Origin of the sequence: Aliarcobacter vitoriensis (genome assembly GCF_003316695.1) — a bacterium.
GTDB lineage: Bacteria > Campylobacterota > Campylobacteria > Campylobacterales > Arcobacteraceae > Aliarcobacter > Aliarcobacter vitoriensis.
Genome location: NZ_PDKB01000001.1, coordinates 1 through 57,671 on the forward strand (window position 1 = coordinate 1; position 57,671 = coordinate 57,671).

The 57,671-nt window shown below is 27.5% G+C and carries 55 protein-coding genes (1 of these 55 running past the window's edge); 35 read left to right on the forward strand and 20 right to left on the reverse strand.

Annotated elements, in window-relative coordinates; all coding sequences use genetic code 11:
- Window positions 1-513 precede the first annotated feature (513 nt).
- From CRU91_RS12165 to CRU91_RS00020, 5 genes are all read left to right on the forward strand, one after another.
- Complete coding sequence (locus CRU91_RS12165; RefSeq protein WP_222718355.1) at window positions 514-720, forward strand: hypothetical protein; 207 nt, start codon at window positions 514-516, stop codon at window positions 718-720.
- Between the two features lie 187 nt (window positions 721-907).
- A complete protein-coding gene (locus CRU91_RS00005; RefSeq protein WP_268876308.1) occupies window positions 908-2,869 on the forward strand; it encodes a TonB-dependent siderophore receptor in 1,962 nt (653 codons plus the stop codon).
- Window positions 2,870-3,011: 142 nt separating this feature from the next.
- Window positions 3,012-4,289, forward strand: a complete 1,278-nt coding sequence (eno, locus tag CRU91_RS00010) for a phosphopyruvate hydratase (RefSeq protein WP_113892132.1) — start codon at window positions 3,012-3,014, stop codon at window positions 4,287-4,289.
- Window positions 4,289-4,537 carry an FtsB family cell division protein gene (locus tag CRU91_RS00015; protein ID WP_113892134.1) on the forward strand — a complete coding sequence of 83 codons (249 nt, stop codon included), beginning with the start codon at window positions 4,289-4,291 and terminating at the stop codon, window positions 4,535-4,537. The genes eno and CRU91_RS00015 overlap by 1 nt, the downstream gene beginning before the upstream one ends.
- Window positions 4,534-5,289 (forward strand): AMIN domain-containing protein, encoded by a 756-nt coding sequence (locus CRU91_RS00020; RefSeq protein ID WP_113892136.1) that lies wholly within the window; start codon window positions 4,534-4,536, stop codon window positions 5,287-5,289. Before CRU91_RS00015 ends, CRU91_RS00020 begins: the two co-directional genes overlap by 4 nt.
- 16 nt (window positions 5,290-5,305) lie before the next feature.
- Here the strand turns inward: CRU91_RS00020 and mnmG are convergent, their stop codons facing one another.
- Window positions 5,306-7,174 (reverse strand): tRNA uridine-5-carboxymethylaminomethyl(34) synthesis enzyme MnmG, encoded by a 1,869-nt coding sequence (gene mnmG / locus CRU91_RS00025; RefSeq protein WP_113892138.1) that lies wholly within the window; start codon window positions 7,172-7,174, stop codon window positions 5,306-5,308.
- A gap of 143 nt (window positions 7,175-7,317) precedes the next feature.
- Here mnmG and CRU91_RS00030 point away from each other — a divergent pair, with 143 nt between their 5' ends.
- Both CRU91_RS00030 and ribE read left to right on the forward strand, forming a co-directional pair.
- On the forward strand, window positions 7,318-8,286 hold the full coding sequence (locus CRU91_RS00030) for an arsenic resistance protein (protein WP_113892140.1): 969 nt from the start codon (window positions 7,318-7,320) through the stop codon (window positions 8,284-8,286).
- Window positions 8,287-8,895 (forward strand): riboflavin synthase, encoded by a 609-nt coding sequence (ribE, locus tag CRU91_RS00035; RefSeq protein ID WP_113892142.1) that lies wholly within the window; start codon window positions 8,287-8,289, stop codon window positions 8,893-8,895.
- Here ribE and mreC read toward each other — a convergent pair.
- The 7 genes from mreC to CRU91_RS00070 are packed head-to-tail and all read right to left on the reverse strand — an operon-like array spanning window position 8,885 to window position 15,395.
- Window positions 8,885-9,700, reverse strand: a complete 816-nt coding sequence (gene mreC, locus CRU91_RS00040; protein ID WP_113892144.1) for a rod shape-determining protein MreC — start codon at window positions 9,698-9,700, stop codon at window positions 8,885-8,887. The genes ribE and mreC overlap by 11 nt on opposite strands.
- 6 nt (window positions 9,701-9,706) lie before the next feature.
- Complete coding sequence (locus CRU91_RS00045; RefSeq protein ID WP_113892146.1) at window positions 9,707-10,747, reverse strand: rod shape-determining protein; 1,041 nt, start codon at window positions 10,745-10,747, stop codon at window positions 9,707-9,709.
- A 5-nt stretch (window positions 10,748-10,752) separates the two neighbouring features.
- Window positions 10,753-11,976: an ATP-dependent Clp protease ATP-binding subunit ClpX gene (clpX, locus tag CRU91_RS00050; RefSeq protein WP_113892148.1), complete on the reverse strand. Its 1,224-nt coding sequence runs from the start codon at window positions 11,974-11,976 to the stop codon at window positions 10,753-10,755.
- Window positions 11,973-12,770 (reverse strand): acyl-ACP--UDP-N-acetylglucosamine O-acyltransferase, encoded by a 798-nt coding sequence (lpxA, locus tag CRU91_RS00055; protein ID WP_113892150.1) that lies wholly within the window; start codon window positions 12,768-12,770, stop codon window positions 11,973-11,975. Before lpxA ends, clpX begins: the two co-directional genes overlap by 4 nt.
- Before the next feature lie 12 nt (window positions 12,771-12,782).
- Complete coding sequence (gene fabZ, locus CRU91_RS00060; RefSeq protein ID WP_113892152.1) at window positions 12,783-13,226, reverse strand: 3-hydroxyacyl-ACP dehydratase FabZ; 444 nt, start codon at window positions 13,224-13,226, stop codon at window positions 12,783-12,785.
- A 55-nt stretch (window positions 13,227-13,281) separates the two neighbouring features.
- Window positions 13,282-14,325 carry a lipid-A-disaccharide synthase gene (gene lpxB, locus CRU91_RS00065; RefSeq protein ID WP_113892154.1) on the reverse strand — a complete coding sequence of 348 codons (1,044 nt, stop codon included), beginning with the start codon at window positions 14,323-14,325 and terminating at the stop codon, window positions 13,282-13,284.
- Window positions 14,322-15,395, reverse strand: coding sequence for an epoxyqueuosine reductase QueH (locus CRU91_RS00070; protein WP_113892156.1), 1,074 nt, complete (start codon window positions 15,393-15,395; stop codon window positions 14,322-14,324). The genes lpxB and CRU91_RS00070 overlap by 4 nt, the downstream gene beginning before the upstream one ends.
- Window positions 15,396-15,662: 267 nt before the next feature.
- Here CRU91_RS00070 and CRU91_RS00075 point away from each other — a divergent pair, with 267 nt between their 5' ends.
- On the forward strand, window positions 15,663-15,851 hold the full coding sequence (locus CRU91_RS00075; RefSeq protein WP_235826911.1) for a hypothetical protein: 189 nt from the start codon (window positions 15,663-15,665) through the stop codon (window positions 15,849-15,851).
- 17 nt (window positions 15,852-15,868) lie between these two features.
- On the opposite strand, the gene CRU91_RS00080 is transcribed toward CRU91_RS00075, so the two are convergent.
- Window positions 15,869-17,068 carry an NAD(P)/FAD-dependent oxidoreductase gene (locus CRU91_RS00080; RefSeq protein ID WP_113892160.1) on the reverse strand — a complete coding sequence of 400 codons (1,200 nt, stop codon included), beginning with the start codon at window positions 17,066-17,068 and terminating at the stop codon, window positions 15,869-15,871.
- 137 nt (window positions 17,069-17,205) lie between these two features.
- Between CRU91_RS00080 and nfo the strand changes: the two genes are divergently transcribed.
- Complete coding sequence (gene nfo / locus CRU91_RS00085) at window positions 17,206-18,048, forward strand: deoxyribonuclease IV (protein WP_113892162.1); 843 nt, start codon at window positions 17,206-17,208, stop codon at window positions 18,046-18,048.
- An 11-nt stretch (window positions 18,049-18,059) separates the two neighbouring features.
- Here the strand turns inward: nfo and CRU91_RS00090 are convergent, their stop codons facing one another.
- From CRU91_RS00090 to CRU91_RS00100, 3 genes are read right to left on the reverse strand one after another with little or no spacing between them, the layout of a single operon-like run.
- Window positions 18,060-19,448: an efflux transporter outer membrane subunit gene (locus tag CRU91_RS00090; RefSeq protein WP_113892164.1), complete on the reverse strand. Its 1,389-nt coding sequence runs from the start codon at window positions 19,446-19,448 to the stop codon at window positions 18,060-18,062.
- Complete coding sequence (locus tag CRU91_RS00095) at window positions 19,441-22,578, reverse strand: efflux RND transporter permease subunit (protein WP_113892165.1); 3,138 nt, start codon at window positions 22,576-22,578, stop codon at window positions 19,441-19,443. Before CRU91_RS00095 ends, CRU91_RS00090 begins: the two co-directional genes overlap by 8 nt.
- The gene (locus tag CRU91_RS00100) at window positions 22,575-23,714 is read right to left on the reverse strand and encodes an efflux RND transporter periplasmic adaptor subunit (RefSeq protein ID WP_113892167.1); all 1,140 of its coding nucleotides are present in this window, start codon (window positions 23,712-23,714) and stop codon (window positions 22,575-22,577) included. Before CRU91_RS00100 ends, CRU91_RS00095 begins: the two co-directional genes overlap by 4 nt.
- Window positions 23,715-23,821: 107 nt before the next feature.
- Between CRU91_RS00100 and CRU91_RS00105 the strand changes: the two genes are divergently transcribed.
- Both CRU91_RS00105 and CRU91_RS00110 read left to right on the forward strand, forming a co-directional pair.
- Window positions 23,822-24,361, forward strand: a complete 540-nt coding sequence (locus CRU91_RS00105) for a TetR/AcrR family transcriptional regulator (protein ID WP_113892169.1) — start codon at window positions 23,822-23,824, stop codon at window positions 24,359-24,361.
- A gap of 63 nt (window positions 24,362-24,424) precedes the next feature.
- Window positions 24,425-25,624 (forward strand): multidrug effflux MFS transporter, encoded by a 1,200-nt coding sequence (locus tag CRU91_RS00110; protein WP_113892171.1) that lies wholly within the window; start codon window positions 24,425-24,427, stop codon window positions 25,622-25,624.
- Here the strand turns inward: CRU91_RS00110 and CRU91_RS00115 are convergent.
- A complete protein-coding gene (locus tag CRU91_RS00115; protein ID WP_235826912.1) occupies window positions 25,613-25,936 on the reverse strand; it encodes a hypothetical protein in 324 nt (107 codons plus the stop codon). The genes CRU91_RS00110 and CRU91_RS00115 overlap by 12 nt on opposite strands.
- A gap of 97 nt (window positions 25,937-26,033) precedes the next feature.
- On the opposite strand from CRU91_RS00115, the gene CRU91_RS00120 reads away from it, so the two are divergent.
- On the forward strand, window positions 26,034-26,288 hold the full coding sequence (locus tag CRU91_RS00120) for a helix-turn-helix domain-containing protein (protein WP_113892173.1): 255 nt from the start codon (window positions 26,034-26,036) through the stop codon (window positions 26,286-26,288).
- A 5-nt stretch (window positions 26,289-26,293) separates the two neighbouring features.
- Here the strand turns inward: CRU91_RS00120 and dauA are convergent, their stop codons facing one another.
- The 3 genes from dauA to CRU91_RS00135 are packed head-to-tail and all read right to left on the reverse strand — an operon-like array spanning window position 26,294 to window position 29,216.
- Complete coding sequence (dauA, locus tag CRU91_RS00125) at window positions 26,294-27,925, reverse strand: C4-dicarboxylic acid transporter DauA (RefSeq protein ID WP_113892175.1); 1,632 nt, start codon at window positions 27,923-27,925, stop codon at window positions 26,294-26,296.
- Between the two features lie 40 nt (window positions 27,926-27,965).
- On the reverse strand, window positions 27,966-28,604 hold the full coding sequence (locus CRU91_RS00130) for a tetratricopeptide repeat protein (protein WP_113892177.1): 639 nt from the start codon (window positions 28,602-28,604) through the stop codon (window positions 27,966-27,968).
- Window positions 28,605-29,216, reverse strand: coding sequence for a tetratricopeptide repeat protein (locus CRU91_RS00135; RefSeq protein ID WP_113892179.1), 612 nt, complete (start codon window positions 29,214-29,216; stop codon window positions 28,605-28,607). It abuts the gene before it with no gap.
- A gap of 119 nt (window positions 29,217-29,335) precedes the next feature.
- Here CRU91_RS00135 and CRU91_RS00140 point away from each other — a divergent pair, with 119 nt between their 5' ends.
- From CRU91_RS00140 to CRU91_RS00175, 8 genes are read left to right on the forward strand one after another with little or no spacing between them, the layout of a single operon-like run.
- Window positions 29,336-31,069, forward strand: coding sequence for an ATP-binding protein (locus CRU91_RS00140; protein WP_113892181.1), 1,734 nt, complete (start codon window positions 29,336-29,338; stop codon window positions 31,067-31,069).
- A gap of 12 nt (window positions 31,070-31,081) precedes the next feature.
- A complete protein-coding gene (locus CRU91_RS00145) occupies window positions 31,082-31,852 on the forward strand; it encodes a hypothetical protein (protein WP_113892183.1) in 771 nt (256 codons plus the stop codon).
- 3 nt (window positions 31,853-31,855) lie between these two features.
- Entirely contained in the window at window positions 31,856-32,725 is an 870-nt protein-coding gene (locus tag CRU91_RS00150; protein WP_113892185.1) for a menaquinone biosynthesis family protein, read from the forward strand.
- A complete protein-coding gene (locus CRU91_RS00155; RefSeq protein WP_113892187.1) occupies window positions 32,722-33,504 on the forward strand; it encodes a UDP-N-acetylmuramate dehydrogenase in 783 nt (260 codons plus the stop codon). Before CRU91_RS00150 ends, CRU91_RS00155 begins: the two co-directional genes overlap by 4 nt.
- A gap of 18 nt (window positions 33,505-33,522) precedes the next feature.
- A complete protein-coding gene (locus tag CRU91_RS00160; RefSeq protein WP_113892189.1) occupies window positions 33,523-35,064 on the forward strand; it encodes a type I restriction-modification system subunit M in 1,542 nt (513 codons plus the stop codon).
- Window positions 35,061-36,212 (forward strand): restriction endonuclease subunit S, encoded by a 1,152-nt coding sequence (locus CRU91_RS00165; protein WP_113892191.1) that lies wholly within the window; start codon window positions 35,061-35,063, stop codon window positions 36,210-36,212. Before CRU91_RS00160 ends, CRU91_RS00165 begins: the two co-directional genes overlap by 4 nt.
- Window position 36,213: 1 nt before the next feature.
- Window positions 36,214-37,446 carry an AAA family ATPase gene (locus CRU91_RS00170; RefSeq protein WP_113892192.1) on the forward strand — a complete coding sequence of 411 codons (1,233 nt, stop codon included), beginning with the start codon at window positions 36,214-36,216 and terminating at the stop codon, window positions 37,444-37,446.
- Window positions 37,436-40,537, forward strand: a complete 3,102-nt coding sequence (locus tag CRU91_RS00175) for a type I restriction endonuclease subunit R (protein ID WP_113892194.1) — start codon at window positions 37,436-37,438, stop codon at window positions 40,535-40,537. Before CRU91_RS00170 ends, CRU91_RS00175 begins: the two co-directional genes overlap by 11 nt.
- Window positions 40,538-40,932: 395 nt before the next feature.
- Here the strand turns inward: CRU91_RS00175 and CRU91_RS00180 are convergent, their stop codons facing one another.
- Window positions 40,933-41,199 (reverse strand): TM2 domain-containing protein, encoded by a 267-nt coding sequence (locus CRU91_RS00180; RefSeq protein ID WP_113892196.1) that lies wholly within the window; start codon window positions 41,197-41,199, stop codon window positions 40,933-40,935.
- Between the two features lie 178 nt (window positions 41,200-41,377).
- On the opposite strand from CRU91_RS00180, the gene CRU91_RS00185 reads away from it, so the two are divergent.
- Window positions 41,378-41,599 carry a hypothetical protein gene (locus CRU91_RS00185; RefSeq protein ID WP_113892198.1) on the forward strand — a complete coding sequence of 74 codons (222 nt, stop codon included), beginning with the start codon at window positions 41,378-41,380 and terminating at the stop codon, window positions 41,597-41,599.
- 3 nt (window positions 41,600-41,602) lie between these two features.
- On the opposite strand, the gene CRU91_RS00190 is transcribed toward CRU91_RS00185, so the two are convergent.
- On the reverse strand, window positions 41,603-42,112 hold the full coding sequence (locus CRU91_RS00190; protein ID WP_113892200.1) for a hypothetical protein: 510 nt from the start codon (window positions 42,110-42,112) through the stop codon (window positions 41,603-41,605).
- Window positions 42,113-42,256: 144 nt separating this feature from the next.
- Between CRU91_RS00190 and topA the strand changes: the two genes are divergently transcribed.
- From topA to CRU91_RS00205, 3 genes are read left to right on the forward strand one after another with little or no spacing between them, the layout of a single operon-like run.
- Window positions 42,257-44,578 (forward strand): type I DNA topoisomerase, encoded by a 2,322-nt coding sequence (gene topA, locus CRU91_RS00195; RefSeq protein WP_113892202.1) that lies wholly within the window; start codon window positions 42,257-42,259, stop codon window positions 44,576-44,578.
- Window positions 44,579-45,091 (forward strand): YfcE family phosphodiesterase, encoded by a 513-nt coding sequence (locus tag CRU91_RS00200; protein ID WP_113892204.1) that lies wholly within the window; start codon window positions 44,579-44,581, stop codon window positions 45,089-45,091.
- On the forward strand, window positions 45,081-45,929 hold the full coding sequence (locus CRU91_RS00205; protein WP_113892206.1) for a biotin synthase: 849 nt from the start codon (window positions 45,081-45,083) through the stop codon (window positions 45,927-45,929). Before CRU91_RS00200 ends, CRU91_RS00205 begins: the two co-directional genes overlap by 11 nt.
- Before the next feature lie 25 nt (window positions 45,930-45,954).
- On the opposite strand, the gene recA is transcribed toward CRU91_RS00205, so the two are convergent.
- Together recA and CRU91_RS00215 are read right to left on the reverse strand one after the other, a co-directional pair.
- Complete coding sequence (gene recA / locus CRU91_RS00210) at window positions 45,955-47,007, reverse strand: recombinase RecA (protein ID WP_113892208.1); 1,053 nt, start codon at window positions 47,005-47,007, stop codon at window positions 45,955-45,957.
- A gap of 95 nt (window positions 47,008-47,102) precedes the next feature.
- Window positions 47,103-47,291, reverse strand: coding sequence for a hypothetical protein (locus tag CRU91_RS00215; protein WP_113892210.1), 189 nt, complete (start codon window positions 47,289-47,291; stop codon window positions 47,103-47,105).
- A 110-nt stretch (window positions 47,292-47,401) separates the two neighbouring features.
- On the opposite strand from CRU91_RS00215, the gene pseB reads away from it, so the two are divergent.
- The 11 genes in view from pseB to ispD are tightly spaced (at most 11 nt apart) and all read left to right on the forward strand, a layout consistent with a single transcriptional unit that may run on beyond the window.
- The gene (gene pseB, locus CRU91_RS00220) at window positions 47,402-48,394 is read left to right on the forward strand and encodes a UDP-N-acetylglucosamine 4,6-dehydratase (inverting) (protein ID WP_113892212.1); all 993 of its coding nucleotides are present in this window, start codon (window positions 47,402-47,404) and stop codon (window positions 48,392-48,394) included.
- Between the two features lies 1 nt (window position 48,395).
- Entirely contained in the window at window positions 48,396-49,523 is a 1,128-nt protein-coding gene (pseC, locus tag CRU91_RS00225) for a UDP-4-amino-4,6-dideoxy-N-acetyl-beta-L-altrosamine transaminase (protein WP_113892214.1), read from the forward strand.
- Window positions 49,516-50,229 carry a pseudaminic acid cytidylyltransferase gene (gene pseF, locus CRU91_RS00230; protein WP_113892215.1) on the forward strand — a complete coding sequence of 238 codons (714 nt, stop codon included), beginning with the start codon at window positions 49,516-49,518 and terminating at the stop codon, window positions 50,227-50,229. Before pseC ends, pseF begins: the two co-directional genes overlap by 8 nt.
- 1 nt (window position 50,230) lies before the next feature.
- Window positions 50,231-51,148: a UDP-2,4-diacetamido-2,4,6-trideoxy-beta-L-altropyranose hydrolase gene (pseG, locus tag CRU91_RS00235; protein WP_113892217.1), complete on the forward strand. Its 918-nt coding sequence runs from the start codon at window positions 50,231-50,233 to the stop codon at window positions 51,146-51,148.
- Window positions 51,145-52,176: a pseudaminic acid synthase gene (gene pseI, locus CRU91_RS00240; RefSeq protein ID WP_113892219.1), complete on the forward strand. Its 1,032-nt coding sequence runs from the start codon at window positions 51,145-51,147 to the stop codon at window positions 52,174-52,176. Before pseG ends, pseI begins: the two co-directional genes overlap by 4 nt.
- Complete coding sequence (locus CRU91_RS00245; protein WP_113892221.1) at window positions 52,160-52,693, forward strand: hypothetical protein; 534 nt, start codon at window positions 52,160-52,162, stop codon at window positions 52,691-52,693. The genes pseI and CRU91_RS00245 overlap by 17 nt, the downstream gene beginning before the upstream one ends.
- Before the next feature lie 11 nt (window positions 52,694-52,704).
- Window positions 52,705-52,998 (forward strand): hypothetical protein, encoded by a 294-nt coding sequence (locus CRU91_RS00250; RefSeq protein WP_113892223.1) that lies wholly within the window; start codon window positions 52,705-52,707, stop codon window positions 52,996-52,998.
- Window positions 52,995-53,696, forward strand: a complete 702-nt coding sequence (locus CRU91_RS00255) for an SDR family NAD(P)-dependent oxidoreductase (RefSeq protein ID WP_113892225.1) — start codon at window positions 52,995-52,997, stop codon at window positions 53,694-53,696. Before CRU91_RS00250 ends, CRU91_RS00255 begins: the two co-directional genes overlap by 4 nt.
- On the forward strand, window positions 53,697-55,034 hold the full coding sequence (locus CRU91_RS00260) for an ANL family adenylate-forming protein (protein ID WP_113892227.1): 1,338 nt from the start codon (window positions 53,697-53,699) through the stop codon (window positions 55,032-55,034). It abuts the gene before it with no gap.
- Between the two features lie 3 nt (window positions 55,035-55,037).
- Entirely contained in the window at window positions 55,038-56,417 is a 1,380-nt protein-coding gene (locus tag CRU91_RS00265; RefSeq protein WP_113892230.1) for a CDP-glycerol glycerophosphotransferase family protein, read from the forward strand.
- On the forward strand, window positions 56,414-57,671 hold the 5' portion of the coding sequence (gene ispD / locus CRU91_RS00270; protein WP_113892232.1) for a 2-C-methyl-D-erythritol 4-phosphate cytidylyltransferase. The gene runs 107 nt beyond the window's last position; only the first 1,258 of its 1,365 coding nucleotides appear in the window; its start codon is at window positions 56,414-56,416; the stop codon falls past the right edge of the window. The genes CRU91_RS00265 and ispD overlap by 4 nt, the downstream gene beginning before the upstream one ends.

The following is a 57,671-nucleotide window of genomic DNA, read 5'->3' on the forward strand; positions in this document are numbered from 1 at the left end:
TATTTCCTATATCTCAACACAATTAAACATATTTAAACACCTTCTTCAAGTTTTATTTATATCCTCTTTATTTTTTTCTATTTATCTTTATTTACATGTTTTATACTATTTATATTTAAGCTTTCTTTTTTATAGATTAGCTTTATTATGTAAGATTGAATAAAACTTTTATTCTTCACTATAACTTTTATTTCATAATACTTTTATATTTTAGTAAATACTTTATCCTTATATTTTTTTCTATTTATCTATTTCTATTTTTTAAATTTATTTACATAATTCATCTTTTAACTCTTTTTTTAAAGAAGTTTTATTACATTTTATGAGTATTTTTTTAATTATAATTAAGAGCAATAAAAAATTGAAAACAGAATTTTTACTAATAATTGTTACAAAAAGTAATTCGAACTAACAAATTTCAAAATTCTTTTGTAAAAATTGTCCATTTTTTTCATTTAAATCGTCTTACTATATAGAGAAACAAATTCTCAAAATTAATACAAAGGATTTAAGATGAAAAGAAAGATTTTCATTTCAGCTTTAGCATCAATGATGTTAAGTGGAACAATGTTAAATGCAAAAGAGATAAGTTTGCAAGAAGCAGTAGAGAATATAGTAAAGAAATATAATGTAACATATATTTCAAAAGCTAATAACTTGAAAGATAAAAGTATAGATTCGCAAAAAGTGAGTTTCGGGGGGGGGTACGGTATTAGATAGTTTAAATAGTATATTAAATCCAAATGAATTAAAAGCTATTCAAGAAGATGGTGTAATATATATAATAGAAAAACCAAAATATCAAAACTTTGGTAATACTACTGTTTTAGATGAAATTTCTGTCTCTAGTTCTAATTATAAAAATGGAAGTGCTGAATCAGGATACCTTGTAGAAGAAACTTCAGATATAGGTCCTTGGAAAGGTAAATCTCTTCAAGATACACCAGTATCAATAAATGTAATCACAGAAGATTTAATCCAAAATATTCAAGCAACAACAGTAGATCAAATATACAATATCAATCCAACAGTTTCGTCTCATACTATAAAAGAAGCATCAGCATGGAATCCTATTATATTAAGAGGAGTTAGTGGTAGTGCTGGTACTGCTTTTGATGGTATGAAAAGGGTGGAATCATTTGAGAGTAATAATCCTGAAGAGTTTGAAAGAATAGAAACTATTACTGGTTTATCAGGATTTTTATATGGAGCAAATAATGTAGGTGGAATTATAAACTATATTCCAAAACGACCAACTTCAAAAGCACAACATAGTGTAACTATCGGAAATGGTGGTGGAACTAGTGGGTATTATGCACATCTTGATTCAGGTGGACCACTAGATAGTGAAGGGAAATTTGGTTATAGACTAAATGTAGTTAGCGAAGACCACAATACAATAGTATCAAATCAAGATTATGATAGACAAATGATAAATCTAGCACTTGATTATAGACCAACAGATAATCTACTTCTTCAAGCAACAGTTTCTGATAGTAAATATAAACTAAATGGAGCTCAAACAAGTTGGAGTATAGGAACTGGAGCTAAAAGATCAAGTGCAAAGCTTATAGATAGTAATAAACTTTGGGGAGAAAAATGGGCATATTATTCAAAAGAAAATAGAAGATATAGTACAAATCTTTTATGGAATATAAATGATAATATAGATTTTAGAGCTGCTTATATGTATGAAAAACAAGATAGAGGTGGAAATAGTTATGTATGGACAACGATAAATTCTGATGGGACTTATGACAAGGAAGCATATCATAGAGAAAATGGACAAGAGTTTAAAAACTGGGGAGCTTATGCTTTCTTATACTTTGATTTTGATACAGCAAGTATAAATCATCAATTAACTTTTGGAGTTCAAACAAGTGAAGGAAAAACAACTGGAAATATAATGGGTCCAGATAATGGCTATGGAGCAACTTTAACTGGATTAAGTTTTGATTCTCCAACATATATAGGAGATCTTCCTAAAAGAACAGTTATAGGAAGAGGGTTACACTGGCAGAATAAGTACCAAAATCTAACAATTGGTGATAGTATAGCATTAAATCCTCAATGCGATTTAATCTTGGGAGCAAGTTATGTAACACTTGAAAATGTAGTAAGTGGCTATGAAAAAAGTGAATTAACTCCATCTGTTTCACTTGTATATAAACCATTTGAAAATCTATCTTTATATACTAGTTATATGGAAGCTCTTGAGCAAGGAGGAATAGCAGGAGAAACATATAATGGTTATGATGTAACAAATGCAAATGAACAAATGGATCCTATCATGAGTAATCAAATAGAAGTAGGAGCAAAACTTACTTTAGGTAATACACTTCTAACTGCTGCACTGTTTCAAATAGATAGAGCTTTTCAGTTTTATGATGAAAGTGATATAACAAAACCAAAGTATGTACAAGATGGAAGAAATGTATATAAAGGATTTGAGTTTACAGCAACTGGAAAACTAACAGACAATCTAACAGCTCTTGGTGGATTTACATTGCTTGAAGCGAGTGTAAAAGACAATAAAAGTAATCCAGCATTAGAAGGAAAAACACCATTTAATGTTTCTGATAAATTTGCAAAATTGTATTTAGAATATACTCCATTTGATAGTATTAATTTTGCAGTAAACGGTGGAGCAAACTATACTGGAAGTTTTTATGGTACAAATTTTGAAACAGATAAGATAGATAGTTACATTTTATATAATATAGGTGCTAGATATACTACAAATGCTACACCTTATCCTTTAACTTTTAGAGTGAATGTAAATAATTTATTTGATAAAGAATATTGGGCAAGTTCTTGGAATACAGGAGATAGAAGAAGTGTTTATGCTTCTGTTCAGATGAAGTTTTAAAACATATAGTATAAAGAGAGTTTTTCTCTCTTTATATATTACAAAAAAATATTCTAATCTTTTAACTTAATTAAGTATAAAGCAAATAACAAATTTTTTTTAGCTATAATCTTATTAAAATATTATAAATTAGGAGACCCAAGTGGTATTTATAGATAATGTATATGCTGATGAAGTTATGGATTCAAGAGGAAATCCAACTGTAAGAGCAACAGTAATTTTAAGTGATGGTTCAAAAGGAAGTGCGATAGTACCAAGTGGTGCTAGTACTGGAAAAAGAGAAGCTTTAGAGTTAAGAGATGGTGATAATAGATTTTTAGGAAAAGGTGTTTTAAAAGCAGTTGAAAATGTAAATACAAAAATTGCTGATGAGTTAATAGGACAAAGTCCTTTTAATCAAGCAGAAGTTGATGCTATAATGAAAGAGATAGATGGAACAAACAATTACTCAAATCTAGGAGCAAATGCAGTTTTAGGTGTATCTATGGCAACTGCTAGAGCTGCTGCGAATTCTTTAAATATTCCATTGTACAGATATTTAGGTGGGGCAAATGCTATGACTATGCCTGTTCCTATGTTTAATATCATCAATGGTGGAGAACATGCAAATAACTCTGTTGATTTTCAAGAGTATATGATTATGCCTACTGGATTTGAAAATTTCAATGATGGATTAAGAGCTGTTGCTGAAATATATCAAAATCTTAAAAAAGTTATTGATGGTATGGGTGAGAGTACAGCTGTTGGTGATGAGGGTGGATTTGCACCAAATTTAAAATCAAATGAAGAGCCAATTCAAGTTATTATGAGTGCTATTACTAAAGCTGGATATAAAGCAGGTGAACAAATCTCTATTGCTTTAGATGTAGCTGCTAGTGAGTTAATCAACGATTCTGGAAAATATGTATTAAAAAGTGAAAATAGAGAATTGACAAGTGCTGAACTTGTAGCTTATTATGAAGATTTATGTGCTAAATATCCAATAGTTTCTATTGAAGATGGATTGAGCGAAGATGATTGGGATGGATGGAAAATATTAACTGAAAAATTGGGTTCTAAAGTACAATTAGTTGGAGATGATTTATTTGTAACAAATGCTTCTATTTTAGCTGAAGGTATCAAAAAAGGTATTGCAAATTCAGTATTAATCAAACCAAATCAAATTGGAAGTGTTAGTGAAACTATGCAAACAATAAGACTTGCACAAAGAAATAACTATAATTGTGTTATGAGTCATAGAAGTGGTGAAAGTGAAGATGCTTTTATTGCTGATTTTGCAGTTGCTTTAAATTGCGGGCAAATAAAAACGGGAAGTACAGCAAGAAGTGATAGAATCGCAAAATATAATAGACTTCTTGAAATTGGTGCAGAGATAGGATATGCTGAATATTTAGGAAAACAACCATTTTCTAAAAAATAATGCAAAAAACAAAAAAGAAAAGTGGTATTGGCGGATTTATACTAATAGTGATTTTTTCACTATTGGTAACAATATATTTTGCTTTACACTGGGTAAATCTTCTTTTTGGAGATAATTCAATAGAAGTTTATAACTCATTGAAAAATAGAAAAGCTTATTTGGAAAATGAGATTGCAAGACTTCAAAAAACAAACGCTTATTTGCAAAAAGAGTATTTTGAACTTAAAAATTTGGAGCCAGAAGAATGAAAACAAAATTGATTATGCTAACAGTAGTTTTGACGATATTTTTGGAGGCAAGAGATAATCCTTTTGCAAAATACGAAGAAGAAACAGGTAGAATGTTTGAATTAAACGAAACACCTAAGAATCTTGAAGAGATGCAAGAAGCAGAGTATATAAAAAAAGTTCAACAAGAAATAAATCAACAAGTTACTACACAAACTCCTACAAAAACACCTACTCAAACAACAAAACAACCTGTGAAACCAGCTGAAAAAACTTATTCAAAAAAAGAAGTTGATAGTTTAATTCAAAAAACAAAACAACAAAGTGAACAAAAAACTAAAGAGTTGGTAAAAAAAGAGTTGTCAAATGTGAAAAAAGAGCCTGAACAAATAGTTTATGTAAAACCACGAGCTGATGTTGAATCTGATGGAAAAACTACTACTTCTTCAAATGATGGTGGGACAAGTGGTTCAAAAAATATTTTACCTTTTCTAAATGTTGAGATATCTGATGATAAGTTGGTAATAAAAAGCGAACACACTATGTTTAAAAAATTTACTATCAATAAAGAAAATAAATTGGCTCTTGACTATCGTGCAAAAGTATCTTTTACTACAAAACGAGAAAATATAAATTCTAAAAACTTTAAAAATATTGTTGTTGGGAATCACCAAAAAGGTGGCTACTATCGAGTTGCTATTGAACTTGGAGATAAACCATCAAAATATAATGTTGATGTTGCAGGTGGGACTGTAACTATAAGCTTGAAATAGATAAGAATTTTCTTATCTATTTTTGTTTTAAAAACATATTCAAATTTAAATGTATAATATCAAGTGCAGCTGGAGTAATACCAGATATTAAACTTGCATTATAAAGTGTAGGTGGTCTGTGTTTTTCTAGCTTCTCTACAACTTCATTTGAAAGTCCTGGAAGTCCTTTATATGAGAATTCATCAGGTATTCTTAGTTTTAACATCTTTTTCATTTTTTCTATTTGTTTTTGTTGTTTTTGAATATATCTATAATATTTTGCTTCTATTATAATTTGTTCTTTTGTGTATTCATCAATATTTGCTAAAGTTGGCACAAGAGTATTAAATTTCTGATTGTCAATAGTATTTCTTCCTATCAAATCTATCAATAAAACTTTATCATTTATTTTTTCTTCCCCAATACTATCAAGAAGTTCTAAAGTCTCTTTTTTTGAAGTTATCCAAGTTGAAGCCATAAGCTCGACAGCATCACTTAAAATCTTTCTTTTTTCTTCTACTTTGTCTAGTTGCTCTTTAGAGATTAATCCTAACTCATATCCATACTGGCTTAGTCTTAAATCGGCATTTTCTTCTCTTAAAAGTAGTCTATATTCAGCTCTTGAAGTAAACATTCTATATGGTTCATGAGTTCCTTTTGTGACTAAATCATCGATTAAAACTCCAATATAAGCTTCATCTCTTCGTAAAATAAAAGGCTCTTTTTCATCTATTGATAAACTTGCATTTATACTTGCCATAAGTCCTTGAGCTGCTGCTTCTTCATATCCTGTTGTAGCGTTGATTTGTCCTGCATGATAAAGATTTTTGATTTTTTTAGTTTCAAGTGTGTGTTTTAACTCTGTTGGATCAACATAATCGTACTCAATAGCATACCCATATCTTACAATTCTAGCATTTTCTAAACCACGAACAGAATGAATCATCTTTTTTTGAACTTCAATAGGCAAAGAGCTTGACATACCGTTTATATAGTATTCTGTACACATTGAAGTTTGTGGTTCTAAAAATAGTTGATGTCTATCTCTTTCACTAAATCTTTTTACTTTATCTTCAATACTAGGACAATATCTAGGTCCTAAACCTTCTATTTGTCCAGTATAAATAGGTGCTCTATGAAAATTTTGTGAGATAATATCATGTGTTCCAAGATTTGTATATGTTACATAACATGGATATTGTGTTGGTTTGAATTTAGTTTTATCTGTTCTAAATGAAAATGGTGCAGGGTTTACATCTCCACCATGTAGATCCATAACTGAAAAATCTATCGAATTTGCATCTATTCTTGAAGGAGTTCCAGTTTTTAGTCTTCCTACATTTAATCCTAACTCTTTTAACTGAATTGAAAGTGTAGAAGATGGCAATTCCCAAGCTCGACCAGCTGAATAAGTATTTTCTCCGATATGAACAAGTCCTCGCATAAAAGTTCCTGTTGTAAGAATCACTTTTTTTGCTAAAAACTCCTCTGTTAGTTTTGTTTTTACTCCAAATACTTCATCATTTTTTACTAAAAGTTCAGATACTTCATCTTGATAAATATCTAAATTAGGAGTGTTATGACAAACTTCTCTCATATAAGCACGATATTTATCCATATCAATTTGTGCTCGGCTTCCTTGAACAGCTGCACCTTTTGAACCATTTAAAATACGAAATTGTATTCCAGTTGCATCTGTACAAAGTCCCATTTCTCCACCCAAAGCATCTAGTTCTCTTACTAGATGCCCTTTTGCTAAACCTCCAATGGCAGGGTTGCAACTAGCAGCTCCTATTTGTTCAACAAGCATAGTTATCAAAAGTGTTTTTTTACCTAATCTTGCACCAGCAAGTGCTGCTTCTATTCCAGCATGTCCACCACCAACAACGATAATATCGTATTGCATATATTTTTCCTTTTTGAAAGACTATTTCGATTTTGTAAAATTAGTTAAAATAAGCTTCTTATAAATTTTTGCAAGATTATATCTAAATTATAAATAAAGCTATTTTAAGTATAATCGAAACTTAAATTTATAATGGAGTTTAAATGAATTTTATAAAATTAAAAGATTTTATGGAGAATTATCAAATTGCTATATACTTTATAATAATCGCAATTGCTATTTTAATCACTTTTGTTGTACCAAATACATCATCTTTTCAAAGTTTGATAAATCCTGCTTTAGCTTTGATGTTATTTGTGACTTTTTTACAAGTTCCTATTTCTGAATTGACTCAAGCATTTAAAAAGATTAGATTTATTTTTGCATTACTTTTTTCAAATTTTATTCTTATTCCACTTCTTGTTTTTGGACTTATACAGTTTTTACCTGATAATCCTTTGCTAAAATTAGGAGTTTTATTTGTTTTATTAACTCCTTGCGTTGATTATGTTGTGACATTTTCACATTTGGGAAAGGCTGATTCAAAACTTCTTTTAGCCTCAACACCTATTTTATTGATAGTTCAGATGTTACTTTTGCCAGTTTATTTATCTGTATTTTTGGGAGAAGAATCATCAAGTTTAGTAGAGATTTCTCCTTTTATTGAAGCTTTTATTTTTTTGATTTTAGCCCCATTGCTTCTTGCAGGTTTTTTTCAAATATTTTCTAAAAAGAGTGTTTTTATAGAAAAAATTGTAGATATTTTCAATCTTCTTCCCGTTCCATCAACAGCGTTTGTTTTGTTAGTTGTTATTTTGAGTGTTGTTCCACAATTAAGTTCGGTGATAAATGATATATTGTTTATAGTTCCAATTTATATAGCTTTTGCTATTATTGCACCTATTATTGGATTTAGTGTAGGAAAAATTTTCAAGTTTGAAACAAAAGAAAAAAGTGCAATAGCATTTAGTGCAGCAACTAGAAATTCTTTGATTATTTTACCTTTAGCTTTAGCTGTACCAAATGCTTTGCCACTACTTCCAGCAGTTATTGTTATGCAAACTTTTGTAGAGTTGATAAGCTCTATAATCTATATTTTTATCTTTAAAAAAATAAATAAAAAAGGTTTTTAAGTGTTTACTGGACTTATAAGGGAATTAGCAAAAGTTGAGAGTTTTTCAAATAATTTTTTAACTTTAAAAGCAAAATACAATCCAAAAATAGGTGATTCCATAGCTATAAATGGAGCTTGTTTAACTGTTGTAAAAGTTTCAAAAGATAGTTTTACAGTTGAGTTGTCTCCTGAATCTCAAAAGATTTTAGCTATGGAAAATTATAAAAATGAAGTTCATATTGAACCTGCAATGATGATGGGAGATAGATTTGAAGGACATATAGTTCAAGGGCATATTGATTGTATTGGTAATATTACAAAAATTGTACAAAATGGTAATTCGACAGATTTTTTTATAACAATTGCTAAAGATTTTCTAAGATATATTATTCCAAAAGGAAGTGTAACAATAGATGGAGTTTCTTTAACAGTAAATGAAGTTTTAAAAGATGGATTTAGGCTTACTATTATACCTCATACAATTGATAATACACTTTTTAAGAGATATAAAGTTGGCTCAAAAGTAAATATAGAAACTGATATGTTTGCAAGATATATCTATAATATGTTTAAAAAAGATGATAAATTAACTTGGAGTGAAGTTGATAAAATTATGGCTAGTTATTAGATTCTTGGATATTTTCTTCTAAAGGCTCTATTGTATCTAGGTGATTTATTTTTTTGTAGGTATAGAAATATCTTTTTTTAAGTGGATTTGCATAAGGCTTTATAGTTGCAATCTTCATATCTGGTAACTCTTTGATTTGAGTTACTTTTCCAACTTTTAATCCTTCAAAGAATATATTATCCATTCCAGATGTTATAACTTCATCACCGATATTTATATCGGCCCAAACAGGGATAAATTTTACAAAAAGTTCATCTAATCTATCAGCAGCAGTTACAATACCAGGGCTTTTTTCATTTCCTATAAATACTGCATAAGTACAATCTTTGTTTCCATTTAAAAGACCAATTGATTTACCTTGTTTATTCAGTAAAATTCCAGAAGCATAATTTTCAGATATTAAGCCTAAAATTTTATTATTTTGTTCAGGTTTTTTATCTAACCAAACATTTGTAAAATCGTCAAAATTTATATAAGATAGAACTCTTACTATTTCTATTTTTGAATTAACTTCAGGTAGTTCAACATTATTGATAAATTCTTGAAAATTCTCAATTCTTGCCTTTGCTTCACTATAAAGAATTTTATATTCTTTGAGTTCTAAATTTTCATTTAGAAGCTCTCTTATCATTCTTTCATGTTCAAAATGGTTTGCTATTCTTTCTGATACTGATATATAATTGTTTATATATGCAGTTTTAATTGTAGCAAATATACTAAAATGTTTTGCTAGAAACTTATCTAATTCAAAAAGATAAGCTAATCCAGCAATTAAGAATAAAAAGATAAATAGTATTCGCTTCATTTAAAATTAAGAGTTTTTCATATCTTCAATAACTTTTAAAAGTCCTGGTTCATCAAGAACTTGACTTGTTCCGTAAGCAACAGATAATAAAGGTTCATCTGCTATTTTTACAGGTATTTTTACAATTTCCATTAGATATTTATCTAATCCTCTAATTAAAGCACCACCACCAGTTATGATAATACCATTATCGACAACATCTCCAGCCAAATCTGGTGGCATATTTTCTAAAACACTTCTAATTGCTGATGCAATCTCTTTTAAAGGTTCTTTTATAGCTATTCTTATACCTTCACTTCCAAGTTCAATAGTAGATAAATATCCAGAATGGTCTTTTCCTTTTATTTGGATTTTTAATTCAGGGTCTAATTTGATTGCAGCGGCAACTTCTATTTTTACAGTTTCAGCAGTTCTCTCACCTATAAATAAGTTATAATTTTGTCTTACATATTCAATAATTGATCTATCGATTTTATCTCCACCAACTTTTACGCTTTTACATAAAACTAATCCACCTAAACTTGTAACTCCAATTTCAGTAGTTCCTCCACCAATATCAACAATAACGTGTCCTTCTGGGTCTGATACTGGAATTCCAGCACCAATAGCTGCTGCCATTGGTTCTTCAACTAAAAATACTTCTCTTGCTCCTGCACTCATAGCAGACTCTTCAACAGCTTTTCTTTCAACTTGAGTTATACCGTAAGGGATACAAATAATTACTCTTGGACGAATAAACGATTTTCTTGAGTGTGCTTTTTCAATAAAATATCTAATCATTCTTTCAGTCATCTCAAAATCTGCAATAACTCCATCTTGCATTGGTCTTACTGCTTGAATATTAAGAGGTGTTTTACCAAGCATTCTTTTTGCTTCTTGCCCAACTGCTAAAATTTTATCTTTTCCATGTCTATCATTTTGTACTGCTACAACTGAAGGTTCATTTATAATAATACCTTTTCCTCTTACCGATACAATCGTATTTGCAGTACCTAAATCTATTGCCATATCGTTTGAAAAAACGCCAATTAATTTATCTAAAATCATTTTATTTATCCTTTACTTACTATTGGTTCTTCTTTTTTTTGAATAACATTTTTTGTAATAACAATTTTTTTATTTTTATATTTTGGAAGGTCAAACATAATATCTAGCATAATATCTTCTAGTATTGATCTAAGTCCTCTTGCTCCAGTTTTTCTTTTTATTGCAAGTTCAGCAAGTTCTAAAAGGGCATCTTTCTCGAATTCCAAAGTTACATTATCCATTTCAAAAAGTTTTATGTACTGCTTTATAAGAGCATTTTTAGGTTCAGTTAAGATATGTACCATATCTTCTTTTGTGATTTCATTTAAAGTTGCTACCATATGTAATCTTCCAATTAATTCTGGAATAAGACCATATTTTACTAAATCATCAGTTTCAACTTTTGATATAATCTTGTCTTGCTCATCTTTTGATTTTTTATCTTGATTAAATCCTAAAACATTTGAACCTTGTTTTCTTCTAATAATATCTTCAAGTCCATCAAAAGCTCCACCACAAATAAATAAAATATTTGTAGTATCTACTTGTAAAGAGTCTTGTCCGGGGTGTTTTCTTCCACCTTTTGGTGGAACATTTACAACAGCACCTTCAACTATTTTTAATAAGGCTTGTTGAACACCTTCTCCTGAAACATCTCTTGTGATACTTCTGTTTTCACTCATTCTTGCAATTTTATCTATTTCGTCAATAAAAATAATTCCTCTTTGAGCTTTCTCAATATCTCCAGAAGCTGCTTGAACAAGTCTTGTTACAACATTTTCAACATCATCTCCAACATATCCAGCTTCTGTTAAACTCGTCGCATCAGCAATTGCAAGTGGAACATCAAGATATTTTGAAATTGTTTGAGCAAGTAGTGTTTTCCCACTTCCTGTTGGACCAATTAAAAGGACATTTGATTTATTTAATTCAATATCTCCATTTACTTCATCTTTTCTAAATATTCTTTTATAATGATTGTAAACAGCTACTGAAAGAACTTTTTTTGCTCTATCTTGACCTATAACATATTCATCTAAAATCTTTTTTAGTTCAGCTGGAGTTTTTATTTTAATCTCTATTTTTGTATCTGAATCTTTTTGTGTTGAAGTTGTACCTTCTAATTCAGCATTCATTATTTCACTTGCAGCATTTACACAAGCTTTACAAATACTTGCGTTATCTCCAGTAATTATTGGATTTATTTTTGTATCTGCTGCTCCACAAAAATCACAAACTATTTTACTCATATTTTATCTTCACTTTTTCTATTAAATGGAATTCCTCGTTTTGTGTTTAAAACAAAACTTGCTAACTCTTTTACATATTTATTTTCGTAATTCTCAAATAAGTCACGTGCTACTTCTTGTAGTGGTTTACCAGACTCAAAAAGTTCTCTGTATGCATGTTTTATAGCATCAATATCTTCTCTATTTTCAAATCTTCTTCTAAGACCTGTTAAATTTAATCCTCTTAAAACAGCTTTATTTCCTTCTGCTAAACAAAATGGTGGAATATCTTGTGTAACAGCACTTGCTCCTCCAACCATAACTTGAGTACCTAATTTACAAAATTGATGAATTGGAGTTAATCCTCCAACTACAACAAAATCATTGCACTCTACATGTCCTGCTAATGTTGCTCCATTTGCAAAAATACAATTATTTCCTATTATACAATCGTGTGCTACATGAACATATCCCATAAATAAATTGTTATCACCGATTCTTGTTATGCTTCCACCACCAGCAGTTCCAGGATTAAATAGAGTAAATTCTCTTATTTTATTATTATCTCCAATTATCAACTCTACATCTTCGTTGTTAAATTTTAAATCTTGAGGAATAGAACCTATTGAAGCATGAGAAAAAATATGATTATTTTTTCCTATCGTAGTTTTTCCTGTAATCAGTGAATGTGAATCTATAATAGTTCCATCACCAATCTTTACATTTTTACCAACAATTGTATAAGCTCCAATAGTTATATTTTCGCCTAAAACTGCACCATCTTCAATGATGGCTGTTTTGTGAATATTATTCATATTTTGACCTAATTATTTATCAACAATCATAGCTTTAAACTCAGCTTCTGCCGTTAATTTTCCATCAACATAAGCTTTGCCTTCTAGCACCATTAGTGTACTTTTCATTTTAACTGCTGTTAGTTCATAATCAAGTCTATCCCCTGGTTTTACAGGATTTCTAAACTTTGCTTTGTCAATACTCATAAAGTATATAACTTTTTTTTTCATTTGTTCATCTGTAAGTCCTGAACTTTTAAGAGCTAAAACTCCACCACATTGAGCCATACCTTCAAGTATTAAAACACCAGGATATATTGGGTGTCCAGGAAAATGTCCTTGAAAAGCTGGTTCTGAAATAGAGATATTTTTATAACCTTTTATTGATTTTGCTAATTCCATATCTGTAATTCTATCAACTAAAAGAAGTGGGTATCTATGAGGTAAAATCTCTTGAATTTGTATAATATCAAACATAATTGAATCCTGAGTATTAAATTTACTAAAGTTCAAGATTTTATCTAAAAGTAGTTTAATTTTCTATAACTGAAGCTACATTTTGAGAACTACCATTCTTTAAATACTGCCTTAAAATCTTAGAATTCTCAAAGAATTTATATTTATCCATACTATTGTAATCACTTAAAAGATTTTCAACAGTAACATCACTTTGTAAAAATTCACTATGAAGTTTTTCTTTTCCCATTTTTTCAAAGAATATATTTGCAAGACCGACAAAATTAAGCTTTACAAAGGTTTTGCCTATAAAAAAATCTAGTTTTTTTGCTATATATGAAAGTGTAAATGGAGTTCCTATTAGTGCTGCTTCAAGTGTTGCTGTTCCACTACAAATAAAAGCATATTCAGCTTGAGATAATGCTTCATGAGCATTTTTTGAAACAGTAAAATTTGAAACATCACCATAAGTTTTTTTTATATATTCATCACCAAATTTTGGTGGAATTACTAAAATATACTCTTTATTTGGAATTTTTTTAATAAGTTCTTTAAAAATTGGCATAAGATTTGTAATTTCTGTTTTTCTACTTCCAGGCATAAAAACAATTTTTCCAGAATTTGTAAGTTCGTGTTTAAACTCTTTAATTTCATCAAGTAAAGGGTGTCCTACGTAAGTGATTTTTTCTTTGTCATTATAAATATCTTTTTCAAAAGGTAAAATTGAGCAAAGTTTCGAGCAAGTTTGTTCCAAAACTTTTACCCTTCCTTTTTTCCAAGCCCAAGCTTGAGGTAGGATATAATAAATAATTTCTTTATTTGGATAAGTTTCTCTTAACTTTTTTGCTAGTGGTAAATTAAATCCTGAACTATCAAGAAGTAAAACTTTATCACAATCCTTTGCTAATTCTACCAATTCATCACGAAGGCGAAAGAAAAACCTTATTTTCTTTAATGCATCAACAAATCCCATAATTGCAAGATTTGTTAAATCATAAAGTGGTTTTCCTAACTCTTTATCAAAAACTCCAACAAACTCTATATCATTACTTAAATATTTTTTTAACTCTTTTAAATGTACATTTGATGAGGTTTCCATAGCACTTACTAAAATTTTCATATTATCTCTTCTTTTATATCTTCATAAGTTACAGAATTTATCTCTATTTCATATTTTTCGTCTATTATCTCATCTAAAACTATCAATGAACTTAAATCATATGGATTTTTTAAAATCTCATTTCGTAAGTTTATTTCATCATAAAAATCAATAGGATTATATAAAAGTTCTTTTACATTTTTATATGAAGTTTTTGCTAAGTTATTGAATGTTTCAATATTTATAAATTTTATCTCATCACGATTAAAATAGAAAATTCCATCTTTTTGATACTCTATTCTTCCATTTGAACTTTTTTTATTCAAAGTTGAATAAGCAAAAAAATATGAAGGTATTATCTTTTTTTGAATACTTACTTTTGCATTTAGAAGTCTATAATTTAAGAATCTTTTTTTTATGATTTTGTACTCTTTTTTTTCATCTTCAAGTTTGTTTCTTAGTTTGTATAATTCTAATCTTTCTTCTATTGATTCTGGTAATATTTGATTTGAAATTGGATTAAACATCTCATCCATAATCTTTTTTTGAGCTTCTCTTTGTGCAGTTAAACCAAACAAACAACCACAATAGTTTTGTCTATAAAGACTATTTTCTTTTACTTTTTCACCTTGAATTTGTCCACCATTACCACTTCTATAATCTTTAAATATGAACTCTACACCAGTTTTTTTAGTTAAGTTTTCTCCGATAATTGCTAGTTTTTCTTGAGATTTTTTAGGAGATATTAGTAAGCTTGTTGTAAATTTATCGTGACCTAACTCCATTGCTTTTTGAACACTAACATCCAATCTATCATCATAACAAACTGTACATCTATCACCTTTTTCAGGCAAATGCTCCATACCTTTTACTTTTTTTAGCCACTCTTCAAGATTGTATGAACCTTCAATTAATGGAATGCCAAGTTTTTTACAAGAGTACTCTACATCCAGATATCTAAGACGATATTCACTATACGGATGAATATTTGGATCATAAAAATAACCAACTAACTTTTCATTTGGATAATCTTCTTGTATTTTTTCTAAAAAATAGTGGCTATCAACAGCACAGCAAATATGAACTAACAAAATCAAAAACCTTTAAAATATAAAATAAGGTACAATTATAGTTAAAAAATTTTAAACAAAGGATTTATTATCAAAAATTTAATATTTCTACTTATTTCACTATTTTTATTTACTGCTTGTAGCCAAAAAGAGCCACAATTATCTTCAAATAGTGCAACAATTCTTTTTAAAACACCACAAATAAAGTTTCATGATAAAGGTTTTATATATAAATTTAAAGATTATACCCAAGTACAAGTTTTTAGTTTTGGAAATGCCATTTTTGATATGAAAATTTATAATGATAAAATATGTAAAAGTACATTTAAATGCCAAGATTTAGATACTTTTAACAAAGAAAATTTAAGTTCAACATATCCAAAAAATTTCTTAAAAGAGTTATTTGATACAGATAAAAAAGAGATAATTCATAGGGATAATGAAAACTCTATTTTGATTAAAATTATTAAAGATTAAAGTTTTTTCTTTAATCTTTAATGTCTTTTTAATTTTGCATAACCTTTTTTTATAAGCTTCAATAAAGGAGATCTATATGAACTAAATACATATTTTTTTATTTCATAGGCTAATCTTCCTTTTACTGTAAGAATACCGTATATATCTCCAGCAGCATATTTACCACCCAGAGCGATTAAAATTCCATCCAGCTTGGGATTACATTTTTCTAAAGCTTTACCTTTAATCATATTTAATACATTTTTTCCAGCATTTATTCCACTATGTCTTGCTATTGTAACGCTTGGTGGCATAAGTTCGCCTTTGTTGTCTCTAATTTCTGCTACATCTCCAGCTGCAAAAATATTTTCATATTTATTGGTTTGCATATATTCATTTACAATAATTTGCCCTTTAGAATTTCTTGCAACATCAATTTCTGCTGAAATAGTTGAAGCTTCGATTCCTCCAGTAAATACTACAAAAGAGTGTTGGATTTTTGTTCCATTTGTTAATGTACAATAATTATCTTCAATTGATTGAAGCTTTGTATTTGTAATGACATTTATTCCCAAATCTTTCAATCTTTTTTGAGAAATGTTGATTAAATCTTGTTTTAGACCAGGTAAAATAGAAGATGAACTACTAATAATAGAGATTTTTAAGTTATCGCAAGAAAAATTTCCTCTTTTGAAAAACTTGATTGAATAGTAAGCCATTTCAGCAGCTATTTCAACTCCTGAAAGACCAGCACCAACAACAACTATATGTGTATCTGCACACTGTTTTAATTCATCTCTTATTTTTTCAAATAGTTGTTTTTCAAATCTTTGTTTAAAACTAATAGCTCTGTGAAGTTTTTTAATATCATCTGCATTATCAAGCCCTGAAATAGTAGGTGGAAAGAAAGTTCTTGTTCCAGCTGCTATAATTAAATAATCAAACTCGACTATTTCTTGTTCTTCAGTATAAATTTTTTTATTTTCTCTATCTATTTTTCTAACTTTTAAATTTTTGAAATCTAAATGATTGTGTTCAAATCCTCTGCATAAAGTTGTAAGATCAATAGTAACATCAGCAAAAGTTGAGTTATTTGCTATTAAATCATAAACTTCTGGTTGTAAATTGTGATAAGTATGTTTGTCTATTAAAGTAATTTTAATATTTTTATTTTTAACTAATTCTCTTAATGCATATATACCTGCATACCCACCACCTATAATAACGACTTTTTCCATAAAAGCGACCTTTAAAATTTTTAATATGTAATTCTATACTTAGCCTTTTTAGGATATGATAAAAAGTAACATATTTACACAATAAAAAAATTGAGAGTGTTTATAAATGTTACTTTTAGAAATAATAGGATTTTAAAATGAAATATATAGGTGCTCATGTAAGTGCAAGTGGTGGAGTTTTTAATGCTCCAATAAATGCAACAAAAATCGGTGCAAAAGCATTTTCTCTCTTTACAAAAAATCAAAGACAATGGAATGCGAAAGCACTTGATAATAAAACAATAGATTTGTGGTTTAAAGAACTAGAAAAGAGTAAAATTGAAACAAAACATATTTTACCTCATGATAGTTATTTGATAAATTTAGGACATCCTGATAGTGAAGCTAGAGAAAAATCTTTACAAAGTTTTATAGATGAAGTTCAAAGATGTGAAATTTTGGATTTAGATAGACTAAATTTTCATCCAGGAAGTCATTTAAGACAGATAAGCGAAGAAGAGTGCTTAGATAATATTTCAGAGTCTATGAATATAGTTTTGGATCAAACAAGTGGTGTAAAACTGGTACTTGAAAACACAGCAGGTCAAGGAAGTAATCTTGGATATAAATTTGAACATTTGGCTTATATTATTGATAAAATTGAAGATAAAAGCCGAGTTGGAGTATGTATTGATACCTGTCATATGTTTACTGCTGGTTATGATATAAGAACTAAAGAAGCTTATGATAAAACATGGGATGAATTTGGAAAAATTGTTGGATTTGAGTACCTAAGTGGTATGCATATAAATGATTCAAAACCACCTCTTGGAGCAAAAGTTGATAGACATGATAGCTTAGGAGCTGGGCAAATTGGTTGGGATAGTTTTAAATTTTTGATGAATGATGACAGAATGGACGATATTCCACTTATTTTAGAAACTATTGATGAAAATATTTGGACACAGGAGATAGAAACTTTATATAGTTTTGTTAAATAAGGAAAATAGATCTAATCTATTTTCTCATTTCCTCCTAAAGAGGTATATAAACTTACTCTATTTATTAGCTCAATTAATTTTGTATCTACTAAAACTCTTTGTGTGTCAAATAATGTTTTTTGTGCAACTAAAACATTTAAATAAGTTCCTAATCCATATTTATACGAATTTAAAGCTACTTCATAATTTTTTTGTGCAGTGTTTACTAAATCTTCTTGAGCATTTAATTGTTTACTTATATTTGCTCTTTCAATTAAAGCATCAGATACATCTTTAAATGCTGATTGTATAGTTTTCTCATATTGAGCAAGAGCTATTTTTTGTTGAGCATTTGCATAATCTAAATTTGCTTTATTTTCTCCGCCTTTAAATATTGGTAAATTTATACTTGGTATAAAAGACCATACTGTTTGAGCATTTCCATTAAATAAAGAACTTAATGAAGTACTAGCAAGACCGTAATCTGCTGTTAAAGTAATTGAAGGAAAAAATGCAGCTCTTGCAACACCTATATTTGCGTTTTTTGCTTTTAAATTATATTCTGCTTCAATAATATCAGGACGAGAAAAAAGAACTTCTGATGAAAGTCCAGATTGTATTAACATCAAACTATTTTCAGTATCTTTAAACCCAGTTGGTAATAAATTATTTGGAATGCTTGTTGATACTAATAACTCTAAAGCATTTTTATTTTTTTCAATCATTGTTAGCTGATTTAATAAATTAACTTCGGCTTCTTTTAGACTTGTTTGTGAACTAAAAACATCATCAATTAAAATAATTCCCATATCAAACTTTTTTTGAGTTAATTCAGAAGCTACTTTTAAATTATCAATACTGTTTTGCAATAGTTTTAAATGTTCGATATTTGAAGAAAGAGTATTCCAAACATTAATTACTTCTGATATTAAACTAATTTTTGTTGATGTTGCTGCATATTTTGTAGCTAAATAACTTTGTAGTGCAGAGTCATTTAAACTTCTAGTTTTGCCAAATAAATCAAGTTCATAAGAAGCTCCAAATTTTGCTGAATATGTACGAGAGATTTCTGTATTGTTATTTGAAGTAACATCTCTTGCATTTGTATTACTGGCTTTTGCCTCAATAGATGGAAAATATTTTGCTTTTTCTATTCTATAAGTAGCTCTTGCTGACTCAATATTTAAAATAGCTATTTTTAAATCTCTATTGTTTTCAAGAGCCAATTTAATTAACTTTTTTAGCTTATCATTTTTCACAAAATCTTGCCAATTTGGTTGAATATACTCTAAATTGCTATTTTTATCTGTACTATTTTTAAACTCTGTTGGTATTATTGAATCATTATATTCTATATCTGGCTTCAAACTACAACCAGTAAATATAAAAAGATTTATTAAAATAAATAAAAATTTAAACATTTTTTACACCTTTTTGCTTTTTCTTTGCAAATATTTTTTTGATTAAAATAAACATCAAAGGAACATAAAATATTGCTAAAATTGTACCTGTTAAAGTTCCACCAATAATTCCTGTACCAATTGAAATTCTACTATTCGCTCCAGCCCCACTTGAAATTGCTAAAGGTATAATTCCTGCAATAAAAGCCAATGAAGTCATAATAATTGGTCTAAATCTTAAGCTAGCACCTTCTATTGCTGATTTTATAAGTGGTTTTCCATTTTTATATGCATTTTCAACAAATTCTATGATTAAAATTGCATTTTTTGCTACAAGCCCAATAGTTGTTAAAAGTGCAACTTGGAAATATACGTCATTATTTAAATCTCTAAAATAAACTGATATAACTGCACCAATAATTCCTAATGGAACAGCTAATAAAACAGAAAAAGGGATACTCCAACTTTCATATAAAGCAGCTAAACATAAGAAAATCACTATCAAAGATAAAATATATAAATAAATTGCTTGTCCACCTGATAATTTTTCTTGATAAGATAGTCCACTCCAAGCATAATTAGTATCTGAATTATTAGCTTTTGCTAATCTCTCCATTTCGTCCATTGCAACTCCTGAACTCACTCCATAATTAGCTTGTCCTTGAAATAAATAAGAAGCCAAACCATTGTATCTTGTTAATGATTTTTCAGTTGGCTCCCAAGATATATTAGTGAACTCTTCAAAAGAGACCATTTTATTATCTTTATTTCTAACATTCCATTGATATAAATCTTCTGGTTTTGCTCTATATTGTGCATCAGCTTGGATATAAACTCTTTTTACTCTTGATTTATCAATAAAATCATTTACATAGTTTCCAGCCCAAGCAGAACTTAAAGTATTGTCAATATCTTCATAAGATAAACCTAAAGAATATATTTTCTTTTTATCATAATTGAGTTTTAATTGATGAGTTTCTTCTGTACCTTCAACTCTTGCTCCAACGATTAATTCATTTGATTTTACTGTTTCTAATAAAGAATTTTTTGCTTCAAGAAGTTCTTCTCTTGACATTTTTGCTCCAGCTTGTAACTGAAATTCAAAACCTTCTGAGTTTCCAAGTCCTGGAATAGAAGATGGATTCATTACATAAACTTCTGCATCTCTTATAAAATATTTTGAGTCATTTTCAGAAAAAGCTATCATTGCCCTTTGGGCAATTTCATCTGCTTTGTTTTCTTTACCACTTCTTTGACTCCAATTTTTTAATTCAACAAAACCTAAACCACTATTTTGTCCATTCCCTGCAAATGTAAATCCAACAATAGTAAAAATAGAATTAACACTTGCCTTTTCTTCTATTAAGAAATAATCTCTTATTATTTTTTCAACATCTTCTGAACGTGTTGCACTAGCTCCAATAGGTAGCATAAATTGAAGCATTAAATCCCCTTGATCTTCTGATGGTACAAATCCTGTTGGTAATTTTAAAAATAATAAAATTGTTACAGCTACTATTGCAACATAAGCAGTCATCCATTTTAAGGGTTTATTTACAAAATTAAAAATACTCATTTTATATTTTCTAGTTAAATTATCAAATTTTTTGTTAAACCATACTATTGGACCACTATCTTTTGCATTTGGGTTATGTGGTTTTAAAAATGTTGCACAAATTGCAGGAGATAAAGTGATTGCTACAACAACTGATAAAACCATTGAAGAGATAATTGTAACAGCAAACTGTTTATATATTATTCCTGTTGAGCCATTAAAAAATATCATTGGTAAAAATACAACTGAAAGAACAGTTGCAACTCCGATTAGAGCACTTGTTATTTCACTCATTGCAATAATAGTAGCTTCTTTTGCACCCAGATTTTTTTCTCTCATATTTCTTTCAACATTTTCAACTACAACAATAGCATCATCAACTAATAAACCAATTGATAAAACCATAGCAAACATTGTTAAAGAGTTTATTGTAAATCCTAAGAAGTTTAAAATAGCAAATGTTCCAAGTAATACAACTGGTACAGCAACAGCAGGAATTATAGTTGCCCTCCAACTATTTAAAAAAACAAACATCACAATAACAACTAAAACTATAGCTTCAAAAAGTGTTTTTACAACCTCCTTTATAGATGCTTCAATAAAAATAGTTGTATCATAAGGGTAAGAGATTATGTAACCATTTGGTAAATTATTTTCAAATGAAGATATATACTCTTTAACTTTTTTTGCTGTTTCTACTGCATTTGATCCTGATGATAATTTAATTCCTACTCCACTTGCTTGAAAACCATTTACCTTTGATATAAACGAATAATCTTGGCTTCCTAATTCAACTTTTGCAACATCTGATAAAAGTACATTTGCTCCATTAAGATCGCTCTTTATTACAATATCTTCAAACTCTCTTACATTTTCTAATTTTGTTCTTGACACAACATCAGCATTTAACTCTTGATTTTTTAATTGAGGTCTTGCACCAATACTTCCTCCAGATGCTTGCGTATTTTGTATCATAATTTCTTTGTTTATATCAGATGGCATCAAATTGTATGATTTTAGTTTTTTAGGGTCTAGCCAAATTCTCATAGCATATTCAGTACCAAAAAGTTCAACTCCTCCAACACCATCAACTCTTGCTAATCCATCTTTTATATTACTAATCAAATAATCTGATATATCATTTTCACTAGATTTTCCTGATTCATCATGAATAGAAAATATCATCAAATAGTCATTTTGAGCTTTTACAACACTTACCCCTTCTTTTCTAACATCTTCAGGAAGTCTTGGCAAGATTTGTTGTACTTTATTGTTCACTTGAACTTGAGCTATATCTGGATCTATGCCTTTTTCAAATACAACACTTATTGTTGAAGAGCCTGAACCACTTGTTGAAGAGAAATATAATAAACCATCTAATCCAGTTAATTCTTGCTCTATAACCTGAGTAATACTATTTTCTATAGCTTTAGGAGAAGCTCCTGAATATGTAGCTCTTATTTCAATAGTTGGAGGAGCAATATCTGGATACTGTTCTATTCCTAAATTTTTTATTGAAAGTATCCCTGCTAACATTATAATTAAAGAAATAACCCAAGCAAAAATTGGATGATGGATGAAAAATCTAGCTATCATTTTACATCTTCTTTTAAACTATTAATATCTTTTGGTATTACGATACTTTTATCGTTTATTTTACTTAAACCTTCAATTATAATCTTATCTGTTTCTAAAACACCATTAGTTACAAGCCATTTATTTCCTATTGCTCTTTCTACAGTTATTATCTTTGTTTTAATACTATTATCATCTTGAATAACAGTAACTATATAATTTGATTTTGCATCTAATGTAACGGCTTGTTGAGGAACTAAAAAAGCATTAATATTACCATTTTTTATTATTGTATTTACAAACATATTATCTAATAATTCACCATCTGGATTTGGAAATTCTGCTCTTAAAGTTACATATCCTGTATCTTCATCAACTGATATTTCTTGAAGTTTTAGTGTTCCACTATGTTTGTATATTGTATTATCTGGTAATATGATATTTACATTTATCTCATCTTGTTCTATATTATTTTGATTTGATTTCTTTAATTTAAATAATTGATTATTTGACTGACTTAAATCAACATAAACTTTACTTGTATCTCTTATTGTAGTTAAAACATTTTCTTGATTTTGTGAAACTAATGCTCCAACAGTATAGTTAGATATTCCAATAAATCCAGAAATTTGTGCTTTTATTTTTGTTCTATCCAAATTAATCTTAGCACTTTTTACCAAAGCTTTATTTTGTTCAACCAAAGCAATTGCTTGTAGATATGCAGCTTTTGCATCATCAGCATCTTGTTTTGATATTACATTAAATTTTACAGATTCTTCATATCTTTCATTTTTTAGTTTTAGTGTTATTAAATTTGCTTCTGAACTTTTTAGGGTTGCTAAGGCTTCTTCATAACTAGCTTGGTAGGAATCTGGATCAATTACATATAAAACTTCTCCTTGTTTTACAAAACTTCCCTCTTTAAAAAGTTGTTTTTTAATAATTCCATCAATTTGTGGTCTTACTTCTGATTTATAAATAGATTTTATTCGTCCTGACAACTCTTGTTGTAAAGGAACTTCTTGTTTATTCAATGTTATATATCCGACTTCAATTGCTTGATTTTCTGATGAATAATCAGTTGATTTTTCACCACTACATCCAGAAAAAAAAGTAAGAAATAGTAAAAAAATTAATTTTTTTAAGTAAAAATACATTATTTAACCTTTATAATACATACGTATGTATTTAATATTTTTGAAATAGTATTTAAAGAAATATTAAATTTTAATTAAATAATATGCACTTGAATAGGAGTTATAAATTGAGCACAAAAAATAAAATAGATAAAAACCACTTAATAAGTGTTATTGAAGATATTATATTAGATGAAGGAATTTCAGGTTTAAGTATTAGAAAAGTTGCTTCTAAGGCAAATATTTCAATAGGTGGAGTTCAATATGCCTTTGGAAATAAAGAAGGAATGATAAAAGCAGTTGCACATAAAAATGAAGATGATTATAACCAACAAATAGAAATTTTATCAAAAAATGATAATTCAAAATATGCCAAATTAAAAGCTCATATTAATTATATAGCAAATTGCAATAGCACTGAAGAATTCAGCAAAATGTCAAGAATGGTAACTATGCTTTTACAAGATGAAATTATTTTAAAAGAGTTTCAAGATTGCTATACTACTTCTTTAGATTCTATTGATACATCAAATGATGAAGGTAAAAAATTAAGGTTAGCCTTTTTACTTTCAGAAGCACTATTTGCTTTGTTATCTTTTAAATATATAAAATTATCAGATAAAGAACAAAAAGAGATTTTTGAAGATTTAAAGAAATTTTTACTTTAAGTTTTTTTTGATACACTTTCAATCTCAATACAGTTGTATTGAAATATATTTTGAAAGAATTTTATGAAAAAAAGATTAATTACTTTTAAATTTATTATGACCATTGCTTTTGTTGAAGTTCTTTGTTATATGGCTGTTGATTTTTATTTAGCTTCTATGCCACATATTGCAACATATTTTGAAACATCTTATTCAAAAGTTCAGCTTTCACTTACATTTTTTCTCTTTGCAATGGGTATTGGGCAACTCTTTTTTGGTCCAATTATTGACTATTTTGGAAGAAAAATACCTTTAATTTTTGGAATTGTTCTTTACTCTTTATGTTCAATCCTTATGACTTTTGCAATAAATATAGAAGCATTTTTATTTTTTAGAGTTATTCAAGGATTAAGTGTAGCTTTAATATATGTTTGTGTGATAAGTATGGTTAGAGATGTATCAAAAGGTAGAGTTGCAGCAAATATTTTTGCAATATTAATTACTATTGGAGCTACAACTCCTATTTTAGCACCAACATTAGGTGGTTATATAGACCAAGAGTTTGGATGGAAAACAGTTTTTTATATACTTTTTATACTATCAATTATTTTGGCATTAGCATCGCAATTTACATTACAAGAGACTTTAAAAGAGCAAAAAAGAGTTACAATAAATTTTAAAAATATTTTTATTATTTATTTTAATATTATAAGAGATAGAGATTTTTTGACACCAGCTATTGCTGCTTGTTTAATGTATATGTTTGTGTTTGCATATATTGCAGGAGCAAGTTTTGCTTATCAAGAGATATATAAACTTGATTCAAAAACCTTTGGCTTAGTATTTGGAGCAACAGGAAGTGCATTACTATTTGGAGCATTAATTTCTACTAAACTATTAAAAATATTTAATATGAAGCAACTATCAATTAGTGGAGCAACTATTTTAGTTTTTGGTTCAATTATTAGTTTTACTAGTGCAAATATATCTTTTATTGGTTTTGATGGAATAGTTGCAGGGTTTTTTATCTCATTTTTTGGTTTAGGACTTTGTGAAGCAAGTCTATTTTCTATGGCTATGTCTTCTCAAAAGAAGTCTGTTGGAGCAACTGCTGCACTATTAGGTTCATTGCAACTTTTATTACCTGCTAGTGTAACTTTGATTGCGGGGTATTTAGTAGAGATATCAACACTTTATTGGTTAGGAATTATACTTATTTTAGGTATTTTATCATTTTTATTTACTTACATAGTTTTTAAAAATAAAAAACAATTAATCAAGTAAAATATATTTTTCAACATCTACGATATCAATTTGTGAATATGGTAGATGTTTTTTGATATATTTCAAGAATTCTCCACTTCTTAAAAAATCATTAAAAATATCTTTTTGTATATAATGATAATCTACTAAACTTTTAAGTATCTCTAAAATCTCTTGAGCAGTTTTAATATTGTTTGATAAAATCAATATTTCAAAAATTTCAAAATAAATCTCAATTTTTTTATCTATTTTAGAATTTACAACACTATCTAAATTTGTGTAATCCAAAAAATCACTAGAAACACAATTTTCTAAGCCTAATTTTTTATGCATAAAATCCTCTTTGTAGACGATATATATATCGTTGTTTAAATATTAACAAAAACTATATTATTTAAAACTTAGATATATATATCGTTAGGAAAAAGTTTTGCAAAATGAATTAGAAATTGATTTAGAAAGTTATAGTGAAAAAATTTTGGATATTGTTTCATTAAATGTAAAAAAATATAGAGAAGAAAAAGGCTTAACCCAAATGCAACTAGCTTTAGAGATAGGAATGAGTGGTGGAGCATATTTAGGTCGTGCTGAACTTAGAAAAAATAACCACCATTTTAATATAAAACATTTGGCAAAAATCTCTAAAGTTTTGAATATAGATATTAAAAACTTTTTTGAAGCATAGAAAATCTATGCTTTCATCTCTTTTACTTTGTATTTTTTTGAATAGTTTATAGCGTCTTCTATACTTGAAAAAGTTGTAACATAATCAAATTTAGCTCTTTGTAATTTTTGTAATACTCTTTGATTTAATCCTGCAAAAATTAGCTTTTTATTTTTTGCTTCAAAACTATCAATTATAGATTTTAAAGCTACCATTGCAGTCATATCAAGCATTGATACATTTTTCATATTAAGTATTACGATATTTTTTTGTTCATTTATATTTACTAAAGTTTTTAAAGCTTTTTGAGCGGCACCAAAAAACATAGGTCCATTTATATCATAAATTAAAATATCTTTTGGCATATCAGGATGGCTTTCTAAATTTTCACTTACAAGTTCAATAGAGTATAAATCGATAATTCGTTTTATAAATAGTATTGAAGCAAGAGCGATACCAACAGCAACAGCAACTTCCATATCTATTAAAACAGTTAAAGAAAAACAAGTAAGTAAAACATAAATATCATCTCTTGGAGCAGTTTTTAAGATATTTATAAAGTGTTTAACTTCACTCATATTCCAAGCAACCATAAGTAAAAGAGCAGATAAGGCAGCCATTGGCAAATACGATATTATTGGAGCAATAAATAAAATAGATGCTAAAATAAATATTGAGTGAACTATTGAAGATAATTTAGTTGTTCCACCAGAGTTTATGTTGGCAACTGTTCTAGCTATTGCAGCAGTTGCTGGAATTCCTCCAAAAAATGGAACTACCATATTTGTTATACCTTGCCCAATTAGTTCTTTATTTGGATCTGTTTTATTTCCTGTCATAGCATCACTAATAACGGCACATAAAAGAGATTCTAAAGCCCCTAAAATAGCAATTGCAACTGCATGAGGGAGAAGTTTTATTAGTAAATCAAGATTTATTTCATGTGGTTTTAAAAACTCCCAAGGAAGTGAAAATTGTAAAGGAATAGGTGGAATTCCATTTCCTTGCAAACCATTTATATTATAAGTAAAAGTTGAATTTATTGTTGATATATTTAAACCATATTGAGAATTAAAAAAAGCTACAAAAAGTGCAACAACTCCTAAAGCAACCAAAGCTGCTGGAAGTTTACTTTTTGTTTTTCTCCAAATGATTAGCAAGAATAGTGTTACACTTGCAGTTAAAAACTCATAGATATTAAAAGTAGAAAAAGAGTTAAAAAGTAAAATAATTTTATCTATATAAGTTCCGCTAAAATTTTCTATATGAAGACCAAAAAAATCTTTTATTTGAATAGTTGCGATTACAACTGCTATTCCAGATGTAAATCCAACAGTAACTGGATATGGAACTAACTCAATTAAATTTCCAAGTTTAAAAACCCCAACAAGAACTAAAATAACACCAGATAAAAGTCCACATAAAAGCAGACCAGTTATTCCAAACTCTTGAACTATTGGGATTAAAATTACTATAAAAGCAGCTGTTGGTCCAGAAATATTTACTTTACTACTTCCAAAAACGGCTGCAAAAATACCAGCAATTATTGCTGTATAAAGACCAAGTTGTGGTGGAACTCCTGTTGCAATAGCAAGTGCCATAGATAAGGGTAACGCAATAATTCCAACTGTAAGACCTGATAAAATATTATCTTTCATCTTTTTCCTTTTAGTTAAGACTTGCGACCTTTATAAATCTTTAGAAAATATATATTTTGTGGTTTAAATCCTCTTTATTTGATTTTACTTTATTTAACCAATATTCATATTTTACTTGGTCTTTTGCTTGTTCAAAAAGTCCTTGTTTATAAATATTTGCTAACATCTCTTGCGCTTGAAAAACACCTTTTTGTGCTGCAAAATTTAGTAATTCTACACCTTTATCATTGTCAACTTTTGTATTTATACCTTGAAGATAAAATCTTGAAAGTTGAAAGGCAGCAACAGGATCAATAGAAGAAGACTCTTTTAAAAGTTCAAAAGATTTATTGATATCTTTTCTTACTCCCTCACCTTTATAATAAATAAAAGATATAGGTAAATTTGCAAAAAGGTTATCTTTTTGTTTTGCTTCATTTAGATATGCTAGAGCTTCTTGATACTCTTTTCTATCAGCATGATAAGTACCTAATCGAATTTTAGCAAATGAGTTAGTCGATAGATTTTTATAGCAATACAGTTTATTTGATTCATTTTCCATAGATTGGCACTCATTTGCTTCTTTTAACTCTTCTTCATAATTTATATTAGAACCAAATGTTAAAAAATCTGGCATTTTAAATGAACAAGCTGTTAATAAAAATATTGCAATAAGTGAAATAAATATATTTTTTAACATCTATCTTCCATATATTTTTTTTGTAAAATCTTCTTGCCCATCTTGATATAAATTGTCATAATATAGGCTTTTGTCTTCATCTTCTTCTAAATATTGATTATTTGAAAATACCAAAACTAAATCTTTTTGAGCATCTTTTACACCATTTTGTGCAGAATATTCAAGAAGTTCAATAGCTTTTTGTGGATTATTTTCTGTAAAGTAATAAAAAGATAGTCTATATGCTGCGATTGGATCAACTTCTTGAACATCTTTTAGTAGATTGATAGATTTTTTTTCATCAACTTCAACTCCTATACCATTTGCATAAAGATTTGAAATAAGGGCATTTGAATAAAAGTTTCCAGCTTTTTGTGCTTTTGTGTATCTATCCAAAGCTTCTTGTGCTAAACCTACATTTTGTGCTTGAATTCCAAGTCTTATTTGTGCAAAAGAGTTTTTATATGAGATTAAATCATAGCAATCCATCTCAAAATTTATATTCATATTTTTGCATTGGTCTGCAATTTCTAGTTCATTTGGTAAAACCTTCATTGCTTGATTGTGGCTAGAACAAGCTACAATAAAAGGTAATATAGCTACTAAAATAGCAAGTTTTATAACTTTAAACATAGTTAAATCCTTGTTTTGAAATTTAAAATAGCTCTATTCTATCATTTTTTTATTCATATGTAGTTAAGAAGATTTAAGATAACATATAATCTTAAGCAGATTTTATTTATTGAGGAATAATGCAAGAAGTAATAAATTTTTTAAAAGCAAAAGATATAGAAAGTACAAAATTTTATAATCAACTAAAGTGTTCAGTTGAAGAAGCAAAAATTTTACAATATATTTCAAAAGAGTATATAAATGGAAGAGATGTTCTAAGTGTTATTGATATATTAGGTCAATTTTACAATATTGAGAAATATGAGCATTTAGAAAAGCTAATTTTGATTAAATCGTTACTTGAATTTGGTTGGTTGATTCAAGTATCTTTTGATCAAGTAAAGTTAAATGAAGCATCAAAACTTGAATTGATAAATTCTAGTATTACACTTTCTAGTGCATATTTAAAGATGTTGGAAAATGGAAGTAATGATTTTGTTTTACCTGAAATTAAAAATTATGGAGATCATTTAGAGTATTTACAAGATCAATTTTTAAAAATTGATTTAGCACAACAACTAAATATTGTTAGAAAAAATTTTGATGTAAATAGTCCTAGTTCAAATAGGTTAAAAAATAAACTTTTACTTCTTGAGAATCGTATAAAAGATAGAATAGTTGCTACTACAAGCCCAATTATGATAGAAGATTTTTTCAAAGAATATAATCTTTCTGAACAAGAAAAAACACTTTTCTTGGCTCTTTTAAAAGAAGAATATAGTGGTGGAGATGGTACATTAAGAGAGATGAATTATCTTATTGAACTTATTTCAAATGATGATTATGAAAAGATAAAATATAGAAGTTTACTTGAAGAGAGTTCAACACTTATTTCAAAAAATTTAGTTGATTATGATGAGGTTTTAACTCCTTTTGGTGGTATAAATAGAAACTTTTATATTCCAGATGAAGTTTTATACAAAATATCACATCCTGCAAAAAAGACTTCAAATGTAGCAAAAATAAAACTTGAAACAATCATCAAAGATCAAGAGATGTTTGAGTTAATATCTACAACAAAAAATTTAAGTGATGTTGTACTAAATCCAAAAACAAAAGATACTTTAAACAATCTTTTAAAACAAGTTGATAAAAGTGTTATAAATAGGCTAAAAGCTTGGGGAATAAAAGATAAAAAAAGAGGAATTGATGCGAAAATAATCTTTTATGGAGTTGCTGGAACTGGAAAAACTATTACAGCTTTAGCTTTAGCAAAATCTTTGAAAAAAGAGGTTTTAAGCTTTGATTGTTCAAAAATATTATCTATGTATATTGGTGAGAGTGAAAAAAATGTACGAGCAATATTTGATAAATACAATGAAATAAAAGAGCAAACAAAAAGTGAACCAGTTTTACTTCTAAATGAAGCTGACCAATTTTTAAGTTCAAGAAGTAGTGGAAGCAGTAGTAGTGCTGATAAAATGCACAATCAAATGCAAAATATTTTTTTAGAGCAAATAGAGAGATTTGATGGTATTTTAATAGCAACTACAAACTTACTTGAAAATCTTGATAAGGCATTTTCAAGAAGATTTAACTATAAAATAGAGTTTGTAAAACCAAATCTAGAACAAAGAGTTGAACTTTGGAAGAAATTAATTCCTAGTTCTTTACCTCTTGAAAAAGATTTTGATTTTGAAAAAGTTGCAAAACACGAGCTAACAGGCGGACAAATAGAGTTAGTTATAAAAAATACTGCCTATAAACTTGCAATTAGTGAAAATGCAATATTTACTTTGAAAGATTTTGAAGAGCAAATATCAAAAGAGAAAAAAGGTCAATTTGATAGTGAAACAAAAGTTGGATTTTTTTAAGAAGGAAAATGAGTGAAAATTATAGAAAATTATGATTATATTTTAAGTATTGGAACATTTTTTGAAGATGAAGAGTTAAAAAATAGTTTACAAAAAGCCTGTAAAAATGGAACAAATTTTACATATATGCATCCAATAGATAATTTTGAATTAAAAAAAATATATACTCAATTTATAAAATATGAAGTAGGAAGTGAAGAGGGAATCTGTGTTTTGATTCTGGATACTTTTGTAAAAAATTGTGATAAAACAACACAAAATTTTATAAATAATCTTGATTTAGGATATATTTCAGCTGAAAGTAGTGCAGGAGAAGAAGAGTTTGAAGAGGCTTATGAAAGCTACAAAAATTCAAATTTTAAACTTTTGATTATCGGAAATGATATAAAAAACCACGAAAGAGTTGAAAATATCATAAAACTTTTAGCAACTATAAAAAAATATACAGATTTTGAAGTTCTCTTTTTAGATGAAGATTTACAAAATAAATTTAATTCGTTTGAAAATTTTGAATTAGAAGATATTGAAGATTTAAAGTCATTTAATGGAACTTTAGTTTACTCTTTATTTGGAACAGATAAATCTTTTTTATTAGCAAGTCAAACTTTTGCAAATATAGCAAAAGCAAAAGATGGTGAAAATATAGAGATAATTTCTAAAAACGATAAATTAAAAAGAGTTTTGAAAATAGATGAAACTTTAACAGGCACAATTGCAATACTAAATGTTGAGAATGTTGCAAACGAATATAGATATAAACAAGTAAAAATAGAAAAGGAGTGATATATGAATAAAACTATTAGCGTAGGACACTCTCCTGATGCAGATGATATTTTTATGTATTATGCTATCAAATTTGGTTGGGTTAGTTTAGAAAATACAAAGTTTGAAAATATTGCTTTAGATATAGAAACTTTAAACCAAGCTACTTTAAAAGGTGTTTACGATATCTGTGCTATTTCATTTGCACTTTATCCATTTGTAAAAGATGATTTTGCACTTTTAAAAACGGCTGTTTCTTTTGGTGAGGGCTATGGTCCAAAACTTATCAAAAAAAAAGACACTAAGTTAAAACGAAACTTTAAAGTGGCTTTAAGTGGAGAGTTTACTACAAATGCACTTTTATTTAAAATTGCTTATCCAGAAGCACGAATTTCATATATGAATTTTTTAGATATTGAAAAAGCTGTTCTTGATGGAGTTGTAGATGCTGGAGTTTTAATTCACGAATCGATTCTAACTTATAGCAGTGAACTTGAAGTAGAAAAGGAAATTTGGGATATTTGGGTAGAACTTTGTAATGGTGAAGATTTACCTCTTCCTCTTGGGGGAATGTGTCTTCGTCGTTCAATTCCTCTTCATGATGCTATAAAATATGAAAATGCACTTATAAAAGCTGTTGATGTAGCAAATAAAAATAGAAAAACTTTAGCTCCAATGCTCTTAGAAAAAGGTTTAATAAGAGTTGATGCTCCAACTTTAGATAAATATTTGGATTTGTATGCAAATGATAATTCTGTAAAGATGAGTGAAGTTCAATATAAAGCACTAAATAAACTTTTTGAACTAGGCTACAAAAGTGGACATTATCAAAACCTAATAAAAGCAGAAGACTTTTTAATCCCAAATGAGTATGAAGAGTTAAGAAGTAGATGAATAGCACTAAAATAATAGATTTTAAAAGATACTCTTCTATACATATTGGTGGAGTAAAAGAAGTTTTAGTTATCAACGAAATTGGCGACTATAAAAATTTTCAAATTATTGGTCGAGCAAATAATTTGCTAGTTTCACCAAATTGTGAAAAAAAATTTGCTATTTTAGGTGAAGAGTTTGACTATATAAAAGAAAAAGATGATTTAATTTATGTTGGTTGTGCAACGAGTAGTGGAAAACTTCTAACATATACAAGAAAGAATAATATTGCTTCTTTAGAGTTTTTAGCAAAATTACCAGGGAATTTGGGTGGTTTAGTAAAAATGAATGCTGGATTAAAACAGTGGGAAATTTTCAACTATATTCACTCAATAAAAACAAAAGATGGTTATATTTTAAAAGAAAATTTAGATTTTTCATATAGAGAAACAAAAATAGACACTATTGTTTATGAAGTAGTTTTTTATAAAGAGTTTGGTTTTTCACAAGAAAAACAAAATGAATTTACAAAAATGCGAGACAATCAACCTCAAATGGCTAGTGCTGGAAGCTGTTTTAAAAATCCAAAAGGGGATTTTGCAGGAAGATTGATAGAAGCAGTTGGACTAAAAGGATATAGAGTAGGAGATATGGAGTTTTCACAAACTCATGCAAATTTTTTAGTAAATCATGGAAATGGAACTTTTGAAGATGCAATATCTTTGATAAATCTTGCAAAACAAAGAGTAAAAGAGCAGTTTGATATAGAGTTGGAAGAAGAGATTATAATCTTTGAGTAAAAAATAAGGGCAAAAACTATGACAAGTACACAACAACGAGAAGAACTACAACGACAAATTTGGCAAATAGCAAATGATGTTCGAGGTAGTGTTGATGGTTGGGATTTTAAACAATATGTTTTGGGAACTCTTTTTTATAGATTTATTAGTGAGAATTTTGCAAATTATATTGAAGGTGGAGATGATAGTGTAAATTATGCAACTCTTTTAGATAGTGTTATTACTTCTGAAATTAAAGAAGATGCTATAAAAACAAAAGGTTATTTTATCTACCCAAGCCAACTTTTTTCAAATATTGTAAAAGATGCTAATACAAATCCTAATCTAAACACAGATTTAGCAAAAATATTTTCAAGTATTGAATCTAGTGCAAATGGATACCATTCTGAAGAAGATATAAAGGGATTATTTGCTGATTTTGATACTACAAGCAATAGATTAGGAAATACGGTAATAGATAAAAATAGTCGTTTAAGTGCTGTTTTAAAAGGTGTTGAAGCTCTTAACTTTGGTAAATTTGAGGATAATCATATTGATTTATTTGGTGATGCTTATGAGTTCTTAATATCAAAATATGCCGCAAATGCAGGTAAAAGTGGTGGGGAATTTTTTACACCACAAAATGTTTCAAAGCTTATATCTCAACTTGCTATGCATAAGCAAGAGAGTGTAAATAAAATTTATGACCCCGCAGCAGGTTCTGGAAGTTTACTTCTTCAAGCAAAAAAGCAGTTTGATAAGCATATAGTTGAAGATGGTTTCTTTGGTCAAGAGATAAATCACACAACTTATAATCTTGCAAGAATGAATATGTTTTTACATAATATCAACTATGATAAATTTAATATAGCTCTTGGTAATACTTTGATAAATCCACATTTTGGAGATGACAAACCTTTTGATGCTATTGTTTCAAATCCACCATATTCAGTAAATTGGATAGGAAGTGATGATCCAACTCTTATAAATGATGATAGATTTGCACCTGCTGGAGTACTAGCTCCAAAATCAAAAGCAGATTTTGCTTTTGTGTTGCATTGCCTTAGTTATCTCTCTTCTAAAGGAAGAGCAGCGATAGTTTGTTTTCCTGGTATCTTCTATCGTGGTGGAGCTGAACAAAAAATAAGAAAATATCTAATAGATGGCAACTATGTAGAAACTGTTATATCACTAGCTTCAAATCTTTTTTTTGGTACTTCAATCGCTGTAAATATATTGGTTCTTTCAAAACATAAAAAAGATACAAAAACACAGTTTATCGATGCAAGTGAACTTTATAAAAAGCAGACAAATAACAATATTCTTACAGATGAACATATAGAACAAATACTAAAAGTATTCGATAGTAAAGAAGATATTGAACACTTTACTAAATGTGTAGATATTGAGACAATAGAGCAAAATGATTACAATCTTTCAGTTAGCTCTTATGTAGAAGCCAAAGATATAAGAGAAAAAATAGATATAAAAAAGCTAAATGATGAACTAAAAATCACAGTTGCAAAAATAGACAATCTTAGAAGTGAAATAGATAAAATCATAGCGGAGATTGAAGCATGAGTGAAAAAATTTCTATAAAAGAACTGCTTGAGGGTGTAGAGGTTGAGTGGAAGCCTTTGGGGGAAGTTGCAAATTATGAACAACCTACAAAATATTTAGTTAAATCAAAAAACTATAGTAATGAGTTTAAAATACCAGTTTTAACAGCTGGTAAAACTTTTATTCTTGGGTTTACCGATGAAATAACAGGACTTTATGAAGCATCAAAAAAACCTGTAATTATCTTTGATGATTTTACAACTGCTAATAAATGGGTAGATTTTGATTTTAAATCTAAATCATCAGCAATGAAGATGATTACATCAAAAGATGAATCAGAAGTTTTACTAAAATATATTTATTATTGGTTAAATACTCTACCAAGTGATTTAATAGATGGAGACCATAAGAGGCAATGGATTAGTAATTTTTCTACTAAATTAATCCCAATCCCATCTTTAGAAGTGCAAAGTGAAATTGTCCGAATATTGGACAATTTCACGGAGCTTACAGCGGAGCTTACAGCGGAGCTTACATCACGAAAAAAACAATACGAATATTATGAAACAAAGTTGTTATTTGAGAATAATTATGAAATGGTTCCTTTAGGTCAACTTTGTACTGTTAATCAAGGTTTACAAATCCCAATAAGTGATAGAAAAACAGAGGCTGGAGAAAATAGATATTTTTATATAACAGTACAATTTCTAAAAGGAATTGATGAAAAATATTATATAGAATCTCCTTCTCAATCAGTTATTTGTGATTACGATGATATTTTAGTAACAAGAACTGGAAGTACTGGAAAAATTATTACAGGAGTAAAAGGTTGTTTTCATAATAATTTCTTTAAGGTTAATTGTTTTGAAAATATAAATAAAAGATATATGTACACAGTTTTAAATAGTAAAGTAATGTTTGGAAAATTACTACAAGTTGCATCAGGTGGAACAGTACCAGATTTACCACATAACAAGTTTTACAAAATAAATATTCCTCTTCCATCACTAGAAGAACAAGAAAGAATCGTATCTATCTTAGATAAATTTGACACTTTAACAAACTCAATTAGTAAGGGTTTACCAAAAGAGATAGAGCTTAGACAAAAACAATATGAGTATTATAGAGATTTACTTTTGACATTTCCAAAAAAAGGTATAGAGATATAATATGGCACAAACATTACAAGAAATCGCCAAACAATTAAGTACACCTAAGATTATAAAAAAAATTGTAAAGACAGAAACTAAGCAAATCGCAGCAAAAGAAGTTGAAGAAACAAAACAAATTCCTAAAGTACAACTTATTTATGCTTTTAATGGTACAGGAAAAACAAGGCTATCAAAAGAATTTCAACAGCTAATCTCTCCAAAAAATGATTATGAGGAAAGTGAAAAAACTAGAGAAAAAATACTCTATTACAATGCTTTTACAGAAGACTTGTTTTCTTGGGACAATGATTTAGAATATGATATTGAACCAAAATTAATAATTAAATCTAACTCTTTTACTGATTGGATTTTGAAAGAACAAGGGCAGGATCAAAATATTATAGCTAATTTTCAGCGATATACTGATGATAAATTGACACCGAAATTTAATCAACAATATTTAAAAGATGAAAATGACCCAACTTCTATAGTAAGAGCTTTTTCTGAAGTTAGCTTTTCTTTTAGGCGAGGAGATGCAAATAGTATAGAAAATATAAAAATTTCAAAAGGGGAAGAGAGTAACTTTATTTGGAGTGTATTTTATACACTTTTAAAGCAAGTCATGAGTGTAAAAGATGAACAAGAATCAAGTCAATTTGACTCTTTAGAATATATATTTATAGATGATCCAGTCAGTTCATTAGATGAAAATCACTTAATAGAGTTGGCAATTGATTTAGCACAATTGATAAAATCTAGTAATTTTGAAAAACATAAATTAAGGTTTATTATTAGTACTCATAATCCACTTTTTTACAATGTCTTATATAATGAACTCGAAATTAATAAGAAAAAAAGTGGTTATATGCTCACTAAAAATGAAGATGGAACTTTTGAATTGAATGAAAAATATGGTGATTCAAATAAAAATTTCTCTTATCATTTATTTTTAATAGAAACAATTAAAAAAGCAGTTAATAATAATGGTATAGAAAAATTTCATTTCATGTTGTTGCGTAATTTATATGAAAAAACAGCAAGTTTTTTAGGTTACCCTCAATGGTCTCAATTATTACCTACAGAAGCTAGAGACTCTTATGTTAGGCGTATTAATCTTTATAGTCATAAAAGTTTATCAAATGAAGAAGTTAGTGAGCCTACTCCAGAGGAAAAAAATACTGTTAATTACTTACTTGAACATTTAATAAATGAATATAGTTTTTGGAAAGAGGTAGAACACAATGAGTCTTGAAGCAAAAGCAATAGCCCAATCAAATAACTTTATAGTTTTAGATAAATATATAAAAATAGAGCAAGATGGAAGCTCTTATCAAAGTGAAGCAGAACTTGAAAATGAACTAATAAAGGATTTGCAAAACCAAGGTTACGAGTTTTTAAGTGATGTAAATACTCCTGTTAAATTATTAGAAAATGTAAGGCTTCAACTTCAAAAACTTAACCGTGTAGAGTTTAAAGATAGTGAATGGAATCGTTTTTTAGAAGAGTATTTGGATAAACCAAGCGATAATATTGTAGAAAAAACAAGAAAAATTCACGATGATTATATCTATGATTTTGTTTTTGACGATGGTCGTATTCAAAATATATATCTTTTTGATAAAAAAAATATTACAAGAAACAAACTACAAATTATTAAGCAATTTTCTCAAAAAGGAACACAAACCAATCGCTATGATGTAACTATTTTGGTAAATGGTTTACCACTTGTCCAAATAGAACTTAAAAAAAGAGGAGTTTCTATAAGAGAAGCTTTTAACCAAATTCATAGATACTCAAAAGAGAGTTTTAATGCAGAAAATTCTTTATATAAATATCTGCAAATCTTTGTTATAACAAATGGAACAGATAGCAGATACTTTGCAAATACTACAAAAAGAGATAAAAATAGTTTTGATTTCACAATGAATTGGGCAAAATCTGATAATACTCACATAAAAGATTTAAAAGATTTTACAGCAACATTTTTCCAAAAAAGTAGTTTATTAGATGTGTTGATTAACTATTGTGTATTTGATACAAGCAATACTTTACTCATAATGCGACCTTATCAAATAGCAGCAACAGAGCGAATTATTTGGAAAATAAATAGTTCATATTTAGCCAAAAATTGGTCAAATGATAAAAGTGGTGGGTATATTTGGCATACAACAGGAAGTGGAAAAACTCTAACTAGTTTTAAAGTGGCAAGATTAGCAACAAAACTTAATTTTATAGATAAAGTATTCTTTGTGGTTGATAGAAAAGATTTAGATTATCAGACTATGAAAGAGTATCAAAAATTTTCACCAGATAGTGTAAATGGAAGTGATAGCACAGCAGGACTTAAACGAAATATTGAAAAAGATGATAATAAAATCATCGTTACAACTATACAAAAACTAAATAATTTAATGAAAAGCGAAGATAATTTAGATATTTATAATAAGCAAGTAGTTTTTATTTTTGATGAGGCTCATAGAAGTCAATTTGGAGAAGCACAAAAAAATCTAAAGAAAAAATTTAAAAAATTCTATCAATTTGGATTTACAGGAACTCCAATTTTTCCTGAAAATGCACTTGGAGCTGAAACTACTGCTAGTGTATTTGGAACAGAATTGCACTCTTATGTTATTACAGATGCTATACGAGATGAGAAAGTTTTAAAATTTAAAGTGGATTACAATGATGTTCGACCACAGTTTAAAGCTTTTGAAAGTGAACAAGATGAGAAAAAACTAAGCTCTATTGAAACTAAACAAGCATTACTACAACCTAAAAGAATCAATGAAATCACACAATATATTTTAAATAATTTTAATCAAAAAACTCATCGTTTGCAAATGGGTGCAAATGGTTTTAATGCAATGTTTGCAGTAAGTAGTGTAGATGCAGCAAAGCTTTATTATGAAGCGTTTAAAAACTTGCAAAAAGGCAAAGAAAGACCTCTGAAAATTGCTACTATCTTTTCATTTGCAGCAAATGAAACACAAGATGCAATAGGGGATATTTCAGATGAAAATTTTGAACCAACTGCAATGGAAGCAAGTGCAAAAGAGTTTTTAAGTAGTGCAATTGATGATTACAATAAAATATTTAAAACTTCTTATAGTGTTGAAAATAAAAGCTTTGAAAACTACTACAAGGATTTAGCAAAAAGAGTAAAAAATAAAGAAGTTGATTTACTTATAGTTGTAGGAATGTTTTTAACTGGTTTTGATGCAAAAACTTTAAATACTTTATTTGTTGATAAAAACCTACGATACCACGGTTTAATACAGGCTTATTCAAGAACAAATAGAATATATGATGCCACAAAAACTTTTGGAAATATTGTAACTTTTAGAGATTTAGAACAAGCAACTATCGATGCTATAACTTTATTTGGAGATAAAAATACTAAAAATATAGTTTTAGAAAAAAGCTATGAAGAGTATATGCAAGGTTTTACAGATATAGTAACGAAAGAAGCTAGAAGAGGTTATTTAGATATTATAGTTGAACTTGAACAAAAATTCCCAAATTCTGATGAAATAGAAAAAGATAAAGATAAAAAAGAGTTTGTAAAACTATTTGGAGAGTATTTAAAAGCTGAAAATGTATTACAAAATTATGATGAGTTTACAGCTTTAAAAGCTTTACAAGAGTTGGATATTGATAATAGTGATGAAATAGAAGAGTTTAAAACTAAATACTATTTAAGTGATGAAGATTTTAATAAAATGCAAAATATTAAAATACCAACAGAGCGAACTATTCAAGATTATAAATCAACTTATAATGATATAAGGGAATGGATTAGAAGAGAAAAAACTTCTAATGAAAAAGAGAGTTCTAAGATTGACTGGAATGATATAGTATTTGAGATTGATTTACTTAAATCTCAAGAGATTAATCTTGATTATATTTTAGAGTTAATCTTTGAACATAATAAAAAGCTTAAAGATAAAACTACATTGATTGAAGAAGTAAGAAGATTAATTCGTGCTAGTTTGGGAAATCGTGCTAAAGAGAGTTTGGTTGTAGATTTTATAAATCAAACAAATTTAGATGAAATTTTAGATAAGGCAAGTATTCTTGATGTGTTTTATAAATTTGCACAAATAGAGCAAGACAAAGAAATAAATACATTAATATCTGATGAAAATTTAAATGAAGAAGCCACAAAAAGGTATATAATTTCATCACTAAAAAGAGAATATGCAAGTGAAAATGGTACGGAATTAAATTCGATATTACCAAAAATGAGTCCACTTAATCCTCAATATTTAACAAAAAAACAGAGTGTTTTTCAAAAAATTTCTTCTTTTGTTGAAAAGTTTAAAGGAGTAGGTGGAAAGATTTAGTTGGATTAAAAAAATACTACTATTTAAAAGTTATCAAAAATTCTAAATTATAAAAACATTTATAATATTAAGAAAATCTTACAAATTTTATGTTAGAATGAAAAATTTTAGAAAATCAAGATAATCATCTTCTAAAATTGAAAATATTGCTAATAAATATAGTATTGTTAATGGTAGTAAAATAGTTAATTTTAAAATACCAATAAAAATATCCCCAATATAAAATCTATCTAAAGCAAAAGTTCCCCCGATAAGTCCAAAAAAATAACAAATTCTGGGGTTTTAAAATCTTGAATTAATAATAATTTTTTTTGTTTATTAGGCAAATCACTAAATTTGTTTTGTACTACAGCCCAATTACCTATATGAAAATATTTTACTAAATTAAACATATTTTAAAGCAATGCTTGTTGAACTTTTTGCAAGTTATCTTTTTTTATCCCTTTAAAAACTAAAAATAAATCTATAATAGTCCAAATTGCAAGACCACCAAGAGTTAGTAGTTTTAAAATACTAAGTCCTATATCGCCTTTGTAAAATCTATCTACTCCTAATCCACCTAAAAATAAACCTAAAATCAACCTCATTATAGGGCTTTTTAAATTTAGCATAGTTATGTAACTTGTTTTTTTATCATCTAAATTATATAATTTCTCTTGCATATAATATGCATCTTTTGGAAGTTTCGAAAAGATAAACTATTTATTAGAAGAAAAGAATATATTAAAACAAGAGTTTGCAAATAGGCTTATTTCACTTGAACCAAAGCTAAAAAGAACTTTAGAAACTCCTTCTTCTCAAACAATATTAGGTTACTTATACGGAAAAAGAGAGTTAAAAGTGGAACTTATTCCATATATAGCCGAAGTTTTAGGAGTGAGTGAACAAGAGCTTTTTCACTTTAATATTGAATTTGCAACAGAGTACAACTATAAACAATCAAAAGAAGTTAGAGAAATCATAGATTTATTACCACATGCCCCAAATAGTATAATTGAACATATCAAAACTCAACTACAAAAATATAAAAATTTAAATGATGAAACAAAAAATAAGATTTAATACTTAGATTAAAGTTGTTAAATCTTTAATATACAAGTTTCTTAAATAGCCATGTCTTTTGTACTCTTTTATAAATTTCATACCCAAATTTGTTAAAGATTTATTACTTGCAATATTATTAGGATGAGCAGTAGCTAAAAGATATTTTATATTTTTAGCTTTTGCTATTTTTATTAACTCTTTATTTATGTTTAGCATACAACCTTTTCCTCTAGCGCTTAATAAAGTCATAGAAGCACCTATTTCTACACAATCAGTAAGCTTTATATTAAGAAGTGTTAATTCATCATAAAAATCTTCAACATCAAAAATCAATCCAGATAAAGCTATTAAGTGCTCACCTTCTAAACATCCATAAAATATAGCTTTTTTGTCATCTTTTAAAAATTCATCTATTTCATTGTTGCTAAAAAAACCTATGAAAAAATCTGGATTTTCTAAAGTTTGTTTTGTGTCTTGATTGATATATATAAAATCATCTTTATGTTTTTTTTCTAGTTTTATGATTTTCAATTTTGATTCCTTAATTAATAAAAATAATTTTACCAAAAGAAAGATTTATAGCTAACAATATTTAAAAAAAGATTTATACATTACTATAATATTACATTTTTTATGCTAGAATGCAAGCTTTTAGAAAATATGAAGGTAATTTAAGTGAAAAATTTAGTAATAGTGGAGTCTCCAGCAAAGGCAAAAACAATCTCAAAATTCTTAGGTAAAGATTTTACCGTTATGGCATCTATGGGTCATGTACGAGATTTGCCAAAATCAACTTTAGGATTTGATCCAGATGATAACTTTAAACCAAGTTATCAAGTAAGCACTGATAAAAAGAAAGTTATAAGTGAACTTAAAAAGCAAATCTCAAAAGATACAACTATCTATTTAGCGGCCGATGAAGATAGAGAGGGAGAAGCTATTGCTTGGCACTTAATACCAGCTCTTAAAATAGAAAAAAACCCAATAAAAAGAATAGTTTTTCACGAAATTACAAAAGATGCAATATTGAAAGCTTTGGAAAATCCAAGAGATGTTGATCAAAATTTAGTTGATGCCCAACAAGCAAGAAGGATTTTAGATAGAGCTGTTGGATATGAACTTTCACCATTACTTTGGAAGAAAGTAAGATATGGACTTAGTGCTGGAAGAGTACAAAGTGTTGCAGTAAGAATAATAGTTGAACGAGAAAATGAAATAAGAGAGTTTATTCCAGAAGAGTATTGGAAAATAAAAGCTGATTTTATAAATCCAGAACTAAAATCAGAACTTGCAAAACAAAATGGAAAAAATGTAAAAATATCAAATGAACAAGAAGCTTTAAAAATTGAGGCTTCATTAAATCAAGGAATATATCAACTTATAGATATTGAAGAAAAAGATAGCACAAGAAATCCAGCAGCTCCTTTTACAACTTCAACTTTACAACAAGAAGCAAGTAGAAAAATAGGGCTTAGTGTAGCACAAACTATGATGGTAGCACAACAGTTATATGAAGGAAATACAGCAAATATTCCAAATCATACAGGCGGACTTATCACTTATATGAGAACAGACTCTTTAAATCTTTCAACTATTGCTACAAGTGCTGCTAAGAAAGTTATTGAAGAGGAGTATGGAAAAGATTATGCTCTTAAAAGCCCACGAGTTTTTAAAGCAAGTTCAAAAGGAGCTCAAGAAGCACACGAAGCAATTCGTCCTGTTGATATGAGTTTAAAACCAAGTTATGTAAAAGAGTATTTGGACAATGCTCAATATAGACTTTATAGTCTTATTTGGAAAAGAACAATAGCTACTCAAATGGCACAAGCTAAAATTGCAAATACAACATATAAAATAGAGGCTGGAAAAAATAAAGAGTTTGAATTTCAAGTAAAAGGTCAAAGAATTATTTTTGCTGGATTTATGAAAGCTTACACTGAAGGTAGTGATAATCCAGAAGCTGCACTTGATAGTACAGAAAAGTTATTACCAAATATAAAAGTTGGAACTATTTTAGAGCTAGAAAATTTACAAAGTGAACAAAACTTTACAAAACCACCTACAAGATATACTGAAGCTTCTTTAGTAAAAAAGCTTGAAAGTGAAGGAATAGGGCGACCATCAACTTATGCTCCAACAATTTCAACTATTCAGGCACGTGAGTATGTAGTAAAAACAGAAGATAAAAAATTAGCACCAACTCCAACAGGGGAAATTGTAAATAGTTTTTTAACTGATCACTTCTCAAATATAATTGATTTAGGCTTTACTGCAAGAATTGAAGAAGAGTTTGATGATATTGCTGATGGTAAAAAAGTTTGGACTGATGTTATGAAAAACTTTTATACAGGGTTTAAAGACACTATAAAAGATAAAGAAGAGAATATAAGTAAAGCTGATTATTCACAAGTAAGAGAGCTTGGAATTGATCCAAAATCTGGAAAACCTGTGAGTGCAAGAATTGGGAGATTTGGTCCATTTGTACAAATTGGAACAAAAGATGATGAAGAAAAACCAAAATTTGTTGCAATTCCAGATAATTTAAATATGGATACAATAACACTTGAAGAAGCTTTATTCTTATTTACACTTCCAAGAGTTGTCGGATTAACTGAAAATGGTGAAGAGATAAAAGCAAATATTGGAAGATTTGGACCATATTTACAAGTAAAAACAAAATACTACTCATTAAAAACTGATGATCCATATACTGTTGGTGAAACAAGAGCAAAAGAGATAATAAAAGAGATTGATGAAGCAAAAAGTAAAGCTTTAATAAAAGAGTTTGCAAAAGAAAAAATATCTGTACAAATTGGACAATATGGTCCATATATCAAACAAGGTAGAAAAAACTTTAAAATACCAAAAGGTAAAGTTGCAGAAGATTTAACTTTAGAAGAGTGTTTAGAAATAATAGAAAAAGATAGTAAAGCTACAAAAAAACCAGTAAGAAGAGTAAGCAAAACAACTATTAAAAAAACAACAAAAAAAGAGTAGATGCGAATAGGAATACTATCTGATAGCCATTTTAAAGTCGCTTATCAAAAAGAAGTTGTTGAATTATTCAAAAATGAAAGATGCAAATATTTAATTCATGCTGGGGATTTTTGTTGTGAAGAAAATATTAAAAATTTAGAAGATTCAAATCTAAAATATATATCAGTTTTTGGGAATAATGATAGAGATTTGTTTGATTTATCATCAGAATATAATATTAAAAAAGAGCCATACTATTTTAAAATAGAAGATATTAGTTTTAAACTTATGCACTTGCCACTTCATTTAAGTCCTGATACAGATATTGTGATTTTTGGTCATACGCATCAGTTTCATTGTGAATATGTAAATAAAAGATTATATTTAAATCCTGGTGAAGTTTGTGCAATACAGAAGCCAATTATATCTTGTTTAAAACTTGAGATTAATCAAAATGAGTATATAATCACACACTATTATAAAGATGTAAATCAAAAAAATTTTATGAAAGAAGAGTTTAAATATGAGCGATAATAAAATATATTTATGTGCAATTTCAAATATTGAAAGTGGAACTTGCAACGAAGATTGTCAATTTTGTACGCAAAGTGTTAAATACAAAGCAGATATTCAAAGATACAGAAGAAAAGAGATAGATCTAATAGTTGAAGAAGCTAAAAGAGCAAGAGAAAATAAAGCTGTTGGATTTTGCTTAGTTACTGCTGGAACAGGACTTGATGATAAAAGACTTGATTATGTTTGTAGAGCTGCTGATGCTGTGCATAAAGCAGTTCCAGATATTTCAATTATTGCCTGTAATGGAATTGCTAGTTTTGAGCAGTTAAAAGAGTTGAAAAAACATGGTGTAGAAAATTACAATCATAATTTAGAAACAGCTAGAGAATTTTATAGCCAAATTTGTACAACACACTCTTGGGATGATAGATATAATACTTGTTTAGATGCAAAAAAAGCTGGACTTCATCTTTGTACAGGAGGAATTTTTGGCTTAGGAGAGACTCAAGAAAATAGAATTTCTATGCTTGAATCTATTGCTTCTTTAGAACCTATGTCTGTTCCTATCAATTTTTTCCATCCAAATGATGCACTTCCTTTGGTAAAAAACCCTTTAACAAAAGAAGAAGCATTTAAATTGGTTGAATTATCAAGAAGTTATTTACCAAATCAAATGCTAATGATTGCTGGTGGAAGAGAAGTAATGTTTGGTGAAAATCAATATGATGTATTTAAACATGGTGCAAATGCACTTGTTGTCGGAGATTATTTAACAACTGGAGGAGCGAGTGCTGAAGATGATATAAAAGCCGTTACAGCTTTAGGATATGAGATAGCCTTTGCTTGTCATCAATAAATAAGAGTAAAAACTCTTATTTATTTTAGTCATCTAAAGAAGAGCTATCTTCTTCACTGTCATCACTTCCCCCAGTGATAATTGCATCATTTACACCCATAGAATTTAGGATTTTATCTTCTATTTCTTTTGAAATTTCTGGATTATCTTTTAAAAATACTTTGGCATTTTCTCTACCTTGACCTATTTTTGTATCACCATAACTAAACCAAGAACCAGCTTTGTCAATAATATCAAGTTTAACACCATAATCAACTATTTCACCAGTTTTAGAAATACCTTCCCCAAACATAATATCAAACTCTGCTTGTTTAAATGGAGCTGCAACTTTATTTTTTACAACTTTTACTTTTACTCTATTTCCAATAGAATTTTCACCTTGTTTTAGCGTTGCTATTCTTCTTATATCAAGTCTTACTGAAGAGTAAAATTTAAGTGCATTTCCACCAGTTGTTGTTTCGGGGCTTCCATATCCTGTCATACCTATTTTCATTCTTATTTGATTAATAAAAATAACTGTACAATTCATCTTACTTAAAAGACCAGTTACTTTTCTTAAAGCTTTACTCATAAGTCTTGCTTGAACACCAACTTGTTGGTCATCCATATCTCCATCAATTTCTACTTTTGGAGTAAGTGCAGCAACAGAATCCACTACAACTAAATCAACTGCACCACTTCTTATAACAGTCTCAAGGATTTCTAAAGCTTGTTCTCCAAAATCTGGTTGAGAAACAAGTAAATTATCTGTATCAACTCCAATATCTTTCGCATATTTTACATCTAAAGCATGTTCAGCATCAATAAAAGCACAAACACCACCAGCTTTTTGAGCTTCTGCAATAGCATGTAAAGTTAAAGTTGTTTTTCCTGAACTTTCTGGTCCATATATCTCTATAACTCTTCCTTTTGGAAGCCCACCAACACCTAAAGATAAATCAAGTCCTAAAGAACCTGTACTGATGGCTTCTGTTGGGATAACTTCTTTATCTCCAAGTCTTATTAAAGTTCCTTTTCCAAAAGCTTTATCTATTTGTTTTATAGCAAGTTCAAGTGATTTTTTTTGATTTTCATCCATTGTGACTACCTCTTTTTTTGTTATTTTTTATCTTATGTTGAAATCTTAGCTAAAAATTTTAAAAATTCATAAAAATATTACAATTTGCAATATTTTTATTTCTTATTTAGATTTTGTATAGTTTCAATTACTTTTATATGCGCTTTTACTCTTTGTTGCATAGTATGAGATTTTATATGTTTTGCTAATATTTTTGTATATTTTTTATAATTTCTTGAATCTTTTTCAAAATTTGCAAGTTTTTTTTGTATTTTTAAAATATTATCTGGGATAATTTCTTTCATTTTCTCTTTTCCATATAAAGTTAATTTTTATTATTACATAATAAAATAAAATATTAAATAAATTGAAAATTAGATAGAATACAAGCAAATCTGAATAATTGGGACAAAATATGTTTAATGGTAAAAATATATTAATAACTGGTGGAACAGGAAGCTTTGGTAAAAAATATACTGAAATTTTGCTAAAACATTATAAGCCAAATAAAATTATAATATATAGCAGAGATGAATTAAAACAATATGAGATGTCACAAGAATATAATGATAAATGTATGAGATACTTTATTGGAGATGTAAGAGATCCTGACAGATTAAAAAAAGCTATGAAAGGTGTGGATTTTGTAATTCACGCAGCTGCACTTAAACATGTTCCAATTGCTGAATATAATCCTATGGAATGTATTAAAACAAATATAAATGGTGCACAAAATGTAATTGATGCAGCAATTGAAAATGGTGTCTCTAGAATAATTGCTCTTTCAACAGATAAAGCAGCAAATCCAGTAAATCTTTACGGTGCTACAAAATTAGCCTCTGATAAACTTTTTGTTGCTGCAAATAATTTAGTAGGAGATAGAGATATTCGATTTTCAGTTGTAAGATATGGAAATGTGATAGGAAGTAGAGGTTCAGTTATTCCTTATTTCAACAAACTATTAAATGAAAATACAACTTCTTTACCAATAACTGATGAAAAAATGACAAGATTTATGATTACTTTAAATCAAGGCGTGAATTTTGTACTTAAAAACTTTAAAAGGATGCAAGGAGGAGAAATATTTATTCCTAAAATCCCATCTATGAAAATAGTAGACTTAGCATATGCAATGGCACCAAATTTACCACATGAAATTATAGGAATTCGTCCTGGTGAGAAATTACATGAAATTATGTGTCCAGCAGATGATAGTCACTTAACTTATGAATTTGATGACCATTTTGTAATTGCTCCAACTATAAGATTTACTGGTTATAGAGATTATTCAAAAAATATTTTAAATGAAATTGGAAAAAGCGTTTCTCAAGGCTTTGAATATAGCTCTGCCAATAATACACAGTGGCTTTCAAAAGAAGAATTACTAAAAATGATAAAAGAGATTTAATATGAACTTCATACCATATGGAAAACAAACTATAGGTGAAGATGATATAAATAGTCTGGTTGAAACATTAAAATCTGATTTCTTAACAACTGGACCGAAAATAAAAGAATTTGAAGAAAAACTTGCAAAATATTGTAATGTAAAATATTGTGTCGCTGTAGCAAATGGAACTGCAGCACTTCATCTAGCTTCCCTTGTACTTTTAAATAGAAATGACAAAGTTTTAACCTCTCCAAACTCTTTTTTAGCCACTTCAAACTCTATACTTTATGTTGGTGCAAAACCAATTTTTGTAGATATAAAAGATGATGGAAATATAGATTTAGATATTTGTGAAGAAGAGCTAAAAAAAGATTCTTCAATAAAAGCTATATATGTTGTACATTTTAGTGGAAATCCAATAAATCAAGATAAACTGAAATATTTAAAAAATAAATATAATATTAAAATATTAGAAGATTGTGCACATAGTATTGGAGCGACTTTTGGTGAAATAAAATCTGCCAGTTGCACAAACAGTGATTGTAGTATCTTATCTTTTCATCCAGTTAAACATATAACTACTGGTGAAGGTGGAGCAATTACTACAAATTCAAAAGAGCTTTATGAAAAACTATTAGAACTTAGGGCACATGGAATGGTAAGAAAATCAGAAATTGCACCTTGGTATTATGAAATGCAATCTTTAGGATTTAATTATAGAATAACTGACATTGCTTGTGCTTTGGGCATTAGTCAGTTAAAAAAACTTGATGATTTTATAGAAAAGAGAAAAAATATTGCTTTAAAATATGATAAAGCTTTTGAAAAAACTAACATAAATCCCTTATATCTATATGACGGAAATTCATCTTATCACCTTTATGTAGTAAGAGTTGATTTTTCAAAATTAACTATTTCAAAAATAGAATTATTTAACAAAATGAAAGAAAAAAACATAGGTTTACAACTTCACTATATTCCTATAAATAAACAACCTTTTTATAGAAATTTAGGTTATGGAGATGAAAAAAATCCAATTATGGATAAATATTATGAAGAATGTTTTTCTCTTCCTATGTATCCTAGTTTAAGTGAAGATGAACAAGAATATGTTATAAAAAATTTATTAGAAATTTTAAATGTCTAACTGTGTAGCAATAATTCCAGCTCGAGGTGGAAGTAAACGAATCCCTAAAAAAAATATAAAAGATTTTCATGGAAAACCACTAATTGCATATAGTATTGAGGCTGCTCTAAAATCAAAACTTTTTGATAAAGTTATAGTTTCAACTGATGATGAGGAAATTGCAAAAATTGCAAAAGAATATGAAGCTGAAGTTCCATTTATAAGACCAAAAGAGTTAAGTAATGATTTCACAGGCACAGGTGCTGTTGTAAGTCATGCAATAGACTTTTTAAAAGAACAAGGTGACAAAATAGATTTTGTTTGTACTATTTATGCTACAGCTCCTCTTTTAAATGAAAAATATTTGATTGAAGGATTTACTAAACTAAAAAATTCAAATGCAAAAAATGCCTTTTCTTGTACCTCTATGCCATTTCCAATACAAAGAACTTTTAAAGTAACACCAAATGAAAGATGTGAGATGTTTTGGCCTGAAAATTTTATGAAACGAAGCCAAGATTTAGAAGAGGCTTATCAAGATGCAGGGCAGTTTTATTGGACAAACTTAAATATAAACTCAAATGAAATTATTTTTGGCAAAGATAGTATTCCTATAATCTTACCAAGATACTTAGTTCAAGATATTGATACACTTGAAGACTGGACTAGAGCTGAATTTATGTATGAAGCCATAAAAAAATCTGAAAATCAAAAAAGTGAAAAATAGTATGAATATTTTAATAAGAGCAGATTCTTCTTCATATATTGGAACTGGTCATATTATGAGAGATTTAGTTTTAGCAAAGCAATTTCCAAAAGATAATATTATTTTTGCAACACAAAATTTACAAGGAAATATAAATCATAAAATAGTTGAAGAAAATTACCAAATTGAACTTCTAAAAACTAATAATTTTGAAGATTTAAACCAACTTATAAAAAAACTAAATATATCTATGATTATAATTGACCATTACGACATAAATTATAATTTTGAAAAAAAATTGAAAGAAGAAAACCCTACTTTAAAAATTTTTGTTTTTGATGATACTTATGAAAAGCACTATTGTGATATTTTATTAAATCATAATATAAGTGCAAATGAAGAAAAATATATAAATTTAGTACCTAAAAATTGTGAATTAAGATGTGGAAAGAAGCATACTCTTCTAAGAAAAGAGTTTTTAGAGGCAAAAAAGCAACAAAATACAATAACAAAAAATGTAAAAGTTAAAACTATATTTATTGCTATGGGTGGAGCAGACCATAAAAATCTAAATATCAAAATATTAAAAGCTATAAACAAAGTTTCTAACAAGTCTATTAAAGTAAATATTGTAACAACAATAGCAAATAAAAATTTAGAAAAACTAACAAAATATTGTAAAAATAAAAAATGGATAAATTTATACATAAACTCAAATGAAATAGCAAACCTTATGATAAAAAGTGATTTTGCTATTGTAACACCAAGTGTTACTGTAAATGAAGTTTATTATTTAGATATTCCATTTATTGCTATTAAAACAGCCAAAAATCAAATTGATATGTATAAATATCTTAAAAAAAATGGATATTATGTTATGAAAGAGTTAAATAAAAAAATTTTAAAAAAATATATAAAGCTATTTTTGGAGAAAAAATGAAAATAGGTACTTTTGATTTAAAAAAAGATGGAACTTTTATTATTGCAGAACTTAGTGCAAATCATAATGGTAGCTTACAAACTGCACTTGATACAATAAAAGCCGCTAAAGAAATAGGTGCAAATGCTATAAAACTTCAAACATATACTGCTGATACAATTACACTAAATAGTAAAAATCCTGATTTTATGATAGATGGTGGAACTTTATGGGATGGCAAAAATCTTTATGAATTATATCAAGAAGCTTATACTCCATGGGAATGGCATAAAGAATTATTTGATTATGCAAGAAGTTTAGATATAGATATTTTTTCAACTCCTTTTGATAAAAGTGCAGTTGATTTTTTAGAAACTTTAAATCCAACAGCTTACAAAATAGCATCTTTTGAAATAACTGATTACGAATTAGTTAGATATACAGCAAGTAAACAAAAACCAATTATTATAAGTACAGGAATTGCTACAATAGATGAAATTCAAGATGTTATAGAAATTTGTAAAAGTGTGGGAAACAATAATATCATACTTCTAAAATGTACAAGTGAATATCCAGCACCACTACATGAAGCCAATTTAAAAACTATCTCAAATATGAAAGAAACTTTTGGAGTTGAAATTGGTTTTTCTGATCACACAATGGGCTATATCGCTCCAGTTGTTGCAGTAACTTTAGGTGCAAAAGTTATAGAAAAGCATTTTATTATTGATAAAACAATTGGTGGAGTAGATTGTAAATTTTCTTTAGATAAAGAAGAATTCCATGAAATGATAAAAGCTATAAGAGATACTGAAAAATTAATTGGAACTGTAGATTACAGTCTAAATGAAAAAAGAAAAAAACAAAGAAGATTTGCAAGAAGTTTATATGTTTCAAAAGATATAAAAACTGGTGAAGTTTTTAGTGAAAATAATATAAAAAGTGTACGACCATTTTATGGACTTCATCCAAAATATTTAAAAGACATTCTAGGAAAAACTGCTACAAAAGACTATAAATTTGGAGATAGATTTGAAAATAATTTTTAAAGATTTTATATTTTTAAACAATAATGAAATTGAAGAAATTTTAGAGCTTAGAAACCAAACATATATAAGAGAGAATATGATTAATACTGAACTAATAAGTTTAAAAAATCATATTAATTTTATAAATTCTTTAAAGACCTCATCAAATAAAAAATATTTTGCTATTTTTTGTGAAAATGAACTTTTTGGCTCAGTTAATTTTGTAAAAAATGAAAAAGAACTTAGTTGGGGATTATACTTTAAGAATAACTCAAATCCTATTTTAAAATCAGTTTCAACTTATATATTTTTAAATTTTATTTTTGAAAGATTTGATGAAGATATTCACTCCTTTGTAAAAAAGAGTAATCTACAAGCAATAAATTTTAATAAAAACTTTGGTTTTAAAAGTTTTAAAGAAGATATCGAATATTTTTATTTGAAACTTTCTAAAGAAATCTGGGAAAAACATAAAAACTCAAAATTAATAAACCCTATTAAAAAATATTTAGATAAAATAGAATATAACTTTAACTAAAGAGAAGAACTATGCAAAAGCAGATTGAACAAATAATAATTGAAACCCTAAAAGAATTAAATGAAGAGTTAGAAAATGAATTATTTATAAATCCGACTTCTAAAACAAAATTATATGGTGGAACTGGAGCATTAGATTCTTTAGCACTTGTGAGTTTTATCACTGATTTAGAAGATAAGATTTCTGATAAATTTGAAAAAAATATAATTTTAGCAGATGAAAAAGCAATGAGTGCAAAAACATCTCCTTTTAGAAACATTGAAACTTTAACTTTATACATTAAAGATTTACTGGAAAATCAATGAGTAAAATTATACTTATAACTGGGACTTCAAAAGGTATTGGAAAAGCTATAGCAAACTATTATTTGAAAAAAGACAATATTGTAATAGGTTGTAGTAGAAGTGAAAGTTCTATAAATCATAAAAATTATAGACATTTTTCTTTAGAAATAAACAATGAAATAGCTGTTGTAAATATGATAAAAAATATAAAAAAAGAGTTTCAAAAGATTGATATACTTATCAACAATGCTGGGATTGCATCAATGAATCACATTTTGACAACTTCAATTGATACTATTTCAAAACTTTTTAATACAAATTTTATAGGAACTTTTTTATTTACAAGAGAAGTTTCAAAAGTTATGATGAAACAAAAGAATGGAAGAATTATAAATTTTACAACAGTTGCAAAGCCACTTAGACTTGAAGGAGAAGCTGTTTATGCTTCAAGTAAAGCTGCTATTGAAACTTTTACTCAAACTGCTTCAAAAGAGTTAGCTCCTTTTAATATTACTGTAAATGCTATTGGCCCAACACCAATTCAAACTGATTTAATCAAAGCTATTCCTAAAAATAAAATTGATGAACTCTTAAATAAACAAACTATCAAAAGATTTGGTACATTTGAAGATATCATAAATGTATGTGATTTTTTTTGTGATGATAAAAGCAACTTTATAACAGGTCAGATAATTTATCTTGGTGGAGTAAATAACTAAATGAGTTTTGTAATAGAAAGATTTAAAAGTTTTAACCAAAAGAAAGCACTAATATTTGAAGATATTTCATATACCTATGAAGAGTATATTCTTCAAATAGAAACTTATAAAAAAATTTTAACTGAAAACAAAATATCTTCAAAAGTAGTTGCAATTTTAGGGGATTACTCTTTTTATAATTTGGCACTTTTTTTTGCTTTATACGAAAATAAAAATATTATTGTTCCTATTACTACTAACATACAAAAAATTCAAGATGAGTTTATACAAGAATCTTTTTGCAAAATTACAATAAAAGTAAGAAATGATGAATTATTAATACAGAATTTGGAACAAAATCATTCTCATAATATGATAGAAAAACTAACAACTAATAATAATTCTGGTTTAGTTCTGTTTTCTAGTGGAAGCACTGGCAAACCAAAAGCTATGATTCACAATCTTGATAATCTCTTAAACTCATATAAAGATAAAAAAGAAAAATCTATGAATATGTTGGTTTTTTTGATGTTTGATCATATTGGTGGACTAAATACAATTTTTAATTCTTTATTTATGGGTGCAACTCTAATCATACCTAAACAAAAAGATGCAAAAAATATATGTTCTTTAATAGAAAAATATAAAATAATGGTACTTCCAAGTAGTCCAACATTTTTAAATCTGATTTTAATTTCTGGTGAACATGAAAAATATGATTTAAGTAGTTTAAGAATGATAACATATGGCACAGAAACAATGCCAGAATCACTACTTTTAAGACTAAAAAATATCTTTCCAAAAGTAAAATTTTTGCAAACTTTTGGAACAAGTGAAACAGGAATTAGCACAACTAGTTCAAAATCATCTGATTCTTTATTTATGAAGCTTGAAGATATAAATTGTGAATACAAGATAGTTGAAAATGAGCTTTGGCTAAGAAGCCAAACTCAAGTTTTAGGATATTTAAATGCTTCAATGGATAGTTTTACGAGTGATGGTTGGTTTAAAACAGGTGATTTAGTAGAAGTTCTTGAAGATGGATTTTTAAAAATTATTGGAAGAAGTAAAGAAGTAATAAATGTAGGTGGACAAAAAGTATTACCAAGTGAAGTTGAAAGTATTATTTTAAGTCTTGATGAAATAGATGATTGTATGGTTTATGGCGAAAAAAATGCTATAACTGGGCAAACAGTTGTTTGTGATGTAGTTTTAAATAAAGATGTTGAAAATATAAAAAAAATTATAAGACTTTTTTGTAAAGATAAACTTGATGCTTTTAAGATTCCTACAAAAGTAAATATTGTTGAAAAAACAAATTTTTCTGAACGATTTAAAAAAATCAGAAGGAAAGGTTAAAAAATGATTTCTTTAAAATCTTTTGACAATAAAGTAATATATTTAGCTCCTCACTCTCCAATGACTTTAGCTTTAAAAAATTATTTAGAGGTTAAAAATGTAAATATTAAAGGCTTTATTGATAAAAATAAAGAGGACACTAATATTATAAAGATTGAAGAATTAGCTAATATAGAATTTGATTATATTTTTATTCTAAGCCCAAATCATTTTAATGCAATTTTTCAAGAATATTCTAAAACTATTAATAAAGATAAAATAATTCAGCTCTCTATAAATAATGGGAAGTATAAATTTAATAAAACTTTCAATATCACTCAACGAGATTTTTTTTATATTCCAAAAGATATAGAGTGTAAAAGGAATAAATTTGTATTTATTTCAAAAAGCTTTATAAGTGCAAACAATAAAGCTTTATATCTTTATTGTATTAGAAATAATATAGATACAATATTGTTAACAGATAATAATGAACAAGTAAAAGAGCTAAAACAGAATAACCTTCCATATCATTTATTAAATACAAAAGAAGCTGATTATGAAATAGCTATCTCTAAATTTATAATTTTTGACCAAGGAAATTATACATATTTACCAAATTTACACAATTCACAAAGTACAGTTCAATTGTGGCATGGTGTGGGTTTAAAAAAAATGTCTAAAATGAATAACATTACTTATGACTATTTCATATCAACTTCTAACTGGACAAATGAAACAAACTTTAAAAATATATTTAATGCAAAAGAATTTTTGAACTTAGGTTATCCTAGAAATGATATTTTTTTTAAAGAGGATGATAGTTTAGATTTAATGTTCTGTGATAAACAAGTTTATGAAATAGTTAAAAATAATAACTATAATAAAATAATTTTATATATGCCAACTCATAGAGAAAATAACACAGAAATTGCTTTAGATTTAGATAGGTTAAATAAGAAATTACAAGAAATAAACTCTCTATTTATAATTAAATTACACCCTTTTGTTTTAGAATTTTATAAACATACATATAACAAATTATTTAGTAATATAATTTTTCATAATGCTAACGGTGATATATATCCACTTTTAAAATATGTAGATATTTTAGTAAGTGATTATTCATCAATAGTATATGATTTTTTACTACTAAATAAACCTATAATATTTTATATATATGATATAGAAGATTATATAAAGAATACAAATCTTCTTTTTGATTATAATGAATATTCTTCAGGAATAAAAGTAAAGAATCAAGATGAATTAGAAAATAGTTTTTTACAAGAAGATATATATTTTAAGCAAAGAAAAAAGATAAAAAATCTATTTTTTGATGAAATTGCTCAAGATATATGTTCTAAAAATATTATAGATAAATTATTGGAGAAAAATATATGAATATTGCAATAATTCTAAGTGCAGGAAGTGGAAGTAGATTTGGAAGTGATGTACCAAAACAGTTTATAAATTTAGCTGGTAAAAATATTATTGAATATACTATTGCTGCATTTGAACAAAATGATAAAATAGACGAAATATGTATCGTTACAGATACAATTTATCATGAAAAATTACTTGAAATCTCAAAAAATAATAATTTTATAAAAGTAAAAAAAGTTATTCAAGGTGGAGTTGAGAGAAAAGATTCAAGTTATAATGCTATAAAAGAGTATGAAAATCAAAAAGATATAAATCTTATTTTCCATGATGCAGTTCGACCTTTTGTTTCTCAAAGAATAATAAATGATACAATTGAAGCTTTGAAAAAATATAACGCAATAGATGTTGCTATACCAACTGCAGATACAATTATACAAATAGATGAAATTTCAAAAACTATAGAGAATATACCTCAAAGAAGTAAACTTCAAAGAGGACAAACACCGCAAGCCTTTAAACTAGAAATTATAAAAAAAGCTCATGAATTAGCTATTGAAGATATAAATGAACCAATGTTTACAGATGATTGTGGTTTAGTGAAACAGTACTTACCAAATGAAAAAATATTTGTAGTAAATGGTGAAGAAAAAAATATAAAAATTACATATAAAGAAGATTTACTTTTTGCAGAAAAATTAATTCAGTTTAATTCTATTTCATTATCGAAAGAAAACTCTTTTTCTACTTTAAAAAATAAAGTTATAGTTGTTTTTGGTGGAAGTAGTGGCATAGGAAAAGAGATAGTAAAAATTGCAAATGCTCATAAAGCAAAAGCAATATCTTTTAGTAGAATAAATGGTATTGATATAACTTCAAAAAAAGATGTGAAAAAAGCTTTAAAAAAAGTTTTTGAAAGATATGGAAAAATTGATAGTGTTATAAATTGTGCGGCAACTCTAACTAAGAAAGAGTTAGTAGATATGAGGTTTGAAGATATAAGTAAAGAGATAAATATAAATTTTTTTGGAGCAATAAATATTGCAAAAACTTCTTTTAAATATTTGAAAAAATCTAAAGGCTCTTTAATTTTGTTTACTTCAAGTTCATATACAAGAGGAAGATCTAGTTATAGTTTATATAGCTCTACAAAAGCTGCAATCGTAAATTTAACACAATCACTTGCTAGTGAGTGGCAAAAAAATAGTATAAATGTGAATGTGATTTGTCCAGCAAGAACAGCAACACCAATGAGAGAAAAAAATTTTGGTAAAG

Coding starts and splice junctions, on each gene's coding strand:
- CRU91_RS12165 (WP_222718355.1), top strand. CDS start 514: ATGAAAAGAAAGATTTTCATTTCAGCTTTAGCATCAATGATGTTAAGT.
- CRU91_RS00015 (WP_113892134.1), top strand. CDS start 4,289: ATGCAAAAAACAAAAAAGAAAAGTGGTATTGGCGGATTTATACTAATA.
- CRU91_RS00020 (WP_113892136.1), top strand. CDS start 4,534: ATGAAAACAAAATTGATTATGCTAACAGTAGTTTTGACGATATTTTTG.
- mnmG (WP_113892138.1), bottom strand. CDS start 7,174: ATGCAATACGATATTATCGTTGTTGGTGGTGGACATGCTGGAATAGAA.
- CRU91_RS00030 (WP_113892140.1), top strand. CDS start 7,318: ATGAATTTTATAAAATTAAAAGATTTTATGGAGAATTATCAAATTGCT.
- mreC (WP_113892144.1), bottom strand. CDS start 9,700: ATGAAGCGAATACTATTTATCTTTTTATTCTTAATTGCTGGATTAGCT.
- CRU91_RS00045 (WP_113892146.1), bottom strand. CDS start 10,747: ATGATTTTAGATAAATTAATTGGCGTTTTTTCAAACGATATGGCAATA.
- clpX (WP_113892148.1), bottom strand. CDS start 11,976: ATGAGTAAAATAGTTTGTGATTTTTGTGGAGCAGCAGATACAAAAATA.
- lpxA (WP_113892150.1), bottom strand. CDS start 12,770: ATGAATAATATTCACAAAACAGCCATCATTGAAGATGGTGCAGTTTTA.
- fabZ (WP_113892152.1), bottom strand. CDS start 13,226: ATGTTTGATATTATACAAATTCAAGAGATTTTACCTCATAGATACCCA.
- lpxB (WP_113892154.1), bottom strand. CDS start 14,325: ATGAAAATTTTAGTAAGTGCTATGGAAACCTCATCAAATGTACATTTA.
- CRU91_RS00075 (WP_235826911.1), top strand. CDS start 15,663: ATGAAAATTTATAATGATAAAATATGTAAAAGTACATTTAAATGCCAA.
- CRU91_RS00080 (WP_113892160.1), bottom strand. CDS start 17,068: ATGGAAAAAGTCGTTATTATAGGTGGTGGGTATGCAGGTATATATGCA.
- nfo (WP_113892162.1), top strand. CDS start 17,206: ATGAAATATATAGGTGCTCATGTAAGTGCAAGTGGTGGAGTTTTTAAT.
- CRU91_RS00090 (WP_113892164.1), bottom strand. CDS start 19,448: ATGTTTAAATTTTTATTTATTTTAATAAATCTTTTTATATTTACTGGT.
- CRU91_RS00095 (WP_113892165.1), bottom strand. CDS start 22,578: ATGATAGCTAGATTTTTCATCCATCATCCAATTTTTGCTTGGGTTATT.
- CRU91_RS00100 (WP_113892167.1), bottom strand. CDS start 23,714: ATGTATTTTTACTTAAAAAAATTAATTTTTTTACTATTTCTTACTTTT.
- CRU91_RS00110 (WP_113892171.1), top strand. CDS start 24,425: ATGAAAAAAAGATTAATTACTTTTAAATTTATTATGACCATTGCTTTT.
- CRU91_RS00115 (WP_235826912.1), bottom strand. CDS start 25,936: ATGCATAAAAAATTAGGCTTAGAAAATTGTGTTTCTAGTGATTTTTTG.
- dauA (WP_113892175.1), bottom strand. CDS start 27,925: ATGAAAGATAATATTTTATCAGGTCTTACAGTTGGAATTATTGCGTTA.
- CRU91_RS00130 (WP_113892177.1), bottom strand. CDS start 28,604: ATGTTAAAAAATATATTTATTTCACTTATTGCAATATTTTTATTAACA.
- CRU91_RS00135 (WP_113892179.1), bottom strand. CDS start 29,216: ATGTTTAAAGTTATAAAACTTGCTATTTTAGTAGCTATATTACCTTTT.
- CRU91_RS00140 (WP_113892181.1), top strand. CDS start 29,336: ATGCAAGAAGTAATAAATTTTTTAAAAGCAAAAGATATAGAAAGTACA.
- CRU91_RS00150 (WP_113892185.1), top strand. CDS start 31,856: ATGAATAAAACTATTAGCGTAGGACACTCTCCTGATGCAGATGATATT.
- CRU91_RS00155 (WP_113892187.1), top strand. CDS start 32,722: ATGAATAGCACTAAAATAATAGATTTTAAAAGATACTCTTCTATACAT.
- CRU91_RS00160 (WP_113892189.1), top strand. CDS start 33,523: ATGACAAGTACACAACAACGAGAAGAACTACAACGACAAATTTGGCAA.
- CRU91_RS00165 (WP_113892191.1), top strand. CDS start 35,061: ATGAGTGAAAAAATTTCTATAAAAGAACTGCTTGAGGGTGTAGAGGTT.
- CRU91_RS00170 (WP_113892192.1), top strand. CDS start 36,214: ATGGCACAAACATTACAAGAAATCGCCAAACAATTAAGTACACCTAAG.
- CRU91_RS00175 (WP_113892194.1), top strand. CDS start 37,436: ATGAGTCTTGAAGCAAAAGCAATAGCCCAATCAAATAACTTTATAGTT.
- CRU91_RS00180 (WP_113892196.1), bottom strand. CDS start 41,199: ATGCAAGAGAAATTATATAATTTAGATGATAAAAAAACAAGTTACATA.
- CRU91_RS00200 (WP_113892204.1), top strand. CDS start 44,579: ATGCGAATAGGAATACTATCTGATAGCCATTTTAAAGTCGCTTATCAA.
- CRU91_RS00205 (WP_113892206.1), top strand. CDS start 45,081: ATGAGCGATAATAAAATATATTTATGTGCAATTTCAAATATTGAAAGT.
- recA (WP_113892208.1), bottom strand. CDS start 47,007: ATGGATGAAAATCAAAAAAAATCACTTGAACTTGCTATAAAACAAATA.
- CRU91_RS00215 (WP_113892210.1), bottom strand. CDS start 47,291: ATGAAAGAAATTATCCCAGATAATATTTTAAAAATACAAAAAAAACTT.
- pseB (WP_113892212.1), top strand. CDS start 47,402: ATGTTTAATGGTAAAAATATATTAATAACTGGTGGAACAGGAAGCTTT.
- pseC (WP_113892214.1), top strand. CDS start 48,396: ATGAACTTCATACCATATGGAAAACAAACTATAGGTGAAGATGATATA.
- pseF (WP_113892215.1), top strand. CDS start 49,516: ATGTCTAACTGTGTAGCAATAATTCCAGCTCGAGGTGGAAGTAAACGA.
- pseG (WP_113892217.1), top strand. CDS start 50,231: ATGAATATTTTAATAAGAGCAGATTCTTCTTCATATATTGGAACTGGT.
- pseI (WP_113892219.1), top strand. CDS start 51,145: ATGAAAATAGGTACTTTTGATTTAAAAAAAGATGGAACTTTTATTATT.
- CRU91_RS00250 (WP_113892223.1), top strand. CDS start 52,705: ATGCAAAAGCAGATTGAACAAATAATAATTGAAACCCTAAAAGAATTA.
- CRU91_RS00255 (WP_113892225.1), top strand. CDS start 52,995: ATGAGTAAAATTATACTTATAACTGGGACTTCAAAAGGTATTGGAAAA.
- CRU91_RS00260 (WP_113892227.1), top strand. CDS start 53,697: ATGAGTTTTGTAATAGAAAGATTTAAAAGTTTTAACCAAAAGAAAGCA.
- CRU91_RS00265 (WP_113892230.1), top strand. CDS start 55,038: ATGATTTCTTTAAAATCTTTTGACAATAAAGTAATATATTTAGCTCCT.